44 protein-coding genes (1 of these 44 only partly in view) are annotated in these 57,671 nt (G+C 72.4%); 29 read left to right on the plus strand and 15 right to left on the minus strand.

Annotated elements, in window-relative coordinates; translation table 11 throughout:
* The first annotated feature begins 176 nt into the window (after positions 1 to 176).
* The 5 genes from ACIQPT_RS03840 to ACIQPT_RS03860 all read left to right on the plus strand — a co-directional run bounded on the left by ACIQPT_RS03840 (position 177) and on the right by ACIQPT_RS03860 (position 2,485).
* Positions 177 to 410 (plus strand): chaplin, encoded by a 234-nt coding sequence (locus ACIQPT_RS03840; RefSeq protein ID WP_401152399.1) that lies wholly within the window; start codon positions 177 to 179, stop codon positions 408 to 410.
* A gap of 253 nt (positions 411 to 663) precedes the next feature.
* A complete protein-coding gene (locus ACIQPT_RS03845) occupies positions 664 to 954 on the plus strand; it encodes a hypothetical protein (protein ID WP_401152402.1) in 291 nt (96 codons plus the stop codon).
* Positions 955 to 1,141: 187 nt separating this feature from the next.
* On the plus strand, positions 1,142 to 1,552 hold the full coding sequence (locus ACIQPT_RS03850) for a rodlin (RefSeq protein WP_164622047.1): 411 nt from the start codon (positions 1,142 to 1,144) through the stop codon (positions 1,550 to 1,552).
* A 187-nt stretch (positions 1,553 to 1,739) separates the two neighbouring features.
* Positions 1,740 to 1,958 (plus strand): hypothetical protein, encoded by a 219-nt coding sequence (locus ACIQPT_RS03855; protein WP_401152405.1) that lies wholly within the window; start codon positions 1,740 to 1,742, stop codon positions 1,956 to 1,958.
* A gap of 119 nt (positions 1,959 to 2,077) precedes the next feature.
* Complete coding sequence (locus ACIQPT_RS03860) at positions 2,078 to 2,485, plus strand: rodlin (protein WP_401152408.1); 408 nt, start codon at positions 2,078 to 2,080, stop codon at positions 2,483 to 2,485.
* Between the two features lie 150 nt (positions 2,486 to 2,635).
* On the opposite strand, the gene ACIQPT_RS03865 is transcribed toward ACIQPT_RS03860, so the two are convergent.
* Positions 2,636 to 3,136: a DUF5949 family protein gene (locus tag ACIQPT_RS03865; RefSeq protein ID WP_401152411.1), complete on the minus strand. Its 501-nt coding sequence runs from the start codon at positions 3,134 to 3,136 to the stop codon at positions 2,636 to 2,638.
* Positions 3,137 to 3,523: 387 nt separating this feature from the next.
* Between ACIQPT_RS03865 and rsgA the strand changes: the two genes are divergently transcribed.
* Together rsgA and ACIQPT_RS03875 are read left to right on the plus strand one after the other, a co-directional pair.
* A complete protein-coding gene (gene rsgA / locus ACIQPT_RS03870) occupies positions 3,524 to 4,675 on the plus strand; it encodes a ribosome small subunit-dependent GTPase A (protein ID WP_401152413.1) in 1,152 nt (383 codons plus the stop codon).
* A 73-nt stretch (positions 4,676 to 4,748) separates the two neighbouring features.
* Positions 4,749 to 6,242: a DNA-3-methyladenine glycosylase 2 family protein gene (locus ACIQPT_RS03875; protein ID WP_401152560.1), complete on the plus strand. Its 1,494-nt coding sequence runs from the start codon at positions 4,749 to 4,751 to the stop codon at positions 6,240 to 6,242.
* On the opposite strand, the gene ACIQPT_RS03880 is transcribed toward ACIQPT_RS03875, so the two are convergent.
* Complete coding sequence (locus ACIQPT_RS03880; RefSeq protein ID WP_401152416.1) at positions 6,167 to 6,649, minus strand: DUF456 domain-containing protein; 483 nt, start codon at positions 6,647 to 6,649, stop codon at positions 6,167 to 6,169. The genes ACIQPT_RS03875 and ACIQPT_RS03880 overlap by 76 nt on opposite strands.
* A 94-nt stretch (positions 6,650 to 6,743) precedes the next feature.
* Entirely contained in the window at positions 6,744 to 7,733 is a 990-nt protein-coding gene (locus tag ACIQPT_RS03885; RefSeq protein WP_401152418.1) for a helix-turn-helix domain-containing protein, read from the minus strand.
* A 209-nt stretch (positions 7,734 to 7,942) separates the two neighbouring features.
* Here ACIQPT_RS03885 and ACIQPT_RS03890 point away from each other — a divergent pair, with 209 nt between their 5' ends.
* The 3 genes from ACIQPT_RS03890 (at position 7,943) to ACIQPT_RS03900 (ending at position 16,113) form a co-directional block, all read left to right on the plus strand.
* Positions 7,943 to 11,713, plus strand: coding sequence for a S8 family peptidase (locus tag ACIQPT_RS03890; protein ID WP_401152420.1), 3,771 nt, complete (start codon positions 7,943 to 7,945; stop codon positions 11,711 to 11,713).
* Between the two features lie 197 nt (positions 11,714 to 11,910).
* Entirely contained in the window at positions 11,911 to 14,259 is a 2,349-nt protein-coding gene (locus tag ACIQPT_RS03895) for a protein phosphatase 2C domain-containing protein (RefSeq protein WP_401152423.1), read from the plus strand.
* Between the two features lie 111 nt (positions 14,260 to 14,370).
* Positions 14,371 to 16,113, plus strand: a complete 1,743-nt coding sequence (locus ACIQPT_RS03900) for a pyruvate dehydrogenase (protein WP_401152425.1) — start codon at positions 14,371 to 14,373, stop codon at positions 16,111 to 16,113.
* Positions 16,114 to 16,119: 6 nt separating this feature from the next.
* On the opposite strand, the gene ACIQPT_RS03905 is transcribed toward ACIQPT_RS03900, so the two are convergent.
* Complete coding sequence (locus ACIQPT_RS03905; RefSeq protein WP_401152427.1) at positions 16,120 to 19,239, minus strand: alpha-mannosidase; 3,120 nt, start codon at positions 19,237 to 19,239, stop codon at positions 16,120 to 16,122.
* An 89-nt stretch (positions 19,240 to 19,328) separates the two neighbouring features.
* Positions 19,329 to 19,760: a ribonuclease domain-containing protein gene (locus tag ACIQPT_RS03910; protein ID WP_401152430.1), complete on the minus strand. Its 432-nt coding sequence runs from the start codon at positions 19,758 to 19,760 to the stop codon at positions 19,329 to 19,331.
* A gap of 356 nt (positions 19,761 to 20,116) precedes the next feature.
* Between ACIQPT_RS03910 and ACIQPT_RS03915 the strand changes: the two genes are divergently transcribed.
* Positions 20,117 to 20,482 carry an ATP-binding protein gene (locus tag ACIQPT_RS03915; RefSeq protein ID WP_401152561.1) on the plus strand — a complete coding sequence of 122 codons (366 nt, stop codon included), beginning with the start codon at positions 20,117 to 20,119 and terminating at the stop codon, positions 20,480 to 20,482.
* Between the two features lie 24 nt (positions 20,483 to 20,506).
* On the opposite strand, the gene ACIQPT_RS03920 is transcribed toward ACIQPT_RS03915, so the two are convergent.
* Positions 20,507 to 21,607 (minus strand): DUF2637 domain-containing protein, encoded by a 1,101-nt coding sequence (locus ACIQPT_RS03920; RefSeq protein ID WP_401152433.1) that lies wholly within the window; start codon positions 21,605 to 21,607, stop codon positions 20,507 to 20,509.
* A gap of 206 nt (positions 21,608 to 21,813) precedes the next feature.
* Entirely contained in the window at positions 21,814 to 22,662 is an 849-nt protein-coding gene (locus ACIQPT_RS03925) for a (2Fe-2S)-binding protein (RefSeq protein ID WP_401152435.1), read from the minus strand.
* Positions 22,663 to 22,808: 146 nt separating this feature from the next.
* Here ACIQPT_RS03925 and ACIQPT_RS03930 point away from each other — a divergent pair, with 146 nt between their 5' ends.
* Positions 22,809 to 23,597, plus strand: coding sequence for a GntR family transcriptional regulator (locus ACIQPT_RS03930; protein ID WP_401152438.1), 789 nt, complete (start codon positions 22,809 to 22,811; stop codon positions 23,595 to 23,597).
* Positions 23,598 to 23,609: 12 nt separating this feature from the next.
* Here the strand turns inward: ACIQPT_RS03930 and ACIQPT_RS03935 are convergent, their stop codons facing one another.
* Together ACIQPT_RS03935 and ACIQPT_RS03940 are read right to left on the minus strand one after the other, a co-directional pair.
* Entirely contained in the window at positions 23,610 to 24,392 is a 783-nt protein-coding gene (locus ACIQPT_RS03935) for a hypothetical protein (RefSeq protein ID WP_401152441.1), read from the minus strand.
* 173 nt (positions 24,393 to 24,565) lie between these two features.
* Complete coding sequence (locus tag ACIQPT_RS03940; RefSeq protein ID WP_401152443.1) at positions 24,566 to 26,326, minus strand: PucR family transcriptional regulator; 1,761 nt, start codon at positions 26,324 to 26,326, stop codon at positions 24,566 to 24,568.
* 331 nt (positions 26,327 to 26,657) lie between these two features.
* On the opposite strand from ACIQPT_RS03940, the gene ACIQPT_RS03945 reads away from it, so the two are divergent.
* The 6 genes from ACIQPT_RS03945 to ACIQPT_RS03970 all read left to right on the plus strand — a co-directional run bounded on the left by ACIQPT_RS03945 (position 26,658) and on the right by ACIQPT_RS03970 (position 37,435).
* Positions 26,658 to 27,548 (plus strand): FAD binding domain-containing protein, encoded by an 891-nt coding sequence (locus ACIQPT_RS03945; RefSeq protein WP_401152444.1) that lies wholly within the window; start codon positions 26,658 to 26,660, stop codon positions 27,546 to 27,548.
* A 2-nt stretch (positions 27,549 to 27,550) separates the two neighbouring features.
* Positions 27,551 to 28,150 (plus strand): (2Fe-2S)-binding protein, encoded by a 600-nt coding sequence (locus ACIQPT_RS03950; protein WP_401152447.1) that lies wholly within the window; start codon positions 27,551 to 27,553, stop codon positions 28,148 to 28,150.
* Entirely contained in the window at positions 28,147 to 30,564 is a 2,418-nt protein-coding gene (locus ACIQPT_RS03955; protein ID WP_401152449.1) for a xanthine dehydrogenase family protein molybdopterin-binding subunit, read from the plus strand. Before ACIQPT_RS03950 ends, ACIQPT_RS03955 begins: the two co-directional genes overlap by 4 nt.
* 331 nt (positions 30,565 to 30,895) lie before the next feature.
* Positions 30,896 to 32,356, plus strand: coding sequence for an NCS2 family permease (locus ACIQPT_RS03960; RefSeq protein ID WP_401152452.1), 1,461 nt, complete (start codon positions 30,896 to 30,898; stop codon positions 32,354 to 32,356).
* A gap of 38 nt (positions 32,357 to 32,394) precedes the next feature.
* The gene (locus ACIQPT_RS03965) at positions 32,395 to 33,537 is read left to right on the plus strand and encodes an XdhC family protein (RefSeq protein WP_401152454.1); all 1,143 of its coding nucleotides are present in this window, start codon (positions 32,395 to 32,397) and stop codon (positions 33,535 to 33,537) included.
* A gap of 124 nt (positions 33,538 to 33,661) precedes the next feature.
* Complete coding sequence (locus ACIQPT_RS03970; protein WP_401152457.1) at positions 33,662 to 37,435, plus strand: S8 family peptidase; 3,774 nt, start codon at positions 33,662 to 33,664, stop codon at positions 37,433 to 37,435.
* A 58-nt stretch (positions 37,436 to 37,493) separates the two neighbouring features.
* Here ACIQPT_RS03970 and ACIQPT_RS03975 read toward each other — a convergent pair whose 3' ends face one another.
* A complete protein-coding gene (locus ACIQPT_RS03975) occupies positions 37,494 to 38,360 on the minus strand; it encodes a DUF3626 domain-containing protein (protein WP_401152459.1) in 867 nt (288 codons plus the stop codon).
* A gap of 74 nt (positions 38,361 to 38,434) precedes the next feature.
* On the opposite strand from ACIQPT_RS03975, the gene ACIQPT_RS03980 reads away from it, so the two are divergent.
* Positions 38,435 to 39,106 carry a hypothetical protein gene (locus tag ACIQPT_RS03980; RefSeq protein ID WP_401152462.1) on the plus strand — a complete coding sequence of 224 codons (672 nt, stop codon included), beginning with the start codon at positions 38,435 to 38,437 and terminating at the stop codon, positions 39,104 to 39,106.
* A gap of 24 nt (positions 39,107 to 39,130) precedes the next feature.
* On the opposite strand, the gene ACIQPT_RS03985 is transcribed toward ACIQPT_RS03980, so the two are convergent.
* From ACIQPT_RS03985 to ACIQPT_RS04000, 4 genes are all read right to left on the minus strand, one after another.
* Complete coding sequence (locus ACIQPT_RS03985; RefSeq protein WP_401152464.1) at positions 39,131 to 39,502, minus strand: hypothetical protein; 372 nt, start codon at positions 39,500 to 39,502, stop codon at positions 39,131 to 39,133.
* A gap of 61 nt (positions 39,503 to 39,563) precedes the next feature.
* The gene (locus ACIQPT_RS03990) at positions 39,564 to 41,117 is read right to left on the minus strand and encodes a peptidoglycan-binding protein (RefSeq protein ID WP_401152467.1); all 1,554 of its coding nucleotides are present in this window, start codon (positions 41,115 to 41,117) and stop codon (positions 39,564 to 39,566) included.
* Positions 41,118 to 41,388: 271 nt separating this feature from the next.
* Complete coding sequence (locus ACIQPT_RS03995; protein WP_401152470.1) at positions 41,389 to 42,120, minus strand: nitroreductase family protein; 732 nt, start codon at positions 42,118 to 42,120, stop codon at positions 41,389 to 41,391.
* 78 nt (positions 42,121 to 42,198) lie between these two features.
* Positions 42,199 to 42,657, minus strand: a complete 459-nt coding sequence (locus ACIQPT_RS04000; protein WP_401152472.1) for a nitroreductase family deazaflavin-dependent oxidoreductase — start codon at positions 42,655 to 42,657, stop codon at positions 42,199 to 42,201.
* A gap of 244 nt (positions 42,658 to 42,901) precedes the next feature.
* Here ACIQPT_RS04000 and ACIQPT_RS04005 point away from each other — a divergent pair, with 244 nt between their 5' ends.
* From ACIQPT_RS04005 to ACIQPT_RS04015, 3 genes are read left to right on the plus strand one after another with little or no spacing between them, the layout of a single operon-like run.
* A complete protein-coding gene (locus tag ACIQPT_RS04005) occupies positions 42,902 to 43,135 on the plus strand; it encodes an acyl carrier protein (protein WP_401152475.1) in 234 nt (77 codons plus the stop codon).
* Positions 43,132 to 44,397: a beta-ketoacyl-[acyl-carrier-protein] synthase family protein gene (locus ACIQPT_RS04010; RefSeq protein ID WP_401152476.1), complete on the plus strand. Its 1,266-nt coding sequence runs from the start codon at positions 43,132 to 43,134 to the stop codon at positions 44,395 to 44,397. The genes ACIQPT_RS04005 and ACIQPT_RS04010 overlap by 4 nt, the downstream gene beginning before the upstream one ends.
* A gap of 24 nt (positions 44,398 to 44,421) precedes the next feature.
* Positions 44,422 to 45,321 (plus strand): alpha/beta fold hydrolase, encoded by a 900-nt coding sequence (locus tag ACIQPT_RS04015; RefSeq protein ID WP_401152478.1) that lies wholly within the window; start codon positions 44,422 to 44,424, stop codon positions 45,319 to 45,321.
* Positions 45,322 to 45,346: 25 nt separating this feature from the next.
* Here ACIQPT_RS04015 and ACIQPT_RS04020 read toward each other — a convergent pair whose 3' ends face one another.
* Positions 45,347 to 47,755 (minus strand): endonuclease/exonuclease/phosphatase family protein, encoded by a 2,409-nt coding sequence (locus ACIQPT_RS04020; protein ID WP_401152480.1) that lies wholly within the window; start codon positions 47,753 to 47,755, stop codon positions 45,347 to 45,349.
* A gap of 533 nt (positions 47,756 to 48,288) precedes the next feature.
* Between ACIQPT_RS04020 and ACIQPT_RS04025 the strand changes: the two genes are divergently transcribed.
* From ACIQPT_RS04025 to ACIQPT_RS04055, 7 genes are all read left to right on the plus strand, one after another.
* Positions 48,289 to 49,599, plus strand: a complete 1,311-nt coding sequence (locus ACIQPT_RS04025) for an ROK family protein (protein ID WP_401152482.1) — start codon at positions 48,289 to 48,291, stop codon at positions 49,597 to 49,599.
* Positions 49,600 to 50,015: 416 nt separating this feature from the next.
* Positions 50,016 to 50,516, plus strand: a complete 501-nt coding sequence (locus ACIQPT_RS04030) for a flavin reductase family protein (RefSeq protein ID WP_401152484.1) — start codon at positions 50,016 to 50,018, stop codon at positions 50,514 to 50,516.
* 18 nt (positions 50,517 to 50,534) lie between these two features.
* A complete protein-coding gene (locus ACIQPT_RS04035; RefSeq protein WP_401152486.1) occupies positions 50,535 to 51,617 on the plus strand; it encodes an ABC transporter substrate-binding protein in 1,083 nt (360 codons plus the stop codon).
* On the plus strand, positions 51,614 to 52,504 hold the full coding sequence (locus tag ACIQPT_RS04040) for an ABC transporter permease (RefSeq protein WP_401152488.1): 891 nt from the start codon (positions 51,614 to 51,616) through the stop codon (positions 52,502 to 52,504). Before ACIQPT_RS04035 ends, ACIQPT_RS04040 begins: the two co-directional genes overlap by 4 nt.
* Positions 52,480 to 53,229, plus strand: a complete 750-nt coding sequence (locus ACIQPT_RS04045; protein ID WP_401152491.1) for an ABC transporter ATP-binding protein — start codon at positions 52,480 to 52,482, stop codon at positions 53,227 to 53,229. Before ACIQPT_RS04040 ends, ACIQPT_RS04045 begins: the two co-directional genes overlap by 25 nt.
* Positions 53,230 to 53,317: 88 nt before the next feature.
* Positions 53,318 to 54,709: an LLM class flavin-dependent oxidoreductase gene (locus ACIQPT_RS04050; protein ID WP_401152492.1), complete on the plus strand. Its 1,392-nt coding sequence runs from the start codon at positions 53,318 to 53,320 to the stop codon at positions 54,707 to 54,709.
* A protein-coding gene (locus ACIQPT_RS04055) for an ABC transporter ATP-binding protein (protein WP_401152493.1) crosses the window boundary here: on the plus strand, positions 54,706 to 57,671 show its 5' portion. 913 nt of this gene lie beyond the right edge of the window; 2,966 of the gene's 3,879 nt are visible here — the first part of the coding sequence; the start codon lies at positions 54,706 to 54,708; its stop codon lies beyond the right edge, outside the window. Before ACIQPT_RS04050 ends, ACIQPT_RS04055 begins: the two co-directional genes overlap by 4 nt.

A 57,671-nucleotide genomic window follows, 5' to 3' on the forward strand; every position in this document is an offset into this window, starting at 1 on the left:
TGTCCCGGGCATTGCGGCATTCGGGCGGTTCTCCGGAAATCCGCTCCCGGGAGAGTTTCGATCACGGATGTTCATCGTTACGAATGACAGCGCCGGAGTCACGAGCGATCAGGACCCTGCTCGGGCGGCACGAAAGTCGTGACCGCACCGGACTCCGCCGAGGAAAGGGACGAAAAGTGAAGTACACCAAGATTGCCGCCGTCGCCGCCGGAACGCTCATGGCGATGGGCGTCGCCGCGCCGGCCATGGCCGACTCGGGCGCCGAGGCCATTGCCGCGCACTCCCCGGGCGTGCTGTCGGGCAACATCCTCCAGGCCCCGATCCACATTCCGGTCAACGTCTGCGGCAACACCGTCAACGTGATCGGTGCGCTGAACCCGGCCTTCGGCAACACCTGCATCAACAAGTGACCCTCTGACCGGCCGGGCCGCGTGCCCGTAACCGGTGGGCCCCGGACGGTGAATACCGTCCGGGGCCCTTTTCGTGGACCGGCCCCGCGACCGGCTTCGCAACCGACGCCGGAGAAAGCCCGCGCCCCACAGTTTCCCGAAAGCGACCTGATCGTTATTCAGGGAGAAAGCGGCAGGAGTCACAGGTAAAGAAGGCTTGTGTGCGGCACGGGAACGTGACCGAAACAGATGCCGCGCAGAAGGGATTCCCCAAGTGAAGTACGCGAAGACCGCCGCGCTCGTTGCCGGTTCCGTGGCCGCCCTCGGAGCGGCCGCTCCCGCCTTCGCCGCTACTGACGCCATGGCCCCCAACTTCAGCCTCGACCGCGGCCTCAACCAGGTCATGGCCAGCGCCCCGCAGGTCGTGGACCCGCTGGTCGAGACCGTCGGCGACACCACCGAGACGGTCTCGAAGGACGGCACGGTCGGCAAGCTGGCGGGCGAGGCCACCGGTGTGGCCGAGGGCGCCGCCCCGCTGCTCGGTGGAGTGCCTCTCGGCGGCTGACCGTCGAAGGACGGCAGTTCCGCCGGCTCTTTCGCCGGCCCCTTCCTCCGGTGCCTGTCCGCGTTCTCGTGGACGCGCAGAAGGAAAAGCACCGTTCGAGTGAATGGGCATAACCAGATCCCGCCGCGACGAGTTGATCAGATCGCTCCGGACAGGCGGGCACACGTTTCATCCAGAAGGGCTTTTCATGATCAAGAAGATTATGGCCTCGGCAGCCGTCGCTGCCTCGGTCGTCGGTGCCTCCGCTGCGGCCGCCCCCTCCGCCATGGCCATCGGCAACGACGGCGGCACCACGTCGATCAACGGCAACGGCGCCTCGCAGGCCTACGGCAACTCCGCCACCCACGGCGACTGGAGCCCGCAGTTCGCGCTCATCCAGGGCTCGCTGAACAAGCCCTGCATCGGCCTGCCCGCCAAGGCGAACCTCGGCTCCCTCGTCGGTGTCGTGCCGATCGCCGTCCAGGACATCAACGTCCTGTCCTCCCCGCAGAACCAGCAGTGCACCGAGAACTCCACCCAGGCCAAGGGTGACGAGGCCCTGTCGCACATCCTGGACAACATCCCGATCCTCTCGGGCAACGGCGTCGCCAACAACTGACGCCGCGCGGCACGACCCCGGGGCCAGCCCCTCCGTACGGCGACCGTTCTTCGCCGGACCGGACGGGCTGGCCCTTCGGCATGCCCGGCACATCCCGCGCGGAGACCGGCCCGGACGCGCGGCGGACGGTTGGGCCGGATGCCGTAGCGCCGCTGACGGTCCGTCCCCGCCCGGGTAGGGCATCTCCATGGATCCGTACGGCAGTCAGCCCCCGCAGCACAGAGTGCAGCAGCCCGCACCGAGCGGCACGCCGATCTACGACCGGCTCGTCGCCGAGTGGCGGGCGGCCGGACACGACCCGGCGCCGGAAGCCCCCCGGCAACCGGAAGCGCCCTGCGCGCCGGTCGCCCCCCGCGGCGGCTTCGTCCCGGCGGCCCGGTCGTCGGACGAGGCCGCCGGGACGTGAACGTCGGCGTCGACCTTGCGCCGGATCGAACCCATTTGAGTGGTACTGCGCAACCGATCACGGTCCGCGTCGGTTGATCAGTACGTTCCACAACGGGACGTTCCGAAAGGTGAAGCTTGATGAAGAAGATGATGGCCGGCGCTGCAGTGGCCGTGTCCCTGCTCGGTCTGTCCGCGGCCGCGGCTCCCGCGGCGATGGCGATCGGCAACGACGGTGGCACCACCACGGTCAACGGCAACGGCGCCGAGTCGGAGTTCGGCAACGCCGAGACCAAGGGCGACTGGAGCCCGCAGAACCAGCTCGTGCAGGGCACGCTGAACAAGCTCTGCATCGGCCTGCCGGCCAAGGCCAACGTCGGTTCGCTCGTCGGCCTCGTGCCGGTCGCGGTCCAGGACATCAACGTCCTGTCCAACCCGCAGAACCAGCAGTGCGCCGACAACTCCACCCAGGCCAAGGGCGACGAGCCGCTGTCGCACGTCCTGGACGACATCCCGGTCCTCTCGGGCAACGGCGTCGGCAACAACTGACGTACCGAGCGCGGGCGGTCCGGAGATCACACTCCGGGCCGCCCGTCCGCGTTTCCGTGACACGGACGCACGGGCGAGGCCCACCACTCCACGGGGGGTGGTGGGCCTCGTCGTGTGCGCGGGGGTGTGCGCGGGGCGGCGGTCGGGTGCTCAGCCCAGGGAGCGGACCGGGAGCAGGCAGTGGGCGGCGGTGCGGACGACCTCCTCGTCGGCGGCGAAGGCCCGCAACCGGTCCTCGCCGACCGGCTGTCCGGGAAGGGCGTCCGGCCACGGGCTGGTGGCGAACATCCCGTACACCTGACCCTGCGCCTGGGCGGCGGCCAGCCACTCCGCGGGGGCGGGGTACTGCGCCGTGAGGTGAGGCAGCGTCAGGACGGCGCGCCCCGCCTGGACGAGGAGCTTCGCCTGGATGCCCGGGGTCTCGGCCGCGTCCTGGATCGAGCCGCCGACATGGAGGCCCGCGCGCTCCAGCGCGGCGCGCATGGCCTCGCGGCCGACCTCCGGGCCGTCCTGCCCGTCGCCGAGCGAGTAGGCGAGGAGGAAGGCGGTGTCCTGGTCGGCGTCGGGCTGCCGGCCGCTCCAGCCGATCAGGATCTGGGTGCCCAACTGGGCTTGTGTGAACGTGCCGGTGGAGGCCTGGGGTGTGGTCATGCTCGGCACCCTAACGGCCCCGGACCGGGCGCTATGCATGCGTATCACCCGATCGAGGGAGATCTACGGGTAACTCCGGCGAACGCCCCGGCCCGGCCGTTCCCCGGACGCCTCCATCGGAGGTGCGCGGAAAAGCTGTTGACGCCGCTCCCCGGGGCCGGGCTAATGTGACCACCGTCCGCACGCCGCAGTGACGCGTGCGACACGGAAGCGCGGCACGGAAGCCGGCGGAATCAGGAGGTGAGGACATTGATGACTGTCGTTGCGATGGGCACTGCCCGCAATCGGAAGAACATCGTCCTCATCCCCGTGGCCACCGGCTGAACCACTACTCCCACTTTTCCGCGCCGAGCGCGCGTGCCGGGGCCACCCTGTGAAGGGTTTCCCTTGTCTTTCTCGTTTCTCTCCGCACCTTCTTCCTCGCACCCGCTGGCTCCGTACGGCTGGGACGAGGACTGGGCGGCGGCCTTCTCCCCGTACGCCGAGCAGGGGCTCGTCCCGGGACGGGTCGTGCGGGTGGATCGCGGTCAGTGCGACGTGATCACCGCCGACGGCCCCGTACGCGCCGACACCGCGTTCGTGGTGCCCCGTGACCCGATGCGGATCGTCTGCACCGGCGACTGGGTGGCGCTCGACGCGGACGGCGACCCGCTGTTCGTCCGTACGCTGCTGCCCCGCCGTACCGCGTTCGTCCGCTCCAGCTCCTCGGAACGCTCCGAGGGGCAGGTGCTCGCCACCAACATCGACCACATCGCCATCTGTGTCTCGCTCGCCGTCGAGCTGGACCTCGGCCGCGTCGAGCGCTTCCTCGCGCTCGCCCTGTCCAGCTCCAGCGGCGCCGCGCTGCTCGGCGACGGTCAGGACACGGGCCACCGCCCCGAACCGATCGTGCTGCTCACCAAGGCGGACCTGGTGCCCGACGCGGTCACCGTGTCCCACCTCGTCCAGGACATCGAGGCGATCGCCCCCGGCGTCCAGGTGCTGCCGGTCAGCTCCACCACGGGCGAGGGGCTCGACGTCCTCGGGGCCGTCGTCTCCGGCGGCACGAGCGTGCTGCTCGGTATCTCCGGGGCGGGCAAGTCCACCCTGGCCAACACCCTGCTCGGCATGGACGTGATGGAGGTGCGGGCCGCCCGCGACGTCGACGGCAAGGGCCGGCACACCACCACGACCCGCAACCTCCTGCTCCTGCCGCACGGGGGCGTCCTCATCGACACCCCCGGTCTCCGCGGGGTCGGCCTCTTCGACGCCGCGACCGGGGTCGGCGAGGTGTTCTCCGAGATCGAGGAGCTGGCCGGGCGGTGCCGGTTCCACGACTGCGCCCACGAGGCGGAGCCGGGGTGCGCCGTCCTCGGGGCGCTGGAGGACGGCGTCCTGCCGGAGCGGCGGCTGGAGAGCTACCGCAAGCTGATCCGCGAGAACCAGCGGATCGCCGCCAAGACCGACGCCCGGATGCGTGCCGAGATCCTGCGGGACTGGAAGCGCAAGGGCGCGGAGGGGCGCGCGGCCATGCAGGCCAAGCGCGGCCGGGTGCGGTAGCCGGGGGCGTACGGCCTCGACGTCCGAAATCCGCGAGTGCGGCGGCCCCGGCTGCCGCACACTGGACGGTGTGATGGACGAACGGACCAGGTACGAGGCGGTGAGCAGCCGCGACGCACGGTTCGACGGCGCGTTCTTCTTCGCCGTCGTGACCACCGGCATCTACTGCCGGCCGAGCTGCCCCGCCGTCACCCCCAAACGCGCCAACGTGCGCTTCTACCCCACCGCGGCGGCGGCCCAGGCGGGCGGGTTCCGGGCCTGCCGCCGCTGCCGCCCGGACGCCGTGCCCGGCTCCGCCGAGTGGAACGTCCGCGCGGACGTCGTCGGCCGGGCGATGCGGCTGATCGGCGACGGCGTCGTGGACCGCGAGGGCGTCCCCGGACTCGCCGGGCGGCTCGGCTACAGCGCCCGGCAGGTCCAGCGCCAGCTCAACGCCGAGCTGGGCGCGGGACCCGTCGCGCTCGCCCGGGCCCAGCGCTCCCACACCGCCCGGGTGCTCCTCCAGACCACCGGCCTCCCGGTCACCGAGATCGCCTTCGCCGCCGGGTTCGCCAGCGTCCGGCAGTTCAACGACACCATCCGGCAGATCTACGCCCGCACCCCCAGCGCCCTGCGCACCGAGGCCGGTACGGGGCTCGGCGGCGGACGCCGCGAGGGGATGCGGGCCGGGATCCCGCTGCGGCTCGCCCATCGGGGCCCGTACGCCACCGCCGCCCTGTTCGACCTGCTGGCCGCCGAGGCGGTCGCCCGGATCGAGGAGGTGGCGGGCCCGCCCGGCCGCCGCACCTACCGGCGCACCCTGCGACTGCCGTACGGGACCGGGCTCGTCGCGGTCGACGAGGCGTCGCCCGGCGGCCCCTGGCTGGAGGCCCGGGTCCAGCTCACCGACCTGCGCGACCTGACCACCGCCGTCCAGCGGGTGCGCCGCCTGTTCGACCTGGACGCCGACCCGTACGCCGTGGACGAGGCGCTGGCCGCCGACCCCCGGCTCGCCCCGCTGGTCGCCGCCCGCCCCGGGCTGCGCTCGCCGGGCGCGGCCGACCCGGAGGAGGCCGCGCTGCGGACCCTGGTGGGGCGCGTGGACGCCGGGGAGCTGGTCGAGCGGTACGGGAAGGCGCTGGACGTGCCGTGCGGCGGGCTCACCCATGTGTTCCCCGAGCCCGGTGTACTCGCCGGTTCCGCCGAGGATCCGGCGCTCGTGGCCCTGGCCACCGCACTCGCCGACGGCCGGCTGCGACTGGACGCCGGGGCCGACCGGGACGAGGCGGAACGGACGCTGCTGACGCTGCCCGGGATCGGCCCCCGCACCGCAGCCCTGATCCGGATGCGGGCGCTCGGCGACCCCGACGTGGACCCGTACGGAACACCGGGAGCGGAGCGGTGGCGGCCCTGGCGCTCCTACGCCGTACGCCACCTGGAAGCGACGGGGGCGGCGGTCCCCGCCCGACCCGGCCCGATCCCGCGCGGACCCGCCCGCCGAAGGGGCTCGGGTCAGGCCCAGAGCAGCGCGCCCAGCCAGGCGCCCGCCACCAGCAGGCAGCAGAACAGCTCCACCAGCACCGCGTAGCCCGTCGCCCGCATCACCGAGCGCACCGACGCCCAGCCCGCGCCGCGACTGCCCAGACGCAGCCGCTCCGCGCCGAAGATGGCCCCCACGTACCCGAGGATCCCGCCCACCACGGGCACCACGAAGAAGCCCACGATCCCCGCGACGCCGCCGATCATCAGGGTCCGGCGGGGCGCCCCCGACTCACCCGGGCGGCGCGGCGGCAGCAGCGGTTTGAGGGCCTGGTTCAGCAGCATCAGCGCGGTCGCGCCGATCAGGACGCCCCAGGCGGCCGGAGTCATGTCCGTCAGCGCCCACCACAGCACCGCCGCCCAGACGATCGCCTGCCCCGGAACGCCCGGCACCAGCACCCCGACCAGACCCAGCAGCATGACCAGGCCCACGGCGACGAGCTGCCACACACTCATCTGACCAGCCTGCCGGAGAGTGCCCCGCTCCGCCCGTCAGGGCACCCCGGCCACCCGCGGCGACCTGCGCCGATGCCGCCCGGGGCGGTATGCCTCAGGCCGATTCGGTACGGGCCACCCAGCCACGCTCGTACGCATGCCAGCCCAGCTGGAGCCGCGTCGAGACCCCGGTCAGCTCCATCAGGCCCTTGACCCGACGCTGCACGGTCCGCAGCCCCAGGTCCAGCTGCTTGGCCACACTGGCGTCCGTCAGCCCCGCCAGCAGCAGCGACAGGATCTCCAGATCGGTCGGGTCCGGCCCGATCCCGTCCTCACGCACCCCGCCGCCCTCGCCCAGCCGCAGCGGCATCGCCTCCCGCCACACCGCCTCGAAGAGGCCCATCAGCGACTCCAGCAGACCGCTGGCGTGCACGACCAGGGCGGCGGGCTCCTCGCCGCGGCCGGTCAGCGGGACCATCGCGAGGCTCCCGTCGGCGACCACCAGCTTCGTCGGCACCCGGTCCACCACCCGGCACTGCTCGTTCCGGCTCAGCGCCGCCGACAGCTCCAGGATCCCGAACGGCGTCGACAGCACCTCGCGCTCCACCACCGCCCGGTAACTCACCCCGCGCGAGGTGGCCCGCTCCTCCGACTCGTTCTCCATCCCGGTCACCGCGATCGGCTTCCCCGTCACCAGGGCGCACACCTCGGACACCGCCCCCAGCTGCAACTGGTGGAAGCGCTGCGCGACGGCGCTCGCGCCCGTCACCACCTCCACCAGATCGTGCACCGCCGGTTCGCTCGCCTCGGCCCGGTACTCCTCGGCGAGCAGCGCGGACGCCAGCTCCGCCTGCTCCAGCTCGTGCCGCTGCTGGATCAGCAGCGCGCCCAGCGCCACCCCGGGCGGCGCCGCCACCCAGCGGCCCGGCCGGGCCGAGGACTGGGCGGCCAGCCCCTGCTGCTCCAGCCGGCGCAGCACGCGTTCGGCGTCCGCGTCGGACAGTGCCAGCCGGTGCGCGAGATCGGTGAGCTCCGCTGCTCCCGCCGCGACGAGCGCGCGGTACACGGTCTCCTGTCTCTCGTCGAGACCTATCGCCCCCAGCATTCTCCGACCTCCCCGGATGTGGTGATCGCGCATCACGGCGCCCCTGCGGCGGGTCCCGGGTGGCGGGAAAGGGCCACGGCGTAAACCCGCCGCCCACATCATCCCCTGTACCCCTGGCCCCTCTGCCACTGTGGCGCCACCGCAGCACCAACAACCTCCGGGATGCGGCCTCTTGGGCTGCTTCGTTCCGGATTGACCTGGGGAGAGCGATGCGCCCGATATCGCGTACGGCACTCGGAGCGGCGACCGCCGCCGTGCTTGCCGTCACCGTCGTCGCGCCGTCGGTGGCCGCGCCACCGGACGAGCGGGACGCGAACAGACCGATCACCGGAAGCGCGGCCACCGCCGCCACGGCCGCGAAGCCCGTCACGCTGACGCTCGTCACCGGCGACACGGTTCTGGTGACCACGGACGCCTCGGGCGCGTCCGCCGCCACCGCGCTGCCCCGCGAGGACGGCACCGTCCCGCTCGTCCAGACCCGGCAGTCCGGCGCGGACCTGTACGTCTACCCGGAGTCCGCCGTCCCCGCGCTCGCCGCGGGCACCGTGGACGAGGAGCTGTTCAACGTCACCGGGCTGATCCGCCAGGGCTACGACGACAGCCGCACCGACTCCGTCCCGCTGATCGCCACCTACACCGGCGACACCGCCCGCCGTGCCCCGGCCACCCCGCGCGGGGCCGAGCGCGGAGCGGCCCTCGACGTCATCGGCGGACTCGCGCTGAAGGCCGACAAGAAGAAGGCCGCCGACTTCTGGGCCGACCTCACCGCCCCCCGCTCCCGGTCGGGCTCCGGCCTCGAGAAGCTCTGGCTCGACCGCAAGGTTCAGGCCAGTCTCGACAAGTCGACGAAACAGGTCGGCGCGGACCTCGCCTGGGCCGCCGGCTACGACGGCACCGGCACCAAGGTCGCCGTCCTGGACACCGGGGCGGACGCCGAACACCCCGACCTCCAGGGCCGGATCACCGCATCCGAGAACTTCACCGACTCCGACACCACCGACGACCGCCAGGGCCACGGCACCCATGTCGCGTCCACCGTCGGTGGCTCCGGCGCGGCGAGCGACGGCAAGAACAAGGGCGTGGCGCCCGGCGCCGACCTGATGGTCGGCAAGGTCCTCAACGACAGTGGCTCCGGCGCCGCGTCCTGGATCATCGCGGGCATGGAGTGGGCCGTCGAGAACAAGGCCGACGTCGTCTCCATGAGCCTCGGCAGCGCGGAACCGACCGACTGCACCGACCCGATGAGCCTGGCCGCCACCGAACTCGGCAAGAACAAGGACACGTTGTTCGTGGTCGCCGCCGGAAACCTCGGCCCGTCCCTCAACACCGTCTCCTCGCCCGGCTGCGCCCCCGGTGTGCTGACCGTGGGCGCGGTGGACCGCGACGACTCCACCGCGAACTTCTCCAGCCGCGGTCCCGCGATCGTCTCGCACACCCTCAAGCCCGAGATCGCCGCGCCCGGCGTCGCCATCTCCGCCGCGGCGGCGGGCGGCCGGGGCTCACAGGCGTACCGCTCCCTGTCCGGTACGTCGATGGCGACCCCGCATGTCGCGGGCGCGGCGGCCGTGGTGAAGCAGCGTCACCCCGAATGGACCGCCCAGCAGATCAAGGCGGCCCTCGTCTCCTCGGCCCGGAGCGCCGTCCCCGGCGACGTACGCGAGACCGGAGGCGGCCGTCTCGACGTCGACCGCGCGATCCGTACGCCCGTACTCGGGGCACCGGCCGTGCAGGGCGGCACCTTCAACTGGCCGCAGGACAAGAGCGACCGCACCACCGTCGCCGTCCCGTACACCAACACCAGCGGCAAGCCGGTCAAACTCTCGCTGAAGGTCGCGGCCGTCACCGGCAACGACGGCTCCACGGTCCGCTCCAAGATCGCCACCCTCGACCGGAAGTCCGTCACCGTGCCGGCCGGGGAGACCGTCGAGGTCCCCCTCGCCCTCGACCCCGACGCCCGGCTGACCGCCGCCCAGTACGGCGACGTCACCGGCCGCGTCCTCGCCACGGCCCCCGGGGGCGTGCAGGTCTCCACCCCGTTCTCCCTGTACGTCGCGCCGGAGACCATCACCCTGCGCGTCAAGCTCGTCGACCGCACCGGCAGGCCCGCCGACGGCGTCTCCTCGGTCGACCTCATCGGCACCGACACCGCATCCGGCGAACGCCGCTTCAACGAGGGCGCCACCGACCAGACCTACCAGGTCCGGCCCGGCGCGTACTTCGTCTCCAGCTTCATCGCCTCGCCCGACACCACCGATGCGACCGGTCAACTCGTGGGCTCCATCGGCTATCTGGCGCGCCCTCAGCTGAACGTCACCAAGGACACCACCCTCGTCCTCGACGCCCGCAAGGCCCACCGCCTGAAGGTGCGGACCGAGGACAGGGCCGCCGAGACACGCGGCGCGACCCTCGCGTTCGGGCGCTCCTGGGACGACACCTGGCTGCACTCCGGGACCATCTCCGGCACCGGGCTGATCAAGGACTACCTGGTCGACGTCCAGGGCAAGGCGCGTGACGGGGACTTCGAGTTCGCCTCCCTCTGGCGCGCCTACGCCCCGCAGATCCAGAAGTTCTCCCTGACCGGCGGAGCGGCCCTGCACCCCCGGCCCGCCACCACGGGCTCGGTCAACCTGGACGGCACCGGCCGCGCCGAGGTCGTCGACGCCGGTGCGGGCAGCGCCGCCGAACTCGAGGCCGCCGGAGCGAAGGGCAGGATCGCCCTGGTGAAGGTCGGCGACGACTCCTCGGCCGTCCTCACCCAGGCGCGGGCCGCGCAGGCCGCCGGAGCGACGGCGCTCCTGGTGCACCGCCCCTCGGCCGGCGACTGGCAGCCGAGCGTCGGCTACGGCGCCGCGCCCCTGCCGGTCCTCGGTCTGCGCGCCGACGAGGCCGCGGTGTTGCGGACGGCCCTGGGCAAGGGCGCGGCGGAGGTCACCTGGACCGCCACGGCCGTCAGCCCGTTCGTCTACAACCTGTCGTTCCCGGAGAAGGGACAGATCACCTCGGACCGCACCTACCGGGTCCGTGACAAGAAGCTCGGCGCAGTCGTCTCCACCCATGAATCCATGGGCGTGGCCGCCGACTTCGTCGACACGCTCCTGGTCTCCCGCCCCTACGGAGCGACCTTCGGCGCGTCCTCGCTCGCCGTGGTCGCCGCCCCCGGAAAGCGCACCGAGTACTACACGGCGGGGGACACCGTCTGGCAGAAGATGCTCTCCTCCAGCTTCCCCTGGGGCGAGCTGATGACGGGCAACGCCCGTACGTACACAGCAGGTAGGACCACGACGGAGGAGTGGTACCGGGGCCTGCTGGTCCCCGGCGCCCCGCGCGACGCCAAGGGTGCGGAACTGCTCGCCGGTGAGCGCCAGGACAATGTGATCGGCGTCGCTCCGGCGTTCCTGACCGACTCCGAACACGTCGGCGAGCAGGGCTCGTTCGGTGACATCGGCAATACGCGGCTCACGCGTGAGGGTGAACTCGTCGGCGAGAGCGGCTATCCGTTCGGCGCCTTCGACGTGCCCGCCGAGGACGCGGCGTACGAACTCACCCTGATGACCACGAAGATCGGCTCGCCCGCCGAGGTCTGGAAGCGGTCCACGCAGACGGAGACCACCTGGAAGTTCCGTTCCGAGCGGAAGCCGGACGTGGAGTCGCAGGGCCTCCCGCTGCTCTTCCCGCGCTACGACGTGCCGTCGGACGGCATGAAGACCGTGCCCGCGAAGAACGGCCAGAAGATCGGGCTCGGCGCGACCGGGCACGCCGGCTACACCCCCGGCAGGCTCACGGGCGCGAAGGTCTCCTTCAGTTACGACGCCGGCGAGACCTGGCACCCGGCCACCACCGCACAGCAGGGCGGCCGCTGGACCGCGACCGTCGACCATGCGGACGCGAGCGGGAAGTCCGTCACCCTGCGGACGGAACTGAGCGACGCGAACGGCAACTCCGTCGTCCAGACGGTCAACGACGCGTACGCCGTGCGCTGAAGCGGCCGGCCCATCCGGCCGCTGAACCGTTGATCGGCCGATCAGACGAACGGCTGAAACGCCGACATGCCGATCACTCCGACCGGTCCGCCGGGCGTCCTTCCCGTGGGGGGTGGGCCGCCCGGCGGACCCTGTTTACGGGCCACTTTTTCCTGATGCCCCGTTTTCGGGCCGCCTCCGCGGTGGACAATAAGGGCATGAGTCAGCAGGGGGAGAAGCCCGCCGCCCACGAGGACGACTGGTGGCGCAAGCTGTACGACGAGACCGCGCCGGACACCGGCCCCAGCAGGGCGGCCGACAGCCTCGACGACCGCTTCGACTCCGTGTCGAACACGGTGGGCAGACCGGTGGACGACCACCGGGACACCGTGCGCGAGACCGTCCGGGACCCGTACGCGGAGGCGTACGAGGACCCGTTCGCGGACCGGTACGAGGAAGCGGACGCGGACCATTTCGAGGCCCCGTACGCGACGGATGCGTATCGGCCGCCGGGGCCGAGCGGATCCGTGGTGACACAGCGGAACCCGGACCGGGTCCCGGATCCGGATCCGGATCCGGGACCGATCCCGGACGCGACCCGGGTCCCGATCCCGGACGCGGACCTGGGCCCGGTTGCGGCACCGGCAGGGGACCCGGCGGTGATCCGGGGCCCGGGAACGGCCTCGGGAGCGGACCCGGCGCCGGCGGCGGCAGGGGACCCGGCAGCGGACCGGGACCTGGACCTGCGCCCGGCCCCGGGGCCGGATCCGGCTCCCGACCCGGCCCCGGCAGCGGCCCCGGACCCGTACCGGGCACCGGACCCGTACCGGGCACCGGACCCGTACCGGGCACCGGACCCGTACCGGGCACCGGCCCCGGACCGGGCACCGGACCCGGACCGGGCACCGGACCCGGACCGGGCACCGGACCCGGACCCGTACTGGGCAGCGGCCCCGGACCCGGCAAGGGTTTCCGACCCGGCCCCGGCAGCGGCAGCGGCCTCTGATCCGGTCTCGGGAGCCACACCGGACCCGGACCCGGACCCGGACCCGTACTGGGCAGCGGCCCCGGACCCGGCAAGGGTCTCCGGCCCGGCCTCGGCAGCGGCCCCGGATCCGGCAGTGGGTTCGGGTCCGGTGGCGGCTCCGGACCCGGGGCCGGTCCGTGCGAGAGAGCCGGACCCGGCAGTGCACCCGGCCCCGGTCCCGGCAGCGGCCCCGGAGCTCATGCCCGACCCGCGGTCGGCCTGGGACCCGTACGTGAAGCGCGACCCGCAGCCGGATCCTGCGCGGGCTGCTTCTGCTGTACCGGCGCCTGGGGCTGGGGCTGGGTCTGCCGTCGGTCCCGACCGGGCTGTCGGTCCCGAGTCCGCCGCCCCGCCCGACCCTCCCGCCCCGACTGTCCCGCGCACCACCCCCGTACCGCCGTCGCCGCCCGCCGCGCTCCGCACCACCGTCTTTCCCGCCCCCTGGGAGGCGCCCGCCGGGCAGCCGGGGCCCCGGACGTTCGCCGCGCCGCGCGCACCGGAACCGCCCGAGCCCGAGCCCGACCTCGCGCCCGATCCCAGCGCCCTGCACCCGCTTCCGCCGGATCTCGCCGACGGCCGGCCCGCCGTCGGGCATCTCGGGGACCGGCCGCCCACCTACGACGCCGAGCCCGCCGCCCTGCCCTCCGCCACCTCGGAGAACCTGGACGGCCTCGTCCCCGACACCGTCCTGGACGGCGCGCGGTACGGGACGTACACCCTGCGCTCCGTCTCCGTACGCGGTGACTCCGCCCGCTTCCGGGGCGAGCCCCGGCGCGACGGGCTGCTCACCGCCCGCTTCGGGGCCGCCGAGAGCGCCCTCGTCCTCGTCGCCGTGGCCGGCGGCCGGCGGGCCGGTGAGGCGGCGCACCTCGCCGCGGCCGACGCCTGCCGCTGGATCGGCGGGGCCGTCGCCCGCAGCCATGTCCGGCTCTCCGAGGACATAAGAGCGGGCCGCCGGGGCGACCTGAAGTCCGGGCTGCACCGGCTCACCGACCGTACGTACGGCAAGCTGCGCGCCCGCGCCGCCGAACTCGGCGTCGAACCGGACGCGTACACCGCGAGCCTCCGCTGCCTTCTGCTCTCCGCCGACCCCGACTGCCGCACCCGGGTCTTCTTCGGCGTCGGCAGCGGCGGCCTCTTCAGGCTCCGCGACGGGCTCTGGCAGGACCTGGAGCCCTACATTCCGGAGAGCGGTGGCCCGCAGTCGGGCGAGGAGCAGGAGGAGGGCCCGGACGGGGACCGGCTGACCATGGATCTCCAGATCACCGCGCCGCCGTCCCCGCACATCGAGGGGCCCGTACAGCCGCCCGCCGAACCCTTCCGCTTCCGGGCCTCCGTGGCGCGCCCCGGGGACACGCTGATGCTGTGCAGCAACGGTCTCGCCGAGCCGATGCGCGGCGAGCCGGCGCTCCCCGGCGAGCTCGCCGAGCGCTGGGGGAGTGCCGGACCGCCCGGTCTGCCCGCCTTCCTCGCCGACACCCAGCTCCGGATCAAGGGGTACGCGGACGACCGCACCTGCGCCGCCGTCTGGGAGGCGTAACCGCGCACGCCGTGGGTTGATGGATTCCGGAGCCCGGCGGACCGTGTTTCGCCGCTCCGGTCTCCGGACATCCGACGTGCACGGAGCACGGGCAAGGAAGGGCGCGCACCCATGGCCAAGCAGAACGTGGCGGAGCAGTTCGTCGACATCCTCGCCAGGGCGGGCGTCAAACGTCTGTACGGCGTCGTCGGCGACAGCCTGAACCCCGTCGTGGACGCCATCCGGCGTAACTCGGCCATCGACTGGATCCACGTCCGCCACGAGGAGACCGCCGCGTTCGCGGCCGGGGCCGAAGCGCAGGTCACCGGCTCGCTCGCGGCCTGCGCCGGCTCCTGCGGGCCGGGCAATCTGCACCTGATCAACGGTCTGTACGACGCGCACCGTTCCATGGCCCCGGTGCTGGCCCTCGCCTCGCACATCCCCTCCAGCGAGATCGGCCTCGGCTACTTCCAGGAGACCCATCCGGAGCTGCTGTTCCAGGAGTGCAGCCACTACAACGAGATGATCTCCAACCCGGAGCAGATGCCGAGGCTGCTCCAGACGGCGATCCAGCACGCCATCGGGCGTGGCGGCGTCAGCGTCGTCACCATGCCGGGCGACATCGCCTCCAAGCCCGCCCCCGAGAAGTCCATCGAGCACGCCCTCGTCACCACGCGGCCGACCGTACGGCCCGGCGACGACGAGATCGACAAGCTCTGCCGCATGGTGGACGAGGCCAAACGGGTGACACTGTTCTGCGGCAGCGGTACGGCCGGGGCGCACGCCGAGGTCATGGAGTTCGCCGAGAAGGTCAAGTCCCCGGTCGGGCACGCGCTGCGCGGCAAGGAGTGGATCCAGTACGACAATCCGTACGACGTCGGGATGAGCGGGCTGCTCGGCTATGGGGCCGCGTACGAGGCGACCCACGAGTGCGACCTCCTCATCCTGCTCGGCACGGACTTCCCGTACAACGCCTTCCTCCCGGACGATGTGAAGATCGTCCAGGTCGATGTGCGCCCCGAGCACCTCGGCCGCCGCTCCAAGCTCGACCTCGCGGTCTGGGGCGATGTGCGCGAGACCCTGCGCTGTCTGACGCCCCGGGTGAAGCCGAAGTCGGACCGTAAGTTCCTCGACCGGATGCTGAAGAAGCACGCCAACGCCCTGGAGGGTGTGGTCAAGGCTTACACCCGCAAGGTCGAGAAGCACGTTCCGATCCACCCCGAGTACGTGGCCTCCGTGCTGGACGAGATGGCCGACGAGGACGCCGTGTTCACCGTCGACACCGGCATGAACAACGTCTGGGCCGCGCGCTATCTGACGCCCAACGGCAAGCGGCGGGTGATCGGTTCGTTCAGTCACGGCTCGATGGCCAACGCCCTGCCGCAGGCGATCGGCGCCCAGTTCACCGACCTGGGCCGGCAGGTCGTCGCGATGTCCGGTGACGGTGGATTCTCCATGCTGATGGGCGACTTCCTCACGCTGGTCCAGTACGACCTGCCGGTGAAGGTGGTGCTGTTCAACAACTCCTCGCTGGGGATGGTGGAGTTGGAGATGCTGGTGGCCGGGCTGCCGTCGTACGGGACGACCAACGCGAACACCGACTACGCCGCCATCGCCCGCGCGGCCGGCGCCTACGGCGTACGGGTGGAGAAGCCCAAGCAGTTGCAGTCCGCGCTCAAGGACGCGTTCAAGCACAAGGGCCCCGCGCTCGTCGACGTCGTCACCGACCCGAACGCGCTCTCCATCCCGCCGAAGATCAGCGCCGACATGGTCACCGGGTTCGCACTCTCCGCCAGCAAGATCGTGCTGGACGGTGGAGTGGGCCGGATGCTGCAGATGGCCCGCTCCAACCTCCGTAACGTGCCGCGTCCGTAGGGCTTTTCAGGCCGGGGTCAGGCGCACCGTCAGGATCTGGAACGGCCGCAGATCGAGGACCAGCCCCTCCTCGTCGGTCTCCGCCGGGTGCAGCGGCCGCTCCAGCAGATCGGTGATCCGGGCCTCGGCGACCGGGAAGGACACCGTCAGCCGGGTCCGCGCCCGGCCGCCCGCCGACTCGTAGAGCCGTACGATCACCTCCCCGCTCCGGTCCTCGGCGAGCTTCACCGACTCGACCGTCACCGCCGGATGCCCCGTCGACACCAGCGCGGGCACGACCGGGGCCACCGCCGCCCGCAGCGGGAGGTTCAGCGCCAGGCCCTCCCGTACGGCGTCCGTCACCTCCGCGCCGGGCGCGAGCGCGTAGCGGAAGCGGTGCACGCCCAGGTCGGTGTGCGGGTCCGGGCTGTGCGGGGCGCGCAGCAGCGTGAGCCGGACCGTGGTGCCGAGCCCGTCCGGGTGCGGGGTGCGGGTCACCTCGTGGCCGTACGTCGAGTCGTTGAGCAGCGCGACCCCGTAGCCCGGTTCGGCGACCCGCAGCCAGCGGTGGGCGCAGATCTCGAAACGGGCCGCGTCCCAGGACGTGTTGTCGTGGGTCGCCCGGTGGACATGGCCGAACTGGATCTCGGCGGTGGACCGTTCGGCGTGCACGTCGAGCGGGAACGCCGCCTTGAGTACCTTCTCCGACTCCTGCCAGTCCACCTCGGTGTCGATGTCGAGCTGCCGGGCCCCCGCCGCGAGCCGCAGCTCCTGCACCACGGTCGACTTCCCGAAGGAGCGCACCACCCGCACGGCCGCCCGCAGGGGTCCCTCCTCCACCAGGGACACGGAGTCGGCGGCGGTGAGATCGGTGCGGGTGCGCCGGTAGTGCCGGTCGATGTCCCAGGCGTCCCAGTGGTTGGGGTGGTCCGGGTGCAGCTGGAGGAGATTGGCCCGGGCACCGGGAACCAGCACCTCGCGCCCGGCGACCAGATCGTGGACCGAGGAGACCAGCCCGTCCCCGTCCACCACGACCCGCAGCAGCCCGTTGTCCAGGACGATGTCGCCGCCCGGCTCCGAGGCTTCCGCCGTCACCGGGTGCTCCGGGACCGCCGCACCGTCCAGCAGGCCCGCCCCGAGCCCCGGACTCCGCGCCACCACCGCCGCCCGGCCCTCGCCCAGCTCCTGGACCCGCGCACCGGACGGCAGCACCCCGGCCGCCTCCGCGTCCAGCTCGATCACCTGAACACGGTCGTACGGGGAGGAGTTGAGCGCCACCATGCCCTCGGCCGCGCCCAGCGAGGTCACCGCCTCGGCCACCACCTCCGCCAGCTCGGCGCGCACCTCCTCATAGGTGTCCCGGGCCTCGCGGTGCACCCAGGCGATCGACGAGCCGGGCAGGATGTCGTGGAACTGGTGCAGCAGCACCGTCTTCCACACCCGGTCCAGACGCTCGTACGGATAGCGGTAGGACGAGGGCGAGCGCAGAGCGGCCGCCGTCGCCCACAGCTCGGCCTCGCGCAGCAGATGTTCGCTGCGGCGGTTGCCCTGCTTGGTCTTCGCCTGCGTGGTGTACGTCGCCCGGTGCAGCTCCAGATACAGCTCGCCCGACCAGACCGGCGCCTGCTCCCCGTACTCCTCCTCGGCCGCCGCGAAGAACGCCGAGGGCTTCTCGACCGTCACGCGCGGCGAGCCCTCCAGGTCCCGCAGCCGGCGGGCCCGCTCCAGCATCTCGCGGGTCGGGCCGCCCCCGCCGTCGCCCCAGCCGAACGGCACCAGCGAGTGGGTGGCCCGGCCCTTGTCGGCGAAGTTCTTCTCCGCGTGCGCCAGTTCGCGGGCGTGGAGCTGGGCGTTGTAGGTGTCGACCGGCGGGAAGTGGGTGAAGACCCGGGTGCCGTCGATGCCCTCCCACCAGAAGGTGTGGTGCGGCATCTTGTTGTGCTGGTTCCACGACAGCTTCTGGGTGAGGAACCACCGGACCCCGGCCAGCTTCGCCAGTTGGGGGAAGGCCGCGGTGTAACCGAAGGAGTCCGGCAGCCAGATCTCCTCCGTGTCCACGCCCAGCTCCTCGGCGAAGAACCGCTTTCCGTGGACCAGCTGGCGGGCCAGCGCCTCGCCGCCCGGCATGTTGGCGTCCGACTCCACCCACATCGAGCCGACCGGGGACCACTGCCCCGCCGCCACCGCCTCCCTGATCCGCTCCCAGATGTGCGGCTGGTACTCCTTCACCCACGCGTACTGCTGGGCCTGCGAGCAGGCGAAGACCAGCTCCGGGTAGTCCTGCGCGAGGGCGGTGACATTGGCGAACGTACGGGAGGCCTTGCGGACGGTCTCGCGCAGCGGCCACAGCCAGGCCGAGTCGATGTGCGCGTGCCCGGCCGCCGAGATCCGGTGCGCGCTCGCCGAGGCGGGCCGCGCCAGCACCCCGGCCAGCGCCGCCCGGCCGGCCGTCGCGGTGCCGGAGACGTCGTGCAGGTCCAGCGCGTCGAGCATGGACTCCAGCGCCCGCAGGATCTCGTGCCGCCGCGAGCGGTCGGCGGGCAGCTCGTGCATCAGCTCGGACAGCACCTCGATGTCCAGGACGAGATGCCAGACCTCCTCGTCGAGGACCGCGAGATCGGCGGAGGCGAAGCGGTACAGCGGACGGTCGCCGGCGGTCAGCACATCGCCGAGCGGGGTCGGCGCGAAGCCGTGCTCCAGGACCGCCGGATTGGCCGCCGCCTCAAGGAGCAGATCGACCGGCTCCCCGCCCGCCGCCGGGTGTGCGAGCGTGAGGTGCCGGTTGCGGGGATGAACACCCTTGAGAGGGACGCCCAGATGGTCGTACAGCAGGCCTTCCGCCTGGAACCCCGGACCCTGGCCGGTGAACCCCGGGTCGACGACCACTTCCACCCGGCGTCCCGACCACTGACCGGGCACCGCGCCCCGGATCCGGAACCAGCTGGTGGACCAGGGCTTCCCCCACTCCGTACCGGCCGTGAACGGCTCGAAGTCCGCCCCGAGGGCCTCGGCCACCGGCACCGGCTCGCCCGGAACGTGCCAGACGGACAGGGCGAGCGGGGCGCGGTCGGCGTACTGGGCCGGGCGGATGAACTGGTGGAGGGCCCTCTCCAGGCGGCCCTCCACCAGGGTGCGGTCGTCGTGCATCACAGCTCCTCGGGAAGGTGTGGGGTCCTGGCGCGGCGGCTCAGGTTCCCTTCCCCCGGAGCGGGCGGGAACACCCCTCGGAAGCGGGGTCAGCAGTCGTGGTCGACCAGGTCGAAGGAGGCGTAGTGGTCGGCGGTGTAGTAGTCCTCCTCCACCTGCTCACCGGTGACGATGCGGCGGGCGCCACGGTTCGGGGAGCCCGGCGTGATGACCGTGTACTCGTGGTAGTAGCCGGTCGACCGATCCGGCAGGAGGCCTTCGCGGTTCTGGAAGACGGTGCCGTCCTGCTCGTACGGGTACGGACCGCCCTGGTCGATCAGATCCAGGGTGTCGTGGGCCTGGGACGGCAGGGCGGAGTAGCAGATGCTGCCGACCGCGGCCGCCCGGAACGCGGTCGCGGAGTGGGCGGTGGGGGCGGCGGCCGGGGGTGCGGCCTGGGCCGTGACCGTGCCGGAGGCGAGGAGTGCGGACAGGAGGGCGGCTGTGCCGCCGAGCCGGATGACGCGTGGGGGGATGCGCATGCCATCATGATGACGCGCGTAGAAGACGGGTCGTCAACGCCAAGTAAGCGGTATTCGCGGGAAGTTAACCGCAGCTGCGCCTATGTGGTGATGGCGTGCGCGGGTGGGATGTTCCGTGCGCCCCTCACCGCTCCCGACCGTTCACTTATTGATGAGTCGACAAGCGTGACCGTGTGCGTACAGGGGCATGCATCCCGTGAGGCTGTTCGACGGACAGCTTGACCGGAGGAGGTCGGATCACTGTGCGGGCGGGGGAAATGGCGAAGCGTCAGAAGAGGACCGCGACCGTCGAGGGGCGCGGCCCCCGGGGCCGGAGACCGGGCGAGGCACCGCTGCCGGCCCGGATGCGCCGAAGGGTGGGCCACACCGAACGATCGGCGGTGGGAGAAGTGCGGCGGGAGCTGCGGGAGTTCCTCCGACATCGCTCCGGCCAGGAGCAGACCGAGGCGGCGGAGCTGCTGGTGAGCGAACTGGTGACCAACGCCCTCATCCACACCCGGCACGGAGCCGTGGTCACCGCCACGGCGACACCCGCCCGACTGCGGGTGGAGGTCCAGGACTTCGCGTCGGAGGACCTGCCCGCGCCGTACGTACCGAACGCCGACGACGGTACGCACGGCAGGGGCCTGATCCTGGTCCGGAGCCTGGCCGACGCCTGGGGCGTGGAGGCGCAGGCCCTGGGCAAGGTCGTCTGGTTCGAGCTGCACGGCGGAAGGCCCTGAGGGGCTCTCCGCCGCGCGTCGTGATCAGCCGAACTGCTGCTCCAGATCCTTCAGTTTCTGTTCCAGCGAGTCGAGCCGGGGGAGTGTCTGGGTGTCGTCCTCGGCAGTGAGGTCGACGGTCCGCGGGTCACTTCCCTGGTTCGCCGCGTCCAGGCTCTTCGAGCTCGAACCGTCCGCCGCCTGTTTCGGGCCGACGGCTTGCAGGGATGGCCGGGGTCGCAGAGGCAGCTGACCCGGCTCTGCTATGGCGGGCTCCGCGACGGCCGGCGCGCCGCCCGATGCGGGGGTGAGGGCGGGCACGTCCACCTGCTGCCCGCCCCGGCCGCCGCGTCCCCAGACCCGGTTCTGCCGGTTCAGGGCCTTGATGCGGGCCCGGTCCAGCTTCTCCTGGTCGCGTCGGCGCAGCCGGTCCTGCTCGCGCTCCTTGCGGTCCTCCCGCACCTCGTCCACCGCCTCGTCCAGGGTGCGGACGCCCTCCAGGAGCATCAGCGACCAGGCGCCGAAGGTCTCCCGGGGCGCCCGCAGCCAGCGGACGATCCGGATCTGCGGCAACGGACGGGGCACCAGGCCCTGTTCGCGCAGCGCGGCGCGGCGCGTCTGCTTCAGCGCCCGGTCGAAGAGCACCGCGGCCGAGAGGGACATCCCCGCGAAGAAGTGCGGGGCGCCCGCGTGGTCCATGCCCCGGGGGGCGTGCACCCAGTTGAACCAGGCGGCGGCCCCGGCGAACGTCCACACCAGCAGCCGGGAGCCGAGGGCCGCGTCTCCGTGGCTCGCCTCCCGTACGGCCAGCACGGAACAGAACATCGCGGCGCCGTCCAGTCCGAACGGGACCAGATACTCCCAGCCTCCCGTGAGGTTCAGGTTCTGCCGGCCGAAGCCGACGAGCCCGTGGAAGGAGAGCGCGGCGGCGACCGCCGCGCAGCAGAACAGCAGGACGTAACTGGCGGTGGCGTAGAGCGCTTCCTTGCGTCTGCGGCGGTCCTCGCTGCGTTCCCAGGAGTCGTCGGCCGCGGCCTTGCCGGCGGCACGCTTGCCGCGTGCGACCACCGTCACCGCCGCCATGACTCCCACGAGCAGTACGGCGCCCGGAAGCAGCCAGTCAAGCGATATGTCGGTCAGTCTCATGCGCGGTCCCTTGCGTCACGTAGGGCGTTTCGTGCGCCATCGTGACGGAATTCCCGTCCCGCTCCGGTGGTTTCGGGACAAGAGCACGCCATGGGGGTGGGAGAGGCTATCGATGGGTGGAATCTTCTCGAACGGCCGCCCGGTCGGGCCGGGTTGCGTTCGATTCCACGTCATCCGGACGGGCGGTGTGGATCAGGAAGCTGCGGCTACGGGGCAGCCCTCAGCTTCCGCACCCGGTCCGCGTCACAGGTACGCGGGCAGGTCACACAGGTGTCCTCGGGGCGCAGGGTGTAGAAGAGGCAGCAGCTCGCCCGGTCCCGGGTCGGCAGCGACTGGCCCTCGGGCCCGGTCAGCTCGCGGAAGCCCGCGGCGCCGACGTACGGCTTCGTCGTGCCGGGGAGCAGCAGCTCCAGCTCGGCCATCGCCCGGTGCTCCTCGCCCAGCAGATGGGCGATGTACCAGAGGCCCTCGACGATCTCGTCCGTCGCCATCCCCCACAGGGCCCGCTTCCCGCGCCGCATGCGCGGCCCGAAGCCCTCGAGCACCGGACCGAGGTGCTCGGTCAGGGAGGCCAGGACCTCGGCCCGCAGCGCCGCCTCGTCCGGGACGACCCGGGCCCCGGGCAGCGTGGCGGTCGGGTCGTCCGGCAGGCAGGCGAATTCCCGGACCCGCACGGTCAGGTGCCCCAGCGCCCGCTGGAAGGCCACGTCCTCGACCGGGATCCGCGGGACCCGGCGCTGCAGGAACCAGGGCACCGTCACCAGCAGACAGGCGGGCCAGGCGTACCGGTGCAGACCGAAGCTCGCCACCACGTCCGGGCGGGCCTGCTGACCGTAGTCGCGCAGCACCTGAGCGTTGTCCCAGGCCAGGAAGGTGTCCACGGCGGCGCCGCCGGCCGCCAGCTCGGCCGCGCCGACCCAGCCCGCGCCGGACGGGGCGACGGCGTCGCCGTCGAGCACGTCGGCCCGCAGACCGGGGAACACCTCGGTCAGGCGGGCGTACGCGGCGGTCACGGGGGACGTCGCGGCACCGGTGAACGGCGGGGAGAGGGTCATGCAGGGGACCACCGAATCGGGATCGTTTGCAGGTAAGGCTTACCTTACCCGACGCCATCGATGTTTGAACTGCAGCCTCCTCCATCTATCGTGCACAGGAGGTCCGGCACACGCGAGTCGGCCCGCGGCAGGCGGAGGAGGTCCGGGTGGAGCAGGGCAGCGCGCGTGAGGGCGCACGTCCGGCGTACGCCCCCGGAGCGTTCCCGCGTACTCCGGCGGAGGGCTGGATTCCGGAAGGCCGCGTGCCGGAACAGGCCCGGGGCGAGCAGGCCCGGGGCGAGCACACCCACAGTGAGCCCCCCGCACCCCGAGTCGTTCAGCGCCACTCCGTCCGCGGCCAGATCCTGGACGCCCTGCGCGCCGCCCTCGTCGACGGCGAGCTGGTGCCCGGCCAGGTGTACTCCGCCCCCGCGCTCGGCGCCCGCTTCGGGGTCTCCGCCACGCCGGTGCGCGAGGCCATGCAGCGGCTGGCCGTCGAGGGCGCCGTCGAGGTCGTGCCGAACCGCGGCTTCCGGGTCAGCGAGCGCGGGCCCCGCGAGCTGGCCGAGCTGGCCGAGGTACGGGCCCTGATCGAGGTCCCGGTGATGCTGAGCCTGGCCCGTACGGTCCCGGCGCACCGCTGGAGCGTCCTGCGCCCGCTGGCGGAGGCCACGGTCACGGCGGCGGCCGTGGGCGACCGGGCCGCCTACGCCGAGTCGGACCGCGCCTTCCACCGCGCGGTCCTCACACTGTCGGGCAACGAGCAGCTCGTGGCCGTCGCCGACGAACTGCACCGGCGCTCCCAGTGGCCGCTGGTCTCGAACCCCGCCACCCGCCGGGCCGACCTGCTCGCGGACGCCTCCGAGCACACCGCCCTGCTCGACGCCCTCATCGCCCAGGACCTGAACGTCGTCCAGGCCCTGGTCCGCGAACACTTCACCGGCGCCGAGGGCTGACGGCCTCCGGGCTCAGCTCGCCTCCGCCGTACGCGGGGCCGGGGGGCCCAGGTACGGGGCCAGCCAGGTGGGCACCCCGCCGAGGAGCCGGAACAGCCGGCCGGCCTCGGCGCGCAGCCGGGCCGCCTCCGGTTCCTCCGCCGCCTCCGCGAGGGAGATCAACGCCGGCGCCGTACCGACCAGGAACCCCAGTTCCTCCCGGATCCGCAACGACTCCGCGAAGCCGTGCCGGGCCTCGGCCGACTCCCCCTCCCGCAGGGCGAGCGCGGCCAGATGCCGCCAGGTGGACGAGAGCAGCAGCTCGTCGCCCCGGGCCGCCGCACCGGCGTGCGCCCGGCGGAACGCGGCGCGCGCCGACTCCGGCGACTCCGCGATGTTCTGGGCGATCAGCCCGCGCCGGAAGTCCAGCAGTGGCCGGGCCGGGGACGCGGGGGCCAGCAGCGCCGCCGACCGGCTGAGCGCCACGCTCGCCTCGTCGGCCCGGTCCCGTACCGCCAGGAGGGTCGAGGCGTACGCCAGATGGCCCCGCTCGGAGGCGGCCGAGCCGCGCTCGTCGTCGCTGCGGGCGATGGCCTCCGCCGTGCGCAGGGCGTCCTCGGCGTCGGTCCAGCCCTGCCCGGTGTAGAGACACCGCTCGGTCAGCAGAGCGGTGCGCTGGAGCGCCGAGGCCGGATCGGTGGTCGCGTGGTGCTCCAGCAGTGCGGCCGCGTCCGTCCAGCAGGCGCGTGACCGCAGCCGCCATACCGCGGTCTGGAGCGGCGGATCGTCATCTGCTGTCGTTCCGGAACCAGACATGGCGGTATGCGCCACATTGCCCTCCCCGAGCGCGCCATTGTGCTGTTGGGTACGGCGCATCTCAGCACGGAATGGCACGCCGGGCCAAGGGGTCCGGACAATGTCAGGTGAAAGATTTCACAATCGGCCGAAGTCCGACGGTGCCCCGCCGGACCCCGCGCGCGGCCGGAAGATCAGCTCATGCGCAGGGCGAGGAAGAAGTCGAGCTTGTCCTCCAGGCGCGAAAGGTCACGCCCCGTCAACTGCTCGATTCGTCCGACGCGGTAGCGCAGCGTGTTGACGTGGAGGTGCAGCCGGGCCGCGCAGCGGGTCCAGGAACCGTCGCAGTCCAGGAAGGCTTCCAGCGTCTCGATCAGCTCCGCCCGGTGGCGCCGGTCGTAGTCGCGCAGCGGGTCCAGCAGCCGGGCCGTGAAGGCGCGCCGGACGTCGTCGGGGACGAACGGCAGCAGCAGCACGTGCGAGGCCAGCTCGTGGTGACCGGCCGCGCAGACCCGCCCCGGACGGGCCGCGGCCACCCGGCGGGCGTGCCGGGCCTCCTCCAGCGCTCCGCGCAGCCCCTCGGCGGAATGCACGGCCGCGCTGACACCCAGTGTCAGCCGCCCGTCGTCGGCGAGCCCCGCCGAGAGCGGTTCGCGCACGGAGGCGAGCAGCGCGTCGGCGTGCAGCCCGGGGTCCGCGTCGAGGGCGTCGGCGTCCTCGACGCCCGCCCGCGCGGCGTCGCCCTCCACGCCCTCCCCGGAATCCCCGGGCTCCGGGGGCACGGTGGTGAGCGTCGGCAGCGGCACCAGGGCGATGGCCTCATCGCCCGTGTGGGCGACGGCGATCCGGTCGGCCGAGTCGGGGCCGCTGACCGCCGGGTCGACGAGGATCTCCTCCAGCAGCGCCTGGGCCACCGGCCCGCTCGCGATGTCGCCCGGGGCGGCGGTCTGGCCCGAGGCGCTCCAGTCCACCCGGGCCACCACGACCTGCCACTGCGGGGCCACGCCGAGCCCGGGCAGCAGGACCGGTGCGGCGACCCGCAGCCTGGCCGCGATCTCGGCGGGGGCGGCGCCCGCCTGGACCAGCTCCAGGACCTCCTGGGCGAGCCTGCGGCGTACCGTACGGGCCGCGTCGCGGCGGTCGCGCTCGACCGCGATCAGCTGGGTGACGCCCTGGAGCAGGTCGAGCCGGGCGGCGGGCCAGTCCGAGGCGTCCGCCTCGACCGCCAGCAGCCAGTCGGAGAGCACCGACTCCCGTACGTCACGGGCGGCCGGCACCGCGCCGCGGCCGGTGTTGCGGATCGGGAAGAGCGAATACGTCGTGCCGGCGACAGCGGCCCGGTGCGGACCCCGGCGGCCGGTCCGGGTCGCGGCCAGGTGGTGCCCGGCCAGCGCGGCGCCCAGCGGTCCGGGCAGCGGGGCGCCCGCCCCGGCGATCTGGCGGCCGGTGGGGGACAGGACCCAGGCCCGCAGGTCCAGGTCGGAGGTGAGGAGGTCCAGGACCACCTCGGGGCCGCCGCCCGCCGGGCCCGAGGTCATCAGCCGCCGGTGCCGGTCCACCACGGCCGCCAGATCGCCCGCCCGCTCGCCGGAGACCTGGCGTACGACGTACTCGGTGATCGTCGCGAAGGCCACCGTCTCGTGCACGGCGAAGAGGGGGAGGCGGTGCTGCAGGCACGCCTCGACCAGATCGGCGGGGATGGGGCCGAGCTCCGCCTCGCCGGCCGCGAGACCGGCCACCCCGGCGCCCGCCAGGATCCGGACGAACGGTTCGGAGTCCGCCGCGTCCCGGCGCCAGGCGAGGCCCGTGAGCACCAGCTCACCGCCGGAGAGGTAGCGGCTGGGATCGCGCAGGTCGGTCGTCATGACGCCGCGGACCGTGCGGTCCAGCTCGTCCTCGCCGCCGAGCAGCCGCAGGCCCAGCGCGTCGGTCTCCAGCAGTGCGCGCAGCCGCATCTCGTCGCCGCCGATCTTTCCGTAGAGGGAGGTAGGGGGAGGTAAGGGGAGTGGGTGAAAGAGGTGGTGAAGGAGGTCGTGGGGTGGGGAGCCGTGGGGTGAACGGGTATCTGTGAATTGCGGCGAGGTTACTGAATCCCGCCATTCGTTCGAATCTACAAGACGAGGACGGAGAGCAGCCAACTCCTTCAGTGTTTCGGTGACTGCACCGGCAGGGCGAGGGCTTGTGTACTGGGCCACACACCACGTGAACACCACATGAACGAGCCAGTCGAGGGCCGGCCGTCCCCAGCCCCAGCGAACGACCCGATTGAGAAGAAGAGAGCCACTCATGGACTTCCTTCGCCCCGCCAGCTGGGAGGAGGCGCTCGCCGCCAAGGCCGAGCACCCCACGGCTGTGCCCATCGCGGGCGGCACCGATGTGATGGTCGAGATCAACTTCGACCACCGGCGGCCCGAGTACCTCCTGGACCTGAACCGCATCGGTGAGCTGTCCGAGTGGGAGGTGGGCCAGGAGAGCGTGCGGCTCGGCGCCTCCGTGCCGTACAGCGCCATCATGGAACACCTGCGCACCGAGCTGCCCGGTCTGGCGCTCGCCTCGCACACCGTCGCCTCCCCGCAGATCCGCAACCGCGGCGGCGTCGGCGGCAACCTCGGCACCGCATCGCCGGCCGGTGACGCCCACCCGGCCCTGCTCGCGGCCGACTGCGAGGTCGAGGCCGAATCCGTACGCGGAACGCGGCTGATTCCTATCGACGCTTTCTACACAGGGGTCAAGCGCAACGCCCTGGCGCCGGACGAGCTGATCCGCGCCGTGCACATCAGGAAGGCCGACGGACCGCAGCAGTACTCCAAGGTCGGCACCCGCAACGCCATGGTCATCGCGGTCTGCGCGTTCGGTATCGCGCTGCACCCCGAGACCCGCACCGTGCGCACCGGCATCGGCTCCGCCGCCCCGACCCCGGTCCGGGCCAAGGAGGCCGAGGAGTTCCTGAACGCCGCGCTCGAAGAGGGCGGGTTCTGGGAGAACGGCAAGATCATCACCCCCGCGATCGCCAAGCAGTTCGCCGCCCTCGCGTCAGGCGCCTGCAACCCGATCGACGACGTACGCGGCACGGCGAAGTACCGCAGGCACGCGGTCGGCATCATGGCCCGCCGCACGCTCGGCTGGACCTGGGAGCAGTACCGCGGCGCGGGCCGCACGCTGGAAGGAGCTGCGTAACCATGCGAGTCAATTTCACGGTCAACGGCCGTCCGCAGGAAGCCGACGACGTGTGGGAGGGCGAGTCCCTCCTGTACGTCCTGCGTGAGCGCATGGGCCTGCCCGGCTCCAAGAACGCCTGCGAGCAGGGCGAGTGCGGTTCCTGCACGGTCCGCCTGGACGGCGTCCCGGTCTGTTCCTGTCTCGTCGCCGCCGGCCAGGTCGAGGGCCGCGAGGTCGTCACCGTCGAGGGCCTGGCCGACTACGCCAAGCACCGCGAGGACGCCCACCCCGGCGGCGGCTGCGCCACCGGCGCCTGCGGCACCACGCTGGACGCCGCCAAGCGCTGGCAGTCCAAGCCCACCGACGGCCAGACCGGCGAGGCCGTCCAGCTCTCCCCGATCCAGCAGGCGTTCATCGACGCCGGCGCCGTCCAGTGCGGCTTCTGCACCCCCGGTCTGCTGGTCGCGGCCGACGAGCTGCTGGAGAACACCCCCTCGCCGTCCGACCAGGACATCCGCGAGGCGCTCTCCGGCAACCTGTGCCGCTGCACCGGTTACGAGAAGATCCTCGACGCGGTCCGCCTCGCGGCCGCCCGTCAGGAAGAGGCGGTCCAGTCATGACGACCACCCCGAAGGCACAGAACGTACCGGCCGGCACACCCACCAAGATCACCCAGGGTTCGCCCACCAAGGGCGGCATCGGCGAGTCCACGCTCCGCCCCGACGGCACCCTCAAGGTCACCGGGGAGTTCGCGTACTCCTCCGACATGTGGCACGAGGACATGCTGTGGGGCCAGACGCTGCGCTCCACCGTCGCGCACGCCGAGATCGTCTCCATCGACACCTCCGAGGCGCTCGCCACCTCCGGCGTCTACGCGGTGCTGACCTACGACGACCTGCCCGCCGAGATGAAGAACTACGGCCTGGAGATCCAGGACACCCCGGTTCTCGCGAACGGCAAGGTCCGCCACCACGGTGAGCCGGTCGCCATCGTGGCCGCCGACCACCCGGAGACCGCGCGCCGCGCCGCCGCCAAGATCAAGATCGAGTACCGCGAGCTGCCGCTCATCACCGACGAGGCCTCGGCGACCGCCCCGGACGCCGTGCTCGTGCACGAGGGCCGCGACGACCACCACATCGGTCACGTCCCGCACCCCAACATCGTGCACCGCCAGCCGATCATCCGCGGCGACGCCGACGAGGCCGCCAAGCGCGCCGACGTCATCGTCAAGGGCGAGTACACCTTCGGCATGCAGGACCAGGCCTTCCTCGGCCCCGAGTCCGGCCTCGCGGTGCCCTCCGAGGACGGCGGCGTCGAGCTGTACGTCGCCACCCAGTGGCTGCACTCGGACCTCGGCCAGATCGCCCCCGTCCTCGGCCTGCCCGAGGAGAAGGTCCGCATGACGCTCTCCGGCGTCGGCGGGGCCTTCGGCGGCCGCGAGGACATCTCCATGCAGATCCACGCCTGCCTGCTGGCGCTCCGCACCGGCAAGCCCGTCAAGATCGTCTACAACCGGTTCGAGTCCTTCTTCGGACACGTCCACCGGCACCCGGCGAAGCTCTACTACGAGCACGGCGCCACCAAGGACGGCAAGCTCACGCACATGAAGTGCAAGATCGTCCTGGACGGCGGCGCCTACGCCTCCGCCTCCCCGGCGGTCGTCGGCAACGCCTCCTCGCTCTCGGTCGGCCCGTACGTCATCGAGGACGTCGACATCGAGGCGGTCGCCCTCTACACCAACAACCCGCCCTGCGGTGCGATGCGCGGCTTCGGCGCGGTCCAGGCGTGCTTCGCCTACGAGGCGCAGATGGACAAGCTCGCCGCGAAGCTCGACATGGACCCGGTGGAGTTCCGGCAGCTCAACGCCATGGAGCAGGGCACCCTGCTGCCGACCGGCCAGCCCTGCGACTCGCCGGCCCCGGTCGCCGAGCTGCTGCGCCGGGTCAAGTCCCGGCCGCTGCCGCCCGAGCAGCAGTGGCTGGCGGCGGGCAGCGAGGGCACCTCCATCGACGTCCGGGCGCTGCCCGGCGGGCTCTCCAACACCACCCACGGCGAAGGCGTCGTGCGGGGTGTCGGCTACGCGGTCGGCCTGAAGAACGTCGGCTTCTCCGAGGGCTTCGACGACTACTCCACCGCCCGCGTGCGGATGGAGGTCATCAACGGCGAGCCGGTCGCGACCGTGCACACCGCGATGGCCGAGGTCGGCCAGGGCGGCGTCACCGTCCACGCCCAGATCGCCCGTACCGAACTCGGTGTCAACCAGGTCACCATCCACCCCGCCGACACCCGCGTCGGCTCCGCCGGATCCACCTCGGCCTCCCGTCAGACGTACGTCACCGGCGGCGCGGTCAAGAACTCCTGCGAAGCCGTCCGGGAGAAGGTCCTGGAGCTCGGCCGCACCAAGTTCGGCACCTACCACCCGGCCTGGGCGACCGCCGAACTCCTCCTGGAGGGCGGCAAGGTCGTCACCGACGGCGGCGAGGTGCTCGCCGATGTGGCCGACGTCCTGGAGGACGAGGCGATCGACATCGAGCTGGAGTGGCGCCACCGGCCCACCGAGGCGTTCGACCTGCGTACCGGACAGGGCAACGGTCACGTCCAGTACTCCTTCGCCGCGCACCGCGCGGTCGTCGAGGTCGACACCGAGCTCGGCCTGGTCAAGGTCATCGAACTGGCCTGTGCCCAGGACGTCGGCAAGGCGCTCAACCCGCTCTCCGTCCTCGGCCAGATCCAGGGCGGCACCCTCCAGGGCATGGGCGTCGCGGTGATGGAGGAGATCATCGTCGACCCGAAGACCGCGAAGGTACGCAACCCGTCCTTCACGGACTATCTGCTCCCCACCATCCTCGACACGCCGACGATCCCGGTCGACGTGCTCGAACTCGCCGATGAGAACGCCCCGTACGGGCTGCGCGGCATCGGCGAGGCCCCCACCCTGTCGTCCACCCCGGCCGTCCTCGCGGCGATCCGGAACGCGACGGGTCTGGAGCTCAACAGGACACCGGTGCGGCCCGAACACCTCACCAGCACCTGAGGGCCTGCCGGGTGACCTCCCACCCGTCGTCACCCGGCAGCCTTCGAGCGGTCCCCCCCCCGAACTCTCCGGGCGGTGTGCTGAGCCGAGAACGTCACACTTTTCCGCACCCCGCACCGCCCGGAGGCCCAAGTACCGCACCGCTCGCGGTTCTTCGCCGTGCCGACAGCACGGCAGCGCCTCACGGATCATCCGTGCCGCCGGCACATCCGTTCTGCCTCAACAGTCCGTCCCGGCCGTCCCCGGGTCGTGCAGCCGACGCAGTCATCCCAAATCCCGCATTCAGGAATCTCCACGCGGGTGCCCCTGTGAACCTTGGGAGTCAGGCATCATGACCCAGCAGTCAGTGGAACCGAAGACCAGTCCGGAAGGTGCGGGCCCCGGCTCGCGCGTCCCCGCCGGAAGATCATGGCTCGACCGTTACTTCCATATATCCGAACGAGGTTCCTCGGTCGCGCGCGAGGTGCGCGGCGGCGTCACGACCTTCATGGCCATGGCGTACATCCTCCTGCTCAACCCGATCATCCTCGGCGGGGAGGATGTCAACGGCAACCTCCTCAGCCAGCCCGGCCTCATCACCGCCACCGCCTTCGCGGCGGCCGCGACGACCCTGCTCATGGGGTTCGTCGGCAAGGTGCCCCTGGCGCTCGCCGCCGGACTCAGCGTCTCCGGTGTGCTCGCCTCGCAGGTCGCGCCCAACATGACCTGGCCGCAGGCCATGGGCATGTGTGTGATCTACGGTGTGGTGATCTGTCTCCTGGTGGTCACCGGCCTCCGCGAGATGATCATGAACGCGATCCCGCTCGCGCTCAAGCACGGCATCACCATGGGCATCGGGCTCTTCATCGCCTTCATCGGCCTCTTCAAGGCCGGATTCGTGCACCAGGGCGAGGCGACCCCGGTCTCCCTCGGCCCGGCCGGTGAACTGGCCGGCTGGCCCGTCCTGATCTTCTGCGTGACCCTGCTCCTCATCTTCATGCTCCAGGCGCGCAACATCCCCGGCGCGATCCTGATCGGCATCGTCGTCGGCACCCTGGTCGCCATCGTCATCAACGCGATCGTCGACATCGACCCCAAGACATGGAGCCCCAGCGGCCCGCCGGAGCTGGAGGGCAGTGCGGTCTCCATGCCCGACTTCTCGCTCTTCGGGAACGTCGAGTTCGGCGGCTGGGGCGACGTCGGTGTGATGACGGTCGGCATGATCGTCTTCACCCTGGTGCTGGCCGGCTTCTTCGACGCGATGGCCACCATCATCGGCGTCGGCACCGAGGCCAAGCTCGCCGACGACAAGGGCCGCATGCCGGGCCTGTCCAAGGCCCTGTTCATCGACGGCGCCGGCGGTGTCATCGGCGGTGTCGCCTCGGGCTCCGGCCAGACGGTCTTCGTCGAATCGGCCACCGGCGTCGGCGAAGGGGCCCGGACCGGGTTCGCCTCCGTCATCACCGGCCTCTTCTTCGCCGCCTGCCTCTTCTTCACCCCGCTCACCGCGATCGTGCCGACCGAGGTGGCCTCCGCCGCCCTCGTCGTCATCGGCGCGATGATGATGCAGAACGCCCGGCACGTGGACTGGGGCGACCGCTCGGTCGCCATCCCGGTCTTCCTGACCGTGGTCCTGATGCCCTTCACGTACACCATCACCACCGGTGTCGCCGCGGGTGTCATCGCGTACAGCGCCATCAAGCTCGCCCAGGGCCGGGCCCGCGAGGTCGGGGCCTTCATGTGGGGGCTGACGGTGATCTTCATCGTCTTCTTCGCCCTCAACCCGATCGAGAGCTGGCTGGGCGTCCACTGACGCGCCGAGCCCTCCCCTTCCGCTTAAGGAGATACGCCATGCTGGACATCGCCGAAGAGCTGCACCGGTGGGTCTCGCAGGGACGCGAGTTCGCCGTGGCCACCGTGGTGGCCGTCGGCGGCAGCGCGCCCCGGCAGCCCGGCGCCGCCCTCGCCGTCGACCTCGACGGCACGGCCATCGGGTCGGTCTCCGGCGGATGCGTGGAGGGCGCGGTCTACGAACTGTGCCAACAAGCCCTTGCGGACGGGAAGTCCGTCCGTGAGCGCTTCGGCTACAGCGACGAGGACGCCTTCGCGGTCGGCCTGACCTGCGGCGGCATCATCGACATCCTGGTGACACCGGTACGGGCGGACGATCCCGCCCGCCCGGTGTTCGCCGCAGCGCTCGCGGCCGCCGCGGAGGGGACGGCGGCCGCGCTGGCACGGATCACGGACGGACCCGAGGAACTGCTCGGACTCCCGCTCCTGGTCCGGGCCGACGGCAGTTACGAGGGCGGGCTCGGCGGCCACCCGGCGCTCGACCGGACCGCCGCCGCCGAGACCCGTGCCCTGCTGGACGCGGGCCGCACCGAGCCGCTCACCATCGGCGCGGAGGGCTCGCGCTGCGGCCGGCCCATCGAGCTCCTGGTCGAGTCCAGCGTCCCGCCGCCCCGCATGATCGTGTTCGGCGCGATCGACTTCGCCGCCGCCCTGGTCCGGGCCGGGAAGTTCCTCGGCTACCGGGTCGCCGTCTGCGACGCCCGACCGGTCTTCGCCACCGCGGCCCGCTTCCCCGAGGCCGACGAGATCGTCGTCGACTGGCCCCACCGCTACCTCGCCGGGACCACCACCGACGCCCGCACGGTGCTCTGCGTCCTCACCCACGACGCCAAGTTCGACGTACCGCTCCTCGAGGCCGCCCTGCGCCTCCCGGTCGCCTACGTCGGCGCGATGGGATCGCGCCGCACCCACCTGCAGCGCAACGAGCGCCTCCGCGAGGTCGGACTCACCGACCGTGAACTGGCCCGGCTGCACTCGCCGATCGGCCTCGACCTCGGCGCCCGTACGCCGGAGGAGACGGCCCTGTCCATCGCCGCCGAGATCGTCGCGGTCCGGCGCGGCGGCAGCGGCGTACCGCTCACCGGGGCGCACACCCCCATCCACCACGACAGCAGCGGACAGCCGCTCGCCTCGGTGGCCTGAGCCGGTCCCAGGCGGTCCGAGGTGGCCTGAAAGATCCGTCCACCTCGGGCGGGTTACCGCCACGGCGGTTTCCCGCCCGCCCCGAACGCAGCGATCACCCCGGATTTACCGGTAGATCAGCTGCATGACTTCTTCCCCCTCCTCCGTTCCCGGCCGGGCGAGATCCGCCCGCCCAGGACGCAGAGCCCTGCTCCTGGCGACCTCGGCGGCCCTCATGGGCGGCTTGCTGGTGCCCTTCGCGGGCACCGCCGGCGCCGCCCCCGCACCGGGCGCCGACGCCGCACCGCGCTCCGGCATACGCACCGAGAGCCACACCGTCACCCTGGTCACCGGCGACGTCGTGCGGTACGTCGACGGCCCCGGCGACCAGGACACCGTCACCGTGGACCGCCCGGACGGCGCGAGCGGCGGGGTCCACATCCAGCAGGCGGGCGAGGACGTGTACGTCCTGCCCGACGAGGCCACCACGCTGATCGCGGCGGGCACCCTGGACCGGCGGCTGTTCAACGTCTCGGCCCTGGTGCGCATGGGCTACGACGACGAGGGCGCCGGCGCCATCCCGCTCATCGCCACCTACCCGGCGGCCAAGGGCGACGCGAAGGCCAAGGCCCTGCCCGCCGCCCCGCGCGGCGCGAAGAAGGTCCGCACCCTCGAATCGGTCCACGGGGCCGCGCTCACGGCCGACAAGGACGACGCGCGGACGTTCTGGAGCGCCATCACCCGTACTCCGAGCGCCCGTTCGCTCGACAGCGGGATCGCGAAACTCTGGCTGGACGGCCGCTCCGAGGCCCTGCTGACCGAGTCGGTGCCGCAGGTGAACGCCCCGCAGGCGTGGGCCGACGGCTTCGACGGCAAGGGCGCCAAGGTCGCCGTCCTGGACACCGGCATCGACGCCGACCACCCGGACGTCAAGGACCGGCTCGTCGGCTCCCGCAGCTTCATCCCGGGCGAGGAGGTCGACGACAAGAACGGCCACGGCACGCACGTCGCCTCCACCATCGCCGGATCCGGCGCGGCGTCCGACGGCGCGAACAAGGGCGTCGCCCCGGCCGCCGACCTGCTCGTCGGCAAGGTCCTCAGCGACGAGGGATCCGGCGCTGACTCCGGGATCATCGAGGCCATGGAGTGGGCGAAGGCCGAAGGGGCCGACGTCGTCTCCATGAGCCTCGGCTCCCCGGTGCCCGACGACGGCACCGACCCGATGTCCCAGGCGGTGAACTCCCTCTCGGCGGACGGCGGTCCGCTCTTCGTGATCGCGGCCGGCAACGCGTACGGGGCGGGCACCATCGGCTCGCCCGGCTCGGCGGAGCAGGCGCTCACCATCGCCGCCGTCGACAAGCAGGACGGCCGCGCCGCCTTCTCCTCCATGGGCCCGCTAGTGCGCTCCCACGGGCTGAAGCCCGACCTGTCGGCCCCCGGCGTCGACATCAACGCCGCGGCCTCGCAGTCCGTGCCCGGCATCGAGGGCCTGTACCAGTCGATGTCCGGTACGTCGATGGCGACGCCCCATGTCGCGGGCGCGGCAGCCATCCTGAAGCAGCGTCATCCCGACTGGACCGGCCAGCGCATCAAGGACGCGCTGATGACCTCGTCCAAGAAGCTCGACGCGTACACCCCGTACGAACAGGGGACCGGTCGGCTCGACGTGAAGGCGGCCATCGACACGACGATCGAGGCCACCGGCTCGGTGGAGGTCGCCTCCTACGACTGGCCGCACAGCCCGTCCGACGAGGTCGCCGAGCGCGCCATCACCTACCGCAACACGGGTGACACGGACGTCACGCTGAACCTGGCCACCGACACGGACGAAGCGGCCTACACGCTCTCCACGGACACGCTGACCGTCCCGGCCGGCGGCACCGCCGAGGCGGTTCTGTCGCTCGACCCGTCGAAGGTCGCCAACGACACCGCCTTCTCCGGCCAGGTCGTCGCCACCGACGCGGCGGACGCCACCGTCGCGCACACCGGCTTCGCGCTCACCAAGGAGAAGGAACTCCACGATCTGACGGTGAAGCTCCGCGACCGGTCGGGCAAGCCGATGGACGGCCTGGTCGTCCTCGCCGAGCTGGGCGACCCGCAGCTCGGCCTCGTCCAGATCAGCGGCGGCGAGACCACGCTGCGCCTGCCGCCCGGCAACTACACCGCCTGGTCCTCCGTCGACATCGACGGCGACCGCCCCGACTCCAAGGCGGTCGCGTTCCTCGCGGCCCCCGAGACGATCCTCACCGGCTCCACCACCGTCACCCTCGACGCCTCCAAGGCCCGCAAGGTGAGCGTGCGCACCCCGAAGGAGACCGAGACCCGCCAGCTCCGCTACGACATGGCGCGGACCTCCCCGGACGGCGTCGTCCAGCGCGACGCGTTCCAGATCCCGCTGACGTACGACCAGTTGTGGGCGAGCCCGACCAAGAAGGTCACCCAGGGCACCTTCAGCTTCCTGACCCGCTGGCGGCAGGGCGAGGAGCTGATCGACGTCGAGGCCGACGGCCGTGACGTACCGGTCCACGTCCAGGGCGGCGCGGCGGTCGCCGAGAAGAGCAGCCAGAAGCTGAAGGCGGTGTACGCGGGCAAGGGCGCACCGGCGGACTACAAGCGCCTGGACGCGCGCGGTAAGGCCGTCGTGATCACCCGCAGCGCCGACGTCACCCCCGCCGAACGCCTCGCGGCCGCGCTGGCCGCCGGAGCCAAGGCGCTGTTCGTCGTCAACGACGGACGCGGCGTGGCGATGGAGAGCTACACCCCGTACGGCGAGCAGACCACCATCCCGATCGCCTCGGTCCAGAAGTCGGCAGGCGACACGCTCATCAGGGCGGCGCAGCGCGGCAAGAAGGTCCAGGTCGACCAGAAGAAGTTCGCGGACTACCTGTACGACCTGGTGGACCGCCACGACGGCACGATCCCGGACCGCTCGCTGGCCTTCGCGCCCTCGACCCGGCAGCTGGCGAAGGTGGAGAACACCTTCTACGGCCACAAGAAGACGCTCGGCGGCGGCTACCGCTACGACATCCCGGACTACGGCCCCGGCCTCGGCTTCGAGGAGTACGAGCAGTTCCCCGGCGTCCGCACCGAGTGGGTCAACCCGCTGCCGGGCGACTCGTTCTGGTACGAGAACCACTCGGTCCTCAACGCGGAGCAGTCCGACCGGGCGCACGAGATACGCAGCGCCGAACTGGACTACCGGGCGGGCAAGGACTACCGGGCCGAGTGGTTCGCCCCGGTGACCCGCCCCCGTCTGGGCACCGGCTACTGGGGTCCGCACCGCACGGTGTACAACGACCTCCAGTTCAACATCACCCCGTGGACGGACGCGGGCGCCGGCCACTCCGGCTCGATGCCGGAGAACGAGTACGACACCACCTCGTACGCCATCCACCAGGGTGACAAGGAGCTCAAGAAGGGCGCGGGCCGGGCCGGTTACCTCGGTGACCTCGCCGCCGAGGAGCTGCCCTACCGCCTGGTGATCGACTCGCGGCGGGACGCGCAGACCTGGAAGACGTCGACCCGGACGCACTCCGAGTGGGGCTTCGTCTCCGGCGCGCTGGACGAGGGCGGCCCGTTCCAGACGGACATCCCGATGCTCCAGCTGGACTACGCCGTCGACACCGACCTGGCGGGCGACGTCCGGGCCGGACGCACCACGGAGATCGGCCTCTCCTCCACCACCCAGGAGTGGCTGCCGGGCGCGGTGAAGGCGAACAAGGCGTCGCTGTCGGTCAGTTACGACGACGGCAAGCACTGGACGAAGGTGGACCTCCGGAAGAAGAAGATCGGCGAGTGGACCGCGAAGTTCCGCACCCCGTCGAAGGGCGCGGCCTCGGTCTCGCTCAAGGCGCACGCGGAGGGCCCCGGCGGGCTCTCCGTCGACCAGGAGATCATCCGGGCCTTCGGCCTGAAGTGACCTGCTGAGCCGCTGACCTGGTCCCGCACCCCCCTCGGAGGGCGCGGGACCAGGCGCGTCAGCCCCCGGCCGGCAGTCCCGCCGGCGCCCGCCCGAACCGGGCCAGCAGATGCCAGACCTTCTTCAGATCCTGCTCCGCATGACCCCCGGACCGTACGGCGTCGCCGATGATCCGGGCGTCCAGACACCCGTCGACCGCGAGGGCCGCGCCGAGCTCGACGTACTCCGGCCCCCGGTAGCCGGGCCGGCGGCGCAGCTCGTCGACGCCGAGCCGGAACCCCTCGTGCCACTCGACGGGGCACGGCAGCTTCTCGGCCGCCTCCTCCACCGCCGTCCCCCGGTACGCCGGGTCGAGCACGAGCGCCTCCACGTCCCGGGCGAGCCGTACCGGGGCGTGGATCTGCGCCTCGATGTAGTCGTCCAGGGCGTCACGGCGGTCCGCCGCCGCCAGCTCGACCAGCCCCGACATCCGCGCCGCGACCCCGAAGCGCTCCGGCTCCGCGGCGCTGTCCGGATAGCAGAAGGTGGCCGAGCGGAGGACGTCCGCCGTCAGCCGGAAGTGCGCCGACCCGAACCGGGGCGCGGCGCCGCAGGAAGCGCGCCGGACGTCCAGCGCCCCGTAGACGGGCCGCTCGGCGGGCCCGGCCCGGTCGTACGCGCCGCCGAAGATCCGGCTCTCCCAGCGCCACCGGTCACCGCCGGGGCGCGCGGTGAGCCCGCCGTTGCTGGTTCCGGTCACGAACTGGGAGACGTACAGACCGTCCTCGCGCAGCCGTTCCAGGATCGGCCGCCCCGCCACCGTACGGTCGGGGTGGAAGTTCAGGGTGACGCGCGGTCCGGCGTCCAGGGGCGCCCCCGAGGACAGCGACGTGACGTGCTCCAGCGCCCGCCCACGGGGCGAGGTGACCGGGAGTTCGGCGTTCATCGGGACAGTGTGCCCGGGCGGCCACCGGAGGAGCACGTGAATTCCCCGGCGGGCCGGTGCGGTTGGATGTGGCCATGAGCGTTCACGACGTGGCCCGCGGGCTGCCGGGCCTATCCGCCCTCACCGATCTCTGCCGTTCCCTGGCGATGCTCGACGCGATCCTGTGTCCCGAGTGGGACCACCGCTGGCACAGCTTCGACGCGCAGTGGTCGCCGACGGAGGCGATGGCCTCCATGCGGGACGGGTCGGGCGGGGAGTACTCCGTGGTCTTCTCCGCCGACGGCGCGTACGCGCGGGGCTTCGACCACGAGTCGCCGATGAGCCCGTACGTGGACGACGTCCCCTGGCCCGGCGTCCTCGACGAGGTGCCCGCCGTGTTCCGCCGTTACGTGGACGAGCCGTCGTTCTGCGACGAGTTCGGCCTGCCCGTCGTCACCGCCTGCCTCTGGCGCGAGAGCGGCGACGACCGCTGGCGGGCGGGCAGTGTCGAGTTCCCGGAGGACGGCGAGGACTCCGACGGCGCGGACTGGCTCTTCCAGCTCCTCGTCACGGGCACCCCCGAGTCGTACCAGGAGTGGGCCGAGGACTACTTCGACCTTCCCGTCGACCTCGAAGCCGTACGCCATGTCTACGCGCTGCGGCCGCTCACCGACGAGGTGATCGCCGCGCTCGGCCCCGAGCGCGTGGCCGCCGAACTGGCCGAGGACATCAAGGAGATCGGGTATCCGGTCGGCGCGGGGGAGTGAGAGCCGGGTGGAAGTGGCGTGGCGTCAGTCCGCCTCCGGGACCGCCGGATCGCGCCGTGCCAGCGCCTCGGCCACCGGTACACCGGTCCGGGCCGCCACGGTCAGGCGGGCCCGGACCTCAGCGCCGGTGCGTGGGCGGAAGCGTGGCTGCTTGCCGCAGCCGCACGCCTCCAGGCCTTCGTAGCGCAGCCCCGCCCCCAGCACGGCCCCGACCGCGCTCCAGGCGTCGGTGTCCCGGCGCGGCGGGGGCGCGAAGTCGTGGCCCGCGCAGACCAGGGCGCGGCCGCAGTTCGGGCAGGGCTGCTCGCGGCCCTCCGCGGGATGCCGCTTGAAGCTGACGCGGCAGGGAACGCAGGCGTGGTGCAGCTTGTAGTGGACCATCGCGTAGTAGCACACAGGGCGACGGTACCGGGGCGAGGTTCTGCCCGACCACCCCGGGACCGCTTGCGCCCCCTGCTCAGCGGCCCGCCTGCAGAGCCTCCCAGGTGGCCGGGCCCACCTCGCCGTCGACGCCCAGCTTGCGGCTGGTCTGGTAGCTGCGGACCGCCGTCTCCGTGGCCGGGCCGAAGCTGCCGTCCACGCCCACGGTGGTGCCGAGCGCCGCCGTCAGGGCCCGCTGGAGCCGCTTCACCGCATCGCCCGAACTGCCCTGCTTCAGCACCGGGGTCGTGCCGGCCGACAGCAGGGCCGTCCAGGTCTTCGGGCCGACGATCCCGTCGGAGCCGAGGGAACGGGCCGTCTGGAACGCCTGCACCGCGCTCTTCGTGGTGGGGCCGAACTGCCCGTCCACCGCGCCCGGCTGGTACTTCTGCTGGGTGAGCAGCGTCTGGACGGCCGTCACCTGCGGACCCGACGAGCCGGACTGCTGGGGCGTGTACACGGGGAAGGTCAGCCCGTCGCCGCCGTTGCCCGGGTCACCGCCGATCAGCTCCATGTAGTAGTTCCAGTCCCAGTGCACACCCGGGTCGGTGTGGTCGTTGCCCGGCACCTCGCTGTGGCCGACGATGTGCGCCCGGTCCTTCGGGATATTGAACTTCGCGCTGAGGTGGGAGGTCAGCGCGGCCGACGAGCGGTACATCGCGTCGGTGAACCAGGCCGGATCGTCGACCCATCCCTCGTGCTCGATGCCGACGGACGAGGCGTTGGCACTGCGCGCGTGCCACGCCGTGTCCTTGTCCCGGACCGTCTGGGTGACCTCGCCGTCCGAGGACCGGATCACATAGTGGGCGCTGACCTGGGACTCCGGGTTCTGGAACCAGCTGATGGAGCCCGCGTACGAGCCCTGCGTGACATGGACGACCACCTTGTCGACGGTCGCCGTGCGGTCGACAGCGAAGTTCGCCGAGTGGGCGGGCACCCAGCGCGCCGAGGGGTAGTCCTCGCTCTGGACGTAGACGTCGGACGCCGACAGTTCGCCCTTGTCCGGGGCGACCGGGCGGGAGGGCACCCGCACCTCCTCGCCGCCGGACACCTGCGCGGCCACACCCTCCGCGAGGAACGTGAAGACCGCGTCCGCGTAGAGCGCCGCGGCAGGACCCTCGGCGGCGCTGTAGCGGGCCACCGCCGGATACCAGGCGTTGACGTCCCGGCGCTCGGCGGCGTCCAGGCCCAGCGCGTCCGCGTGGTCGCGCAGGACGGCAGCGCCGCCGAGGATGTTGGCCGTCGTGTCCCGGCGCAGCCGGGCCGCGCTCTCGCCGGTCAGCTCGGAGGCCTTTTCCAGCGAGCGGTTGACGGGGTTGCTCGCCAGGTGCATCACGCCGTAGCCGTTCGCCTGGCTGGGCGCTCCGGCATGACCGTTCAACCGGGACTCGCCGTAGCCGACGGCGGCCAGCAGATCGCGCGGTACGCCGTACTCCCGGGCCGCCTCGGCGAAGGCGCGGTTCACCGGGTCGGCCGTGTCCGCCCGTGGGGCGGCGCTCGCCGGGTGTCCGGTCGCGAGGAGGGCCGCGGCGGTGAGGACGGCCAGGGCGCCGAAGCGGGCCCGGGTCCGGGCGGCGATGCGTGGAGGCATGGGGTCTCCTGCTCTGTGGGGAGAAGAGAAAAGCCCTCGGGCCCGGGTGGGCCAGAGGGATGCCGAACCCGGCCAGGCTATCGACATGAGCAGGGCATAACAACGCGGCGCGCGGGCGATTCGGCTGGCAACATCCTGCAGAATCAAGGGAGTTGGGCCTTTCGGCGGACAGGCCCTCCTCTCACCCCTGCCGGGTGGACCCTCACCCCCTGCCGGGTGACGGGGCGTCACCCGGCAGGGGGTCGCCGCCGAGGGGCGCGGAGGCCGGCCGCTACCAGCGGTCGCGGTGGATGACGTCCGCCACCGGCCGCCGCCGGACGGGCCCGAAGTTGCCCGCGGGCCACCCCACCGGAACGGCGGCGAACGTCGCCATGTCCTCAGGGATGCCCAGCTCCTTCTTCCACTCCTGCTCCAGCATCAGATGCCAGATGGTGATGTTCGCCGCGAGCCCGAGACCCCGGGCCGCGAGCAGCAGGTTCTGCACCCCCGGATAGACGCAGGAGCCCTCGGCCAGCGCCTGGAAGCGCGTCTGCGTGGTCATCATGTGCTCCGTGCCCGCCGGGCCGAGCGCCCGCGCCGAGGCCGCGAGCCCCTCCTCGTCCAGCCGCGGCTCGGGGAACCGGTAGCACGGCACGATCAGCACCGGGGTGTCGGCGAAGTGGTCGCGCTGATGCTCGATCGCCGCGACCATCCGGCCGTACGCCGCCTCGTCCATGCCCTCCGGGGCGTACTTCCCGGTCGTCGCCAGATACGCGTCCACGCACCGTTTCCACAGCGGGGCGAGCCGGGCCATCACCTGGCGGTCGGTCACCACCACGTACTCGTAACACTGCATGTTGCCGCCGCTGGGGCCCCAGACGGCGGCCTGTATCAGCTGCCCGACCGTCTCGTCCGGCACCGGGTCCGGCTTGAGACGGCGCATGGCGCGCATGGTGGACATGGTGGCGAAGAGAGCGGGGCCGCCGAGGGCGGAGGGGTCGGCCTGAACCGTTTCCATGGTCATGATCGCGGAGTTTACGGTTCGGACCGGCGCGCCATAAGGGCCCTCGGCGGCCGGTCCGTGCGGCCCGCCGCTCCCGCCTCAGCGCCGCGTCAGCCGGACGACCGGGATGTCCCGCTCGGTGCCCGCCTGATACTCCCCGTAGCGCGGGAACAGCTCCACCAGACCCGGCCAGACCCGCGCCTTCTCCCCGGCCGGCAGTGTCGCTGCGACCGCGCCGAACCGCTCGGTGTTCACCCGGAGTTCGACCTCCGGGTTCGCCTGGAGGTTGAGATACCACAGCGGCGGCCGGTCCGAGCCGCCGTTGGACGCCACGATCAGATAGTCCTCGCCGTCCCGCCCGTACATCAGCACCGTGCGCCGCACCGTCCCGCTGCGCCGGCCCACGTAATCCATCAGCAGACACGGCACCCCGAGCTGCGTGGTGCCCTTCGTGCCGCCCGAGGACTCGTAGAGCTCGGCCTGCCGGGCGACCCAGTCGGCGGGGCTCGGCGCGACCTCCGCGGTGCCGTCCTGATCGCCGTCCTGCTCGGCCGTCATCGGTTTCTCCTTTTCTCGTGCCGTCCCGTACGGGCTCCGCCTCCATCCTGGCACCCGCCCGCGCCGCACCCCGGATTCGTACACCTGGACACCCCTCCCACCGCACGGGGGAACGGGGACCGGTAACCCGGCCGCGAAGGCGTATAAAGGGTCCTTCCGGAGCAGCCGGCGTCCCCCGATGGCCCCTCCCCCCACCTCCCCTCACGCGGCAGGCGTCACCGCGTCACCGATCCCAGGAGCGCCAATGAGCACTTCGGAAGAGATCAGCGCCCTGCTGGTAGCGAAGTTCGGAACCGACCCCGAGGCCATCCGCCCCGATGTTCCGCTGCACCGGCTGCGGCTGGACTCCCTCGCGCTGGAGGAGCTGCGGCTGCACATCGAGGAGCGGCTGGACGTGGACCTGGAGGACGTCGCGCTGACCTCGCGCGACACCGTCGGGCGGCTCATCGAAACCGTCGACGGGAAGGTCACCGCATGAGCGCGGTCACCGCACCGCCCTACCGCCGGGCCCCGCTCACCCCGTTCGCCGCGGCCGTCACCGGCGTCGGCCTCGTCACCGCCGCCGGTACGGGCGTGGACGCCGCCTGGCACGGTGTCACCGAGGGCCTCGCGCCGTCCGCCGGCCACCGGCCCGAACTGGCCGATCTGCCCTGCGACTTCTTCTACTCCGTCACCGACTGCGACCCGGGGGCCGTCCTCGGCGTGGCCGCCCAGCGGCTGATGGACCGCTTCTCCCAGCTCGCCGTCATCGCCGCCCGCGAGGCCGTCGCCGACGCCGGGCTCGACCCGTCGGTCTGGGACAGCGGCCGCGTCGGCATCGTCATCGGCTCCGCCCACGGCGGACTGCCCTTCTACGACGAGCAGCACGCCGCCCTCGCCACGCGCGGCCCTCGCCGGGTCTCCCCGAAACTCGCCCCGCTCAGCGTCGTCAACGGCGCGGCCAGCAGCGTCAGCCTGGACCTCGGCGTCCACGGACCCAGCCAGGCCGTCTCCACCGCCTGCTCCTCCGGCACCGTCGCCATCGGCACCGCCCACCAGATGCTCCGCTCCGGGGCCTGCGACATCGTCATCGCGGGCGGCGCGGAATCCACCTGCACCCGCCTCCTGATCGCCAGCGCCTGCAGCCTCAAGGCCGTCTCCACCCGTCGTGAGGACCCGGCGGCCGCCTGCCGCCCCTTCGACATCCACCGCGACGGCTTCGTCGTCGGCGAGGGCGCCGGGATCGTGGTCCTGGAACACCCGGACCACGCCCGCGCCCGGGGCGCCGCCGTCCGCGCCCAGGTGAGCGGTTACGGAGCCTCCAGCGACGCCCACTCCGCCGTCGCCCCGGACCCCGAGGGCCTCGGCATCGAACGCGCCCTGCGCACCGCGCTCGCCGACGCGGGGATCGCCCCGGCCGACGTCGGGCACGTCAACGCGCACGGCACCTCGACGCTCTCCAACGACCTGATCGAGGCGACGATGCTCCGCCGGGTCCTCGGCGAGAGCCCCCTGGTGACCTCCACCAAGGCGATGACCGGCCACACCCTCGGCGCGGCGGGCGGCATCGAGACCGCGCTCACCGTGCTCGCCCTCCAGCACCAACTGGTCCCGCCCACCGTCAACCTGGACGCCCCGGACCCGCAGATCGAGATGGACGTCGTCGCCAAGGAGGCCCGCGGCGCCTCCTTCGACTGCGCGGTCAAGACCTCGCTCGGCTTCGGCGGGCACAACGCGGCACTCGTCCTCACCAGGGCCTGACCCGAAGGGAGTTGGGCAACCACCATGCCCGAGGAGATCATCCGTACGCTGTCGGTGGACGGCGTGCGGTACAGCTACCGCGTCCTGCGTCACGACTCCGACAGCGGCGCCCCTCTCACGGAACCCGCGCTCGTCCTCGGCGGCGCCCTCCAAGGCATGTACGGCTGGCCGCAGATGGACGACCATCTCGGCCCGGCCACCGATGTGGTCACCGCCGACCTGCCCGGCATGGGCTCCGCCGACCCGCTCCCGCCCGGCCCCAGCGCCGACCTCCTGCGCCGGGCGGTCCTGGCGATCGCCGACGACATCGGCGCCCCCCGGCTGAACCTCTTCGGCTTCTCGTACGGCACCGCCATCGCCTTCGGCTTCGCCCAGCTCCACCCCGAGCGGGTCGCCCGGCTCGCCCTCGGCGGCGTACCGCTCCATATCGACGAGGCCCAGGTGGAGCGCTGGGAGCGGGCGCGGGAGGTGCTGGCGGGCGGGGACCGCGAGGGCTTCGCGGCGATGGCCGCCGACGCGCTGATGTGCCTCGATCCCGAACGGACCGTGCACCGGCGGGAGTTGGCCCGCCGCTATGTACGCCGCTCGTTCCTGCACGCGCTCACCCATTCGCCGCACGCGACCAGCTCGCTCTACCGGGCGCTGGCCGACCGGCCGGACTTCTCCGGCGGGCTGAGCGGTGTGCCGGCGCTGGTCTTCGCCGGGGAGCACGACACGGTGACCCCGCCCGAGCGGCAACGGGAGTTCGCGGCGACGATCGAGGGCAGCCGGTTCCTGACGATTCCGGAGTCCGACCACTGGGTGGTCCTGGAGCGGGCCGTCGAGGTCTCTGAGCTGGTGTCAGGGTTCTTCCTGGAGGGGACGGCCGCTGCCGCCCCCGTCAGCCTGCCCCGGCAGGCGGGTGCCCCGGTGGGGCGGATCTGACGGTCCGCCCCACCGGGGATCGGCCTCAGAACCGGAAACCGTCGACCTTCACCCGCACCACCTGCGGGTCGTGGTCGCTCGCCTGGTCGGCGAACTCGGCGTTGATGTGCACCACGTCGTAGTCGAGACGCCGGATGCCGGGGCTCGTCAGGATGTGGTCCAGCGTCTGCGAGTTGCCGTCGAAGACATAGCTGTACCGCTCCGACGCGGGAAGCGTCGTGATCAGCGGCTTGAGCACCTTGCCCTTGGTCAGCGCCTTCATCGTCGGGGAGAACTCGAAGTCGTTGAAGTCCCCGAGCGCCACGACGTGCGCCGACCTGTCGGTCTTCAGCAGTGAGGTGACGAAGGTGTTGACCTCGGCGGCCTGCTGGATCCGCTTCGTCTCCGAGGAGCGCGTCGGCTCCTGGTAGCGGCCGTGCAGCGGCTGGTCGCCGCCCTTGGACGCGAAGTGGTTGCCGATGACGAAGACCGGCTTGCCCCGGAAGACGAACTCGCCCACCAGCGGCTTGCGGCTGTCCGCCCACGCCGCGCTCGCCGGGTTGATCCGGCCGGGCGAGGCGGAGAGCCTGACGCCCTTCCCCGCCTTCACGGCCTCCACCGCCGTGGTGGCGTCGCCGCCCGGACGGTCGGTGAAGGAGACCCGCTTCGGGTTGTAGAGGAAGACGTTGCGGATGTTGCCGCCGGGCTCGCCGCCGTCCTTGTTGTTCTCGGGGGCGATGTAGCGCCAGGCGTAACGCGGCCCGCCCTGCGCGACGATCGCGTCCGTGAACCGCTTCAGCGTGGCCTCGGACCCCACCGTGCCGTCGTTCACCGCACCGTTGTCGTCCTGGATCTCCTCCAGCGAGACGATGTCGGGGGAGGACAGATTGACCGCGACGCCCTCGGCCAGGGTGTCGAACTTGGTCTGCTCGTCGCCCGCGTCGAGGTTCTCCACGTTGTACGTGGCGACCGCCAGCTCGTCCTTCTTCTGCTTGCGGGTCACCTCGCGCCGCAGCTTCTTGTCGACGACCGTGCCCAGCTCGGTGGCCTGCACGTTGTAGCCGCCGTACGAGGCGTAGTCGAGGACGCCGGTGGTGCGGCCCTTGAGGACGTCGCCGACGTTCGCGGTCGGCACCGGCCGCGCCGGGTCCAGGGACATCACCTTGAGCCGGCCGGTGTTCTGGTCCTCGTACGAGGCGTAGAGCGTGCCGCCGCGCCGGGTCGGGTTCTCCTTGGGCTTGACCGTCACCCAGATCTCGTCGTACGGGGTCGTCGCCCCGGTCACCCGGGTGTCGGCGATCCGGACCCGGGAGCCCTCCAGCGCCTCGTACAGGTCCAGGGCGTAGCGCTTCGGGTTCAGGGGCAGCGCGTCGATCGCCCCGCCGTCCGCCGAGGGCACGTAGCGGCCGGGCACCGAGCGGGCGTCGAGGACGACCGGGGCGGGCAGCGCGTTGCCGGAGGAGAGCACGGTGGTGCGCGGTGCGGTGATCTGGGTGAGCGACTGGGTGCCGGTGGCCGGGTAGTACTCCGCGACCTTTCCGCTGACCAGGACCGCGTCCCCGACCGCCACGGCCGGCGCGGCGGAGCCGGTGTAGACGAACAGGCCCTCGCTCGTGCGCGGGTCGTTGTCGGGTGCGGTGTCCTGGATCCAGAAGCCGCGCGAACCGCTGGCCCGTACGCCGGTGACGACGCCCGGGACGCCGTCGACCGTCGCGCCGTCGAGCGGGGAGACCCGTGTGGTGCCCTGGATGTCGTGGATCCGTACGTCACCGGGCTCGGTGGGGCCGGGCTCCTCGGGCTCCTGACCGCCGCCCGACGTCTCGCCCTTCGCGTTGACCGGGGTCGGGGCGCCCGCGGCGAGGTCGGCCGCGTTGTCGTCGGTGTCGGCGAGCGAGGCGGCCCGCGCCACGGACGCGGTGGCCGAGGCGCCGGGGACCGGGCCGCTGCCCTCCCGGACGACCGCGGAACCGTAACCGACCAGATCGACGATCCGGGTGTCCGCCGCACAGTCCGCCGCCGACTTGCAGGTCAGCGGGGCCGTCCCGGAGACCAGGGCGACGGTGCCGCTGCCCGCCGCCATGGCGACCGTGCCGGTGGCGTCGGCGGTGGGCAGTGCGACCGTGCCGCCGGTGCCCGCGGCCTGGGCGACCAGATAGCGGCCGCCGGGCGCGATCGACCCGGTCAGCTCGGACACCTGCCACTGCGAGCCGGCCGACGGGCTGCCCGGCAGGTACTGGACGCTGAGGCCGCCGACCTCGAAGGGCGCGGAGCCGGCGTTGGCCAGCTCCACGAAGTCCCGGGTCAGTGTCGCGCCGGAGTTGCCCCCGCCGCCGTACACCTCGGAGATGACGGCGGTGGCGGACGGGGCCGCCTGGGCGGCGGGCAGGGCGGTCACCGCGAGAGCGACGGCGACGGCGCCGGTCAGCAGGACGGAACCGGATCGGTATATCTGCACGGGAGGTGCCCCCAACTGAACTGAGTAGTAGGGGCAAAAGCTATGCGCGTAGAACAGGGCATGACAAGGCATCATCGGTTAATTCCCGGCATCGTCCGGATGGAGGGCAGGTCTCACCGCCCCGCCCCGATCGCCGCACCCCCGCTTCGTACGCCCGCCATACGCCTGTCACATGCGGCAATACCCGGGCAACACGCCCTGCTGAGACGGCCGTCCACCATGCGGTCAACGGTTTGACCGGGTTACGCCGTTCCGGCTACGTTGCGCGCCATGCAGCGATCCGCACACCTGACGACGCGAGGTCATGTCGACCTGAAGCGCGTGTGCTCCGCGGCGTGTCACCGGGCCTGAACGCCACCCGCCCCGCCGTGACCGCCGCCGGAGCCCTTCCGGTGTGCGTGCACCCCCGGGCAACCGTTCCACGGGACAAGCCGAACCCGCTCCGGCCCGGCGCCGGCGGGGCCTCGGCACGAGGCTCCGTCCGGACGCCTTCCCGCACGGCCCGCTGCCATCGAGGACCTGTGAAGACACCTGTGAAGCGTCCGCCCGTGCCCGCCCGCCGCCCCGCCCCGCTGCGCCGCTCGGACATCCCGGCCGCCGCGCCCGCCCGCCGCGTCTCCGGCACCGGCTCCGGCTCCGTGCTGAGCGCCATCCTCGACCACGGGCCCGTCGCCCGGTCCACCGTCGCCCGGCTCACCGGCCTCTCCCCGGCGGCGGTCACCGGCCACGTCGGGCAACTGCTGGCACGCGGGCTCGTCCGCGAAGGTGCGGAGACCGCCGGGCCCAAAGGGCTCGGCCGCCCCCACATCCCCGTCGAGATCGACACCGGCCGCTATCTGGTCGCCGGGGCCCACGTCGCCGTCGCGCACTCCACCGTCGCGCTGATGGACCTGCGCGGCCGGATCGTCGCCGAGGACCGGCAGCCGCACGCGATCGGCGCGATGGGCCCGTACGCCACCGTCCCCGGCGGCTCCCCGCGCGGACTCGCCAGCGGTCCCGCCCTGCTGCGCGACCTCGCCGACCGGCTGCCCCGGCTCGTCGAGTCGCACGCCGCCGGGCGGACCGTCCTCGCCCTCGGCTTCGCCACCGGCCACCGGGTGGACCCCGCCGCCGGAGTCGTCGTCGAGCATCCGCACCTGGGCTGGCGGAACGTCCCGGTGCGCGAGATCCTCGAAGCCGCCACCGGCCTCCCGGTCCATGTGGACAGCCACTCCCGGGCGTTGGCCCGCGCCGAGCAGCTGTTCGGCGAGGCGTCGACCCGGGCCAGCACCGTCCTGCTCTTCGTCGGAGCCGTGGTGGACGCCGCGTTCGCCAGCTCCGGAACCATGCACCTGGGGCCCCGCTCCGGTGCGGGCAGCGTGGCCCATCTGCCGCTGGGGGCAGGCGGATCGGGCGGGGCCGAGCCCTGTTCCTGCGGCCGCACCGGCTGCCTCCAGTCGGAGGTCTCCGAGCGGGCCATGGTGCGCCGCGCCGCCGAACAGGGCCTGTACGTCGGCTCGTTCACCGAACTGCTCGACGGGGCCCTGGCCGGGGACCCGCGTGCGCTCGCGCTCTTCCGCCGCCGGGCCCTGCTCGTCGGCCGGGCGGCCGCCCTGCTGCTGGACATGTTCGACCCGGAGGTCCTCGTGGTCGTCGAGCCGGGAGCGGGCCGGATCCCGGAGTGCCTGGCGGACCTGCGGGCGGAGGTCGCGCAGCGCTCCTGGGTCTGCGACGACCCCGAACGGGCCGTGGTGCCGAGCAGCTTCACCGGATCGGTGCTGGCCACGGCGGGCGGCGCGGTGGCGCTCGGCGCGCTGTACACGGACCCGCTGGGACCCTGGCCCGCGCTGCCCGCGGTGTCCTGAACCCGGTTCCTGAACCCGGTGTCCTGAACACGGCGGCCGGCCCCTGTTCCCGGCCGGCGCGGAACCCGACTTAATTCAGAACGTTGCATTGTTGACCGGCCCGACAGACCCACAGGACAATGGATTCATGACCAGCCGACAGCGTATTCAGCAGAGCGTGCCCCGCACGGCTCGCCGCTGTCGCACGGCTGCGCCGGTGAGGGTTTTCTCCCGGCTCTCCGCGCTCTGTCGTCGTCGCCGCTGTCCGGGTTCCCGATAAACCCAGCCGACTTCCGAGCGGATTTCGTCACGGACCGGTCCTCGCGGGATATTGCCTTTCCCGGCGTGTGATCCGTGCTGTCCGCCCGTGCCCCCGTGCCCCCGTGCCCCCGTGCGCCCATTTCCCGCTTTCCCCTCCTTCCCCTCCGGGAGAGACCTTGACCGTCACCGTGCCCTCCTATGCCCCCGCCTACGCCCCCGACCGTTTCAAGCAGGTGTTCCGCCGCTATCCGGCGGGCGTGGTCGTCGTCACCGCCGACTCCGGCCGCGGGCCCGTCGGATTCACCGCCACCTCGCTCACCTCGCTCTCCCTGAACCCGCCGCTGGTCTCGTTCGGCATCGGCACCACCACCTCCTCCTGGCCCCATGTCGAGGTGGCGTCCTCCACCGTCGTCAACTTCCTCGGAGCCGACCAGGAATCCCTCGCCCGCACCTTCGCCACCAGCGGCATCGACCGGTTCGCCGCCCCCACCGCCTGGCGGCGGCTCCCGGAGGGCGAGCCCGTGCTCGACGGCGTGGCCGGCTGGCTGCGCCTGGAGACCGAACAGATCGTGCCCGCCGGCGACCACCGGATCGTCATCGCCCGGGTCACCGACTCCTGGCTCGACGAGGGCCGCAGCCCGCTGCTGTTCCACGACGGCACCTACCACTCCCTCTGAAACACAGGAACGCACCCCATGCCTCGTCACCGCACCGACGACCTTTCCACGACCACCCGAACCGTGGGCCGCCGCTCCTTTCTCGCTCTCGCCACCGGAACGGTTCTCGCCCTCGCCGCCTGCTCTCCGCAGGCCAAGACCGTGGCCAGTTCCGAACCCACGGGAAAACTTCCCTCGGGAGCCCCGCCGCCGGGCACGAAACTGACCGTCGCGGTCCGCCAGACCCGGCTCCAGCTCGAACCCGCCGGTCTCGAGAAGGACCTCGCCTTCACCGTTTCCGAATGGCCGAATCTGAGCGCGGGACCGGATATCATCCAGGGATTCCGGGCCGAATCCATCGACCTCGCCTCCAATGCCGGAATTCCGCCGATCCAGGCCAAGGCCATCGGCGTCGACACAAAGATCGTCGCCGTCCAGGTACGCCCGCTGCCCCTCTACACCTTCGCCACCGCACCCGGCTCGGACATCGCTTCGGTGGAGGACTTCCGCGGCAAGAAGATCGGCTTCTCCCAGGGCCAGGCCCAGGGCGTCGTCGTCCTGCGCGCCCTGAAGGCGGCCGGACTCAAGAACAGTGACGTCGAACTCGTCGCCCTGCCCAGCACCCAGTTCCTCACCGCCCTGCAGTCCAAGCAGGTCGACGTGGCGCCGCTCGGCGAGCCGACCCTCACCAAGTATCTCGACCAGTACGAAAAGGACGGCGCCACCGGTCTCAAGACCGAGGTGGTGGACCTGCTCACCGTCCTGTGGGCCCCGGTCGCGGTGCTCAACGACCCGGCGAAGGCCGCCGCCGTCCGCAACTTCGTCCCGCTGTGGGCCAAGGGGCTCGTCTGGGCCTGGGAGCACCAGGACGAGTGGATCGACACGTACTACGTGAAGGACCAGGGCGTCTCCGTGGCCGACGGCAAGCGCATCGTCGCCTCCCTGAACAAGCCGCAGTTCCCGCTCAGCTGGGACAAGGCCATCGAATGGGAGCAGGAGACCGCCGACCTGATGGCCGAGGGCGGCTTCGTACCGAAGCAGGACGTCGCCGACCTGTTCGACCGCCGCTTCGAGCGCCTGGCGGCCGAGTCCGTTCCCGCCGAGTACCGGGAGACCTCATGACCGACCTGCTCCCCACCACCCGCACCGGCCGCCCCGCCGTCCTCACCAAGGGCGCGGCACCCCCGGCGGACCCGCCCGGGAAGCCCGGCCCGACCGTCGCCCGTGGCACCCGCCGCCGGCTCGGCCCCGGCCGGACCCTCCCCTTCGGCCGGCTCATCGGCCCCGTCCTGCTCATCGCCCTGTGGTGGGCCGCCTCCGCCTCCGGCTACCTGGACCCGCGCATCCTGTCCGGGCCCGGCAGCGTGATCTCCACCGCCTCCGACCTGGTCGCCACCGGCCGCCTCCAGGACAACGTCCTCATCTCCCTCCAGCGCGCCGGGCTCGGCCTCTTCTTCGGCGTCACCAGTGGAGTGGTGCTCGCGGTCGCGGCCGGACTGAGCCGCAGCGGCGAGTACCTGATCGACGGGCCGCTCCAGATCAAGCGGGCCATCCCCTCGCTCGCCATGCTGCCCCTGCTGATCCTCTGGCTCGGCATCGGCGAGGAGATGAAGGTGACCGTCATCGCCCTCGGCGTCGCGGTCAGCATGTACATCAACACCTTCGCGTTCCTGACCTCCATCGACAGCCGGTACGTGGAGCTCGCCGAGGGACTCGACCTGAGCCGCGCCCAGTTCGTCCGCAAGGTCGTCGTCCCCGGCTCGCTGCCCGGCTTCTTCGTCGGACTGCGCCTGGGCGTCACCTCGTCCTGGCTCGGACTGATCGTCGTCGAGCAGATCAACGCCACCAGCGGCATCGGCTACATGATGTTCCAGGCCCAGCTGTACGCCCAGTCCGACGTGATCATCGTGGGCCTGGTGGCCTACGGGATCTTCGGCTTCGCCTCGGACGCGGCCGTACGCGCCATCGAGAGGAGGGCCCTGTCATGGCGACGCACCCTGGCGGGCTGATCACGAAGACCCCGCCCGCCGTCCGCACGTCCCGGCTGGTACGGAAGTTCGGCGACCGGATCATCCTGAAGGAGATCGACCTCACCATCGCACCGGGGGAGTTCACCGCCCTGCTCGGCCGCAGCGGCTCGGGCAAGTCGACCCTGCTGCGGGCCGTCGCCCGGCTGGACCACACGGTCGAGGGCTCCGGTGAACTCACCGTCCCGGAACGGGTGTCGCTCTCCTTCCAGGACTCCCGGCTGCTGCCCTGGCTCCGCGTCCTGGACAACGTGACCCTCGGGCTGCGCGGTCCCGGAGCCCGGATACGCGGCCTGACCGCCCTGGAGGAGGTGGGCCTGGCGGGCCGCGACCGCTCCTGGCCGCACGAACTGTCCGGCGGCGAACAGCAGCGCGCCGCACTCGCCCGCGCCCTGGTCCGCGAACCCGAACTCCTGCTGGCCGACGAGCCGTTCGGGGCGCTCGACGCACTGACCCGGATCAAGATGCACGGGCTGCTGCGCGAACTGTACGAGCGCCACCGCCCCGCGGTGCTCCTGGTCACCCATGACGTGGACGAGGCCGTGGAGCTCGCCGACCGGGTCCTGGTCCTGGAGGAGGGCCGGATCTCCGTCGACCTCGCCATCGACCTGCCCACCCCGCGCTCCCGCCGCGACGCCCGCTTCCAGGAGTACCGCGACACCCTCCTCGCCGCGCTGGGCGTCGAGCAGCCGGCCGCGGCCGCCTGACCCGTACCCGCGCCCGCGGCCCGGCGACCGGACGCCAACACCCTTCACCCGTACGGGAATCACTCCCGCACCCTGCCTGGAGACACCCATGCCTTCCGCCGCACCCCGCAAGCAGCTCCATCTCAACGCCTTCCTCATGTCCACCGGACACCACGAGGCGTCCTGGCGGCTCCCCGAGAGCCCCGCCGAGGCGAACTCCGACATCGCGCACTACCAGAACCTCGCCCGGATCGCCGAACGCGGCCGGCTGGACTCCCTCTTCCTCGCCGACAGCCCGGTCCTCATGGGCGACCCCGGCCGCCGCCCCGCCGCCAAGCTGGAGCCCACCGTCCTGCTCACCGCCCTCGCCGGGGCCACCGAGCACATCGGGCTCATCGCCACCGCCTCCACCAGCTACAACGAGCCCTACAACCTGGCCCGCAGGTTCGCCTCGCTGGACCATGTCTCCGGCGGCCGGGCCGGCTGGAACATCGTCACCACCGCCGGGGCGGACGCCGCCCGCAACTTCGGCCTGGACGACACCCCGCTGCACCACGAGCGCTACCGCCGCGCCGCCGAGTTCGTCGAGGTCTCCACCAAGCTGTGGGACAGCTGGGCCGATGACGCCGTCGTCGCCGACAAGGAGAAGGGCGTCCACGCGCTCGCCGAACGGGTCAAGGCCATCGACCACCGCGGCGAGTTCTTCCGCGTCGACGGACCCCTCAACGTCCAGCGCTCGCCGCAGGGTTACCCGCTGCTCGTGCAGGCCGGATCCAGCGAGGACGGCAAGGACTTCGCCGCCCGCTACGCCGAGGCGGTGTTCACCGCTCAGCAGACCCTGGAGGAGGGCGTCGCCTTCTACAAGGACGTCAAGGCGCGGGCCGTGGCGCTCGGCCGGGACCCCGACACCATCAAGATCCTGCCCGGCGTCGTCCCCGTCATCGGCGACACCGAGGCCGAGGCCCACGAGCTGGACGCCGAGCTGGACCGCCTCATCGTCCCCGAGTACGCCAAGCGGCAGCTCGCCCTGCGGCTGAAGATCGCCCCGGACGACCTCGACCTCGACGCCGAACTCCCCGAGGACATCCCCACCGAGGACGAGATCGAGGGCGCCAAGAGCCGCTACACCCTCATCGTGGAGCTGGCCCGCCGCGAGCACCTGACCGTACGGCAGCTCATCGGCAGGCTCGGCGGCGGACGCGGCCACCGCACCTTCGCCGGCACGGCCGTACAGGTCGCCGACACCATCGAGCACTGGTACGACAGCGGGGCCGCCGACGGCTTCAACATCATGCCCGCCGTGCTCCCCTCCGGCCTGGAGGTCTTCGTCGACCGGGTCGTCCCGATCCTCCAGGAACGCGGCCTGTTCCGCACCGAGTACACCGGCGCCACCCTGCGCGAGCACTACGGTCTGCCGCGCCCGGCCAACCAGCTCTTCGACGCCGTCGACACGAGCGCGGGCCACGTCACCGCCGCCCCGGCCACGGCAGGGGCCCGGTGACGGACTGTACGGCGCGCGACGGCGCCGGGACCCGGCAGCAGCCGGGGACCGGCGCCGCCCGGCGGCCCGACCCCCGACAGCACGACCCCGAACACGGCTGGGCGCGGCGGCTGTTCGCCTACTGCCTGCGCCACCGCACCGACCTCCTCCTGGCCTTCGGCGCCGCGCTCGTCGCCGCCCTGGCCACCGCCACCCTGCCCCTCGTCCTGCGCCACGTCGTGGACGGCCTCGCCGTGGACACCGGCTCCCTCGTCCCCTGGATCGCCCTGCTCGCCGCACTCGGAGCCGTCCGCTTCGGCGCGAGCTTCACCCGCCGCTACCGCTCCGGACGGCTCTCCCTCGGCGTCCAGTACGACCTGCGCAACGACGCCTTCGCCGCCCTGCTGCGGCTCGGCGGCGCCCAGCAGGACGGGCTGCGCACCGGACAGGTGGTGAGCCGGTCCATCTCCGACATCACCCTCGTCCAGACGCTGCTGCAGTTCCTGCCGAACCTCACCGGCAACGCCCTGATGTTCCTGTGCTCGCTGGTGTTCATGGCGTTCCTCTCCCCGCTGCTGACCGTCGTCGCCCTCGTCGTCGGCCCGCTGCTCTATCTGATCGCCCTGCGCAGCCGCCGCGACCTCTTCCCCGCCAACTGGCACGCCCAGCAGGAGGCCGCCGAGGTCGCCTCCACCGTCGAGGCGACCGTCACCGGCGTCCGCGTCGTCAAGGGCTTCGGCCAGGAGGACCGCGAACTGGCCGGTCTGGAGGAACGCGCCCGGGGCCTGTTCGCCTCCCGGCTGCGGGTCGTCCGCTTCACCGGCCGCTACAACCCGGCGCTCCAGGCCGTCCCCGCCCTCGGCCAGGTCGCCGTCCTCGCCCTCGGCGGCTGGATGGCCCTGCACGGCCGGATCTCACTCGGCACCTTCCTCGCCTTCACCACCTACCTCGGCTCCTTCGTCACCCCCGTACGCCAGGTCGCCACCCTGCTCACCGTCTGGCAGCAGGCCCGCGCCGGAGCCGAACGCGTCCTGGAGGTCATCGACGAGGCCCCCGTCATCACCGACGCCCCGGACGCCCGCGAACTGCCCGACCGGCCGCCCGCGCTCTCCTGGCAGGACGTCACCTTCCGCTACGGGGACGGCCCGCCGCTCCTGGACGGCTTCACGCTCGACGTCCGCCCCGGCGAGACGGTGGCCCTGATCGGCGCGGCCGGATCCGGCAAGTCGACTGCCGCCGCGCTGCTGCCCCGGTTCTACGACGTGCCTTCCGGCACGGTCACCGTCGACGGCACCGACGTGCGCGAACTGTCACTCGCCTCGCTGCGCTCCCGGATCGGCTACGTCTTCGAGGAGAGCCTGCTGGTCTCCGACACCGTGCGCGCCAACATCGCCTACGGATCACCGGACGCCACGGACGAGCAGATCCGCGCCGCCGCCCGGATCGCCCGCGCCGACACGTTCGTCGAACGGCTCCCCAAGGGCTACGACACCGTCGTCGGCGAACAGGGCCTCACCCTCTCCGGCGGCCAGCGCCAGCGCATCGCGCTCGCCCGCGCCCTGGTCGGCGACCCGGCGATCCTGGTCCTGGACGACGCGACCTCCGCCATAGACGCCCGCGTCGAGGCCGAGATCCACGCCGGGCTGCACGCCGAGACCCGCCGCCGCACGACCCTGATCGTGGCGCACCGCCGCTCCACCCTGGAGCTCGCCGACCGGATCGCCGTGCTGGACGGCGGCCGCGTCACCGACACCGGCACGCTGGACGAACTCCGTTCCCGCTCGGCCCTGTTCCGTACGCTGCTGTCCACCGCCGAGCCCACGGCCTCCGAACCGGTGGCCCAGGCGCCGGCCGGCGGGGTGACCGCGGACCTGTGGCTCCGGGACGAGGCGGCGGGCGTCGACACCGAGGAGGGCACCGCCGTCCGGGCCGCCCAGGCGCTGGCCGAGGCCGCCGCCACCTCGGGGCCCGGACGCGGCGGTCCCGGCGGCGGGGTTCTCGGCTCGGCCCCGCCGAGCCCCGAGCTGATCGCCGGACTCGCCCGCCTCCCGCTGCCCGAGGCCGACCCGAAGGTCACCACCGCACAGGCGGTCGCCGCCGACCCGGAGTTCCACCTCGGCACTCTGCTACGGCCCTTCCGGCTCCCGCTGATCCTCGGGCTGCTGCTGGTCGCCCTCGACGCGGCGGCCCAGATCGCCGTACCGGTCCTCGTCCGCCACGGGGTGGACCACGGCGTCGCCCGGCAGGCCGGAGGAGTGCTCCTGGCGGCCGCCGCCGTCGCGGGCCTGGTCGTCGCGGCGAACTGGCTGATCGGCGTGGCCCAGGTCCGCACCACCGGACGCACCGGCGAGCGACTGCTCTACACCCTGCGGGTGAAGACCTTCGCCCAGCTCCAGCGGCTCGGCCTGGACTACTACGAGCGGGAGCTCGGCGGCCGGATCATGACCCGGATGACCACCGACGTGGACGCCCTGTCGAACTTCCTGCAGACCGGTCTGATCACCGCCGTCGTCAGCCTCCTCACCGTCATCGGCGTGCTGGTCGCCCTGCTGGTCATCGACGCGGGCCTCGCCGTCGTCCTGCTCCTGGCCCTCCCGGTCCTGATCGGCGCCACCGCCCTCTTCCGGCACTATTCGGTCCCCGCCTACCGCGAGGCCCGCGAGCGCGTCAGCGCGGTCAACGCCTGCCTCCAGGAGAACGTCACCGCCATCCGCGTCACCCAGGCGTTCCGCCGCGAGGAGCACAACGCCCGCGACTTCGCCGAACTGGCCTGGGGTTTCCGGGACTCACGGCTGCGCGCCCAGCGGTACATGGGCACGTTCTTCCCGTTCGTGGAGTTCCTCGGCACCCTGTCCACCGCCGCCGTCCTGGTCGTCGGCGCGGGCCAGGTGCGCTCCGGCGAGCTGAGCGCGGGCACTCTGATCGCCTTCCTCCTCTACGTGGAGCTGTTCTTCTCGCCCATCCAGCAGCTCTCCCAGGTCTT

This window comes from Streptomyces sp. NPDC091289 (assembly GCF_044757365.1).
GTDB lineage: Bacteria > Actinomycetota > Actinomycetes > Streptomycetales > Streptomycetaceae > Streptomyces.

What these genes read in the sequence shown, in the direction of transcription:
- ACIQPT_RS03850 (WP_164622047.1), top strand. Translation starts at nt 1,142, where the DNA reads ATGATCAAGAAGATTATGGCCTCGGCAGCCGTCGCTGCCTCGGTCGTC.
- ACIQPT_RS03855 (WP_401152405.1), top strand. Translation starts at nt 1,740, where the DNA reads ATGGATCCGTACGGCAGTCAGCCCCCGCAGCACAGAGTGCAGCAGCCC.
- ACIQPT_RS03860 (WP_401152408.1), top strand. Translation starts at nt 2,078, where the DNA reads ATGAAGAAGATGATGGCCGGCGCTGCAGTGGCCGTGTCCCTGCTCGGT.
- ACIQPT_RS03865 (WP_401152411.1), bottom strand. Translation starts at nt 3,136, where the DNA reads ATGACCACACCCCAGGCCTCCACCGGCACGTTCACACAAGCCCAGTTG.
- ACIQPT_RS03875 (WP_401152560.1), top strand. Translation starts at nt 4,749, where the DNA reads ATGGACGAACGGACCAGGTACGAGGCGGTGAGCAGCCGCGACGCACGG.
- ACIQPT_RS03880 (WP_401152416.1), bottom strand. Translation starts at nt 6,649, where the DNA reads ATGAGTGTGTGGCAGCTCGTCGCCGTGGGCCTGGTCATGCTGCTGGGT.
- ACIQPT_RS03885 (WP_401152418.1), bottom strand. Translation starts at nt 7,733, where the DNA reads ATGCTGGGGGCGATAGGTCTCGACGAGAGACAGGAGACCGTGTACCGC.
- ACIQPT_RS03890 (WP_401152420.1), top strand. Translation starts at nt 7,943, where the DNA reads ATGCGCCCGATATCGCGTACGGCACTCGGAGCGGCGACCGCCGCCGTG.
- ACIQPT_RS03895 (WP_401152423.1), top strand. Translation starts at nt 11,911, where the DNA reads ATGAGTCAGCAGGGGGAGAAGCCCGCCGCCCACGAGGACGACTGGTGG.
- ACIQPT_RS03900 (WP_401152425.1), top strand. Translation starts at nt 14,371, where the DNA reads ATGGCCAAGCAGAACGTGGCGGAGCAGTTCGTCGACATCCTCGCCAGG.
- ACIQPT_RS03905 (WP_401152427.1), bottom strand. Translation starts at nt 19,239, where the DNA reads ATGCACGACGACCGCACCCTGGTGGAGGGCCGCCTGGAGAGGGCCCTC.
- ACIQPT_RS03910 (WP_401152430.1), bottom strand. Translation starts at nt 19,760, where the DNA reads ATGCGCATCCCCCCACGCGTCATCCGGCTCGGCGGCACAGCCGCCCTC.
- ACIQPT_RS03920 (WP_401152433.1), bottom strand. Translation starts at nt 21,607, where the DNA reads ATGAGACTGACCGACATATCGCTTGACTGGCTGCTTCCGGGCGCCGTA.
- ACIQPT_RS03925 (WP_401152435.1), bottom strand. Translation starts at nt 22,662, where the DNA reads ATGACCCTCTCCCCGCCGTTCACCGGTGCCGCGACGTCCCCCGTGACC.
- ACIQPT_RS03935 (WP_401152441.1), bottom strand. Translation starts at nt 24,392, where the DNA reads ATGTCTGGTTCCGGAACGACAGCAGATGACGATCCGCCGCTCCAGACC.
- ACIQPT_RS03940 (WP_401152443.1), bottom strand. Translation starts at nt 26,326, where the DNA reads ATGCGGCTGCGCGCACTGCTGGAGACCGACGCGCTGGGCCTGCGGCTG.
- ACIQPT_RS03945 (WP_401152444.1), top strand. Translation starts at nt 26,658, where the DNA reads ATGGACTTCCTTCGCCCCGCCAGCTGGGAGGAGGCGCTCGCCGCCAAG.
- ACIQPT_RS03950 (WP_401152447.1), top strand. Translation starts at nt 27,551, where the DNA reads ATGCGAGTCAATTTCACGGTCAACGGCCGTCCGCAGGAAGCCGACGAC.
- ACIQPT_RS03955 (WP_401152449.1), top strand. Translation starts at nt 28,147, where the DNA reads ATGACGACCACCCCGAAGGCACAGAACGTACCGGCCGGCACACCCACC.
- ACIQPT_RS03960 (WP_401152452.1), top strand. Translation starts at nt 30,896, where the DNA reads ATGACCCAGCAGTCAGTGGAACCGAAGACCAGTCCGGAAGGTGCGGGC.
- ACIQPT_RS03965 (WP_401152454.1), top strand. Translation starts at nt 32,395, where the DNA reads ATGCTGGACATCGCCGAAGAGCTGCACCGGTGGGTCTCGCAGGGACGC.
- ACIQPT_RS03970 (WP_401152457.1), top strand. Translation starts at nt 33,662, where the DNA reads ATGACTTCTTCCCCCTCCTCCGTTCCCGGCCGGGCGAGATCCGCCCGC.
- ACIQPT_RS03975 (WP_401152459.1), bottom strand. Translation starts at nt 38,360, where the DNA reads ATGAACGCCGAACTCCCGGTCACCTCGCCCCGTGGGCGGGCGCTGGAG.
- ACIQPT_RS03980 (WP_401152462.1), top strand. Translation starts at nt 38,435, where the DNA reads ATGAGCGTTCACGACGTGGCCCGCGGGCTGCCGGGCCTATCCGCCCTC.
- ACIQPT_RS03990 (WP_401152467.1), bottom strand. Translation starts at nt 41,117, where the DNA reads ATGCCTCCACGCATCGCCGCCCGGACCCGGGCCCGCTTCGGCGCCCTG.
- ACIQPT_RS03995 (WP_401152470.1), bottom strand. Translation starts at nt 42,120, where the DNA reads ATGACCATGGAAACGGTTCAGGCCGACCCCTCCGCCCTCGGCGGCCCC.
- ACIQPT_RS04000 (WP_401152472.1), bottom strand. Translation starts at nt 42,657, where the DNA reads ATGACGGCCGAGCAGGACGGCGATCAGGACGGCACCGCGGAGGTCGCG.
- ACIQPT_RS04005 (WP_401152475.1), top strand. Translation starts at nt 42,902, where the DNA reads ATGAGCACTTCGGAAGAGATCAGCGCCCTGCTGGTAGCGAAGTTCGGA.
- ACIQPT_RS04010 (WP_401152476.1), top strand. Translation starts at nt 43,132, where the DNA reads ATGAGCGCGGTCACCGCACCGCCCTACCGCCGGGCCCCGCTCACCCCG.
- ACIQPT_RS04015 (WP_401152478.1), top strand. Translation starts at nt 44,422, where the DNA reads ATGCCCGAGGAGATCATCCGTACGCTGTCGGTGGACGGCGTGCGGTAC.
- ACIQPT_RS04035 (WP_401152486.1), top strand. Translation starts at nt 50,535, where the DNA reads ATGCCTCGTCACCGCACCGACGACCTTTCCACGACCACCCGAACCGTG.
- ACIQPT_RS04040 (WP_401152488.1), top strand. Translation starts at nt 51,614, where the DNA reads ATGACCGACCTGCTCCCCACCACCCGCACCGGCCGCCCCGCCGTCCTC.
- ACIQPT_RS04045 (WP_401152491.1), top strand. Translation starts at nt 52,480, where the DNA reads ATGGCGACGCACCCTGGCGGGCTGATCACGAAGACCCCGCCCGCCGTC.
- ACIQPT_RS04050 (WP_401152492.1), top strand. Translation starts at nt 53,318, where the DNA reads ATGCCTTCCGCCGCACCCCGCAAGCAGCTCCATCTCAACGCCTTCCTC.